Here is a 41519-nt window from a genome sequence, read left to right as displayed (position 1 = left end):
CCTACGGACTGGAGGCTGTTGAATACCGGACGAAACGCCCCGGTCGAGCCTCCTGCGATAATCCCCCCTCCAGTAACTCCGCCTCCCGTGGAGCCCCCGCCTGTGCTGCCGCCACCGGTTCCGCCTCTCCCCGTCGATCCGCCACCGGTCACTCCCCCTGGCCCTGACAAGCCGCGGCCGGAACATTTGTCGACGGCTGCCAACGCGGCGATCAACACCTCGGCCGCCAGCACCGCGCAGGCGATCTGGCATGCGGAGTCAGGCACGCTGGCCAGGCGCATGGGCGAGCTGCGTCAGGGCAAGGATCAAGACGGGCTCTGGATACGCAGCTTTGGCGAGCGTCAGAAGCTCGATAACCATGGAGCGCGAGCATTCGAACAGACCGTCAGCGGGATGCAAATCGGCGCCGACAAATCCCTGCCGGTCGAGGATGGCCGTTGGTACATCGGCGGCATCGCCGGCTACAGCTCCGCCGACCGCCACTTCTCCGGCGATGGCTCGGGCAGTGCCAACAGCTATCACCTGGGCGCTTATACCACCTGGTTGGCGGATTCCGGTTGGTACGTCGATGGCGTGCTCAAGGCCAACCGTATACAGCAGGACTTCAAGGTGGAGGCCACCGATGGCCAAAGGGTGAAAGGCAAAACGTCCCAGAACGCCATCGGCGCCACCCTCGAAGCGGGGCGCCAGCTGCAATTGGGCGAGGGCTGGTTCGTGGAGCCGCAGGCTGGCATGGCGGTCGTCCACGTCAACGGCGATAACTATCGAGCCAGCAACGGGCTCGACGTTTCGGCGGGAGCCGGCAATTCACTGCAATTACGGGCAGGCTCCGCGCTGGGTCGCCGCATCGAACTGGCCAACGCAGATTTTATCCAACCCTATGTCAAGGTAGGCCGTGCGCAGGAGTTCAACGGCAAAAGTACGGTGCGCACCAACGGCATCGCCACCCGCACCGACCTGTCCGGTGGCCGTACCGAGCTGGGCCTGGGCATCGCTGCCGCGCTGGGTGCCAGCCACCGCGTCTATGCCGACTATGAATACGCCAACGGCTCGAAGCTGGATAAACCCTGGTCGGTCAGCGCCGGCTACCGGTATACGTGGTGACAGCTCTCTTTGAGTCGACGCACTCATTGCCCGGCAAATACACACGTCCATTCGGTATTTGAAACCGCCCTGGCGTTCGGGCAAAAGGTCGAGGCCTTGCTCGCCCGTTCGCCGCGGTGAGACTTTAGTCGTACAGGTCGCCCACAGGCACGCGCGGACGAGTACGGCTACGCCCAGGTCGCATCCGGTGCATCGGCAGCGCTCGAAACTTCTACGATGGGCCCTCGCCTTTCACCGTAGAGACCGACCATGCGCCAGATCCTGCTCGCTCCCTTGCTCGCACTTTCACTGGTCGCCGGCAGCTGTCTGGCCGGCCCTTCGTTCGATCATCTCTACGCCTTTGGCGACAGCTATTCCGACAACGGCGCCAGCGACCGCTTGACCCGGGACATGCTCGCCCAGCAGCTCAAGGACGCTCAGCAACTGCCCGGCGAGCTGTACTGGCAAGGCCGCTGGAGCAACGGTCCGACCGCCGTCGAAGTGCTTGCCAAAAGCCTGCGGCTGCCCCTCACCGACCACGCCGTTGGCGGCGCGAAAAGCGGCCAGAACAATTACTACGCCTGGATGACCGCATACCGCGACACAGGAGTGAGCGGGCAAATCGACGACTACCTGGCCAACGCCAAAGGCCAGGCCGACCCTCGCGCGCTGTACTTCATCTTCATCAGCGCCAACGACTTTTTCGAGCACGCCGACTTCGGCCACCAGGAGCCGATCGACGAATTGGCCGCCAGCAGCATCGGTCATATCCAGAACGCCGTCAGCCGCCTGGCCAAGGCCGGGGCCAGGCATTTCCTGGTAATCGGCAGCACCGACCTGAGCCATGCTCCGGCAGTGGTGGCCAGCGGGCAGCGCGAACCGGCGCTGCGCTATCAGCAGATACTTGAACGGCAACTGCCGCCGCTGCTGGTGGCCGAGAGCAAAAAGCTCGATGTACAAATCACCTACTTCGACCACATCGCCTTCAGCGACCAGCTGCGCCGCCAGCCTGGCGAACAGGGCCTGACCCAGCTCGACCAGCCGTGCCAGCCGACCTACCCCGAGGTGAAGCCGGCATGCGCCCATCCAGACGAATATTTCTATTGGGATGAATGGCACCCGACCCGCAAGGTTCATGCCCTGGTGGGGGAAGCCATGGCCAAGGCCCTCGGCCAGGCCCACTAAGCCACAGCCTCATCGATGAGCAGCAGCCCTGCCCTAGACGCAGGACTGCAACGGAAAACGATTCGCCCCGCTCCAGGCCAGGAAGCGCTCCTGCAACATCGGCCGGGCGAGGAAATAGCCCTGGGCCTCATCGCAACCGAACGCGTACAGCATCTGCAGACATTTGAAACTCTCGATACCCTCGGCCACGGTGCGATAACCCAGTTCGCGGGCCAGGCTGATGATCGAGCGGGTGATCTTCTGGTGCTGGGTGTTGCGTTCCAGGTCGGTGATCATCGACTTATCGAGTTTCACCACATTGGCCGGGATCTGATGCAGGTAGGCGAAGTTGCTGTAGCCAGTGCCGAAATCATCGATGGCCACATCCATGCCCAACTCGCGGATGCGCGTCAGCTGCGCCAGGACATTCGGGTTGGAACGTAGCCACTCGCCTTCGGTGATCTCCACTTCAAGCCGCCGCGGGTCGATGCGATGCAGCTCGCAGGCGCGACGGATCAGCTCGGCGATATCCTGGTCCTCGAAATCCTTGGGCGACAGATTGATCGACAGCTTGCTGCTCTCAGGCAGGCTCCAGGTGTGCAACTTGCTCAGCACCGTGTCGATGACCCAGCGGGTCACCTGATGAATCAGGCCATTGCGCTCCATCACCGGAATGAACTCGGCGGGCGAGATCGGCCCCAGCCACGGATGCTCCCAGCGCAGCAAGGCTTCGGCACTCACCTGGGCCCCGTCGGGCAGGGCGAAGCGTGGCTGGAACATCAGGTAGATCTGGCCACTGCGCAAGGCATCGTTGAGGTCCGAGGCCAGGTTGAAGGCGCGGCGCTGGGCATGATCGCGCCCGGCATCGTAGTGCGCCCAGAAGCTGCGCCTGGCCATGGCCAGCTCCAGGGCGAACATGGCCTTGCGCAAGGCATCGTCCACCGACTGGGTATCGATCTCGAACTCCACGGTTCCGGCGCAGACCGTGGGAATCATGGGAAACCCCAGCCCGGGCGGCTGGCGGCGCAGGCGACTGACCAGGGCATCGAGCAACTTGTCGAGTCCTTCGGCCGGCGCCGGCAGCAGGAAACCGAAGCGCTTGACCGACACGTGATAGACCCGCACATGCCGCCCCAGGTACTCCTGCAGGCGCAGCGCGAGAAAACGGATGATGGTCTCGAAAGGTGCCAGCCCCAGGGCCAGGGTCAATTCGTGGGCGACCTTCATGTCCAGGGCATCGATCAACACCAGCACGCGCTTTTCGCCGAGGTGATGCTCGGCCAGATCCCGCAGGTCGCCCTGGAACTGCTCGCGATTGGCCAGGCCGCTGACCGGGTCGCGACGCCGCAGGCGCTGGCGCTGCTCGACCTGCTCCATGACCATCGCCGCCATGTCCCGCAACTGCTGGCGTTCGACGATGCTCAACTGCTGCTCGACCTTGTCGATGATGCACAGGCTGCCGATGGCATAACCGGAGGAGGTCAACAGCGGCGCCCCGGCGTAAAAGCGGATGCCCTGGTCCCGGGTCACCAGCGGGTTGTCGCAAAAGCGCGGATCGAGCGCCGCGTTGCGCACCTCCAGCACCTCGCGGCCTTGCACCGTGAAGACACAGAATGACTGGCTGATGGGGGTCTGCGGCTGATCGAACCCCACCCGCGACTTGAACCACTGGCGATCGCGGTCCACCAGGCTGATCAAGGCGGTCGGCACCTTGAAGTACTCGGCCGCCATGCGGCAGATCCGGTCGAAATTCTCGCAACTGGCGGTGTCCAGCAACTCCAGGGCATGCAGGGCGGCCAGGCGCCGCTCCTCGGCAATCGCCTTATCGGGCATACACAACCTCGGGCCGGGATAACGCGATCATCACAATAAACAACCTATTCGCAGGGAGGCTGGAGGGACGCGACGACCTTGAATGCGATAGTGGCATTAGGACATCGCCCTCCAGAATGACTGACGGGCAGGCGCTTGCCAAACCCATCCGTCGGACGAACGGTATCGGTTACAAAAAAGTGCGGTTCTCAAGACCTTCGGCCTAGAGCGCTTTGACGGTTTTCGGCGCTGATCTCAGGCGCCAAAACGTGCGATAGCCGCATCGATGAAGTGCCGCAGCTTGGCGGTCATCCGCCGATCCGGCCGGTACAGCAGATGCATGGCGCGGCTCGGCGCCTCATAGCCGGGCAGCAACTGCACCAACTCCCCCGCGGCCCGCGCCGGTTCGAGAAAATCCGCCGGCCCCAGGACGATGCCGAAGCCATCCACGGCCGCCGACAGCAGGGCCCTGCTCTCGTTGACCTGCAAGCGGCTGCGCACCTGAACCTCATGCACCTGGCCGGCGCGGCGGAACTGCCATTGGTGGTCCGCCGGCCGCGACCAGTAGACGTACCCCAGGCACTCATGCTGTTCGAGATCGGCCGGCACCCGTGGCGTGCCCCGGGCGGCGAGGTAGGCAGGCGCCGCGCAGGCGATCAGCCGATAGGGCGCCAGCGGCCTGGCGGTGAGGCTGGAGTCGGCCAGTGGCCCGATACGAAAGGCTGCCTCGTAGCCCTCCTCCACCAGGTCGATGTAGCGATCGGTGAGGTGCAGGTCGATTTCCACCTCCGGATGCTCGCGCAAAAACGCCGTCACGAACGGCATGAGGCTGTAGGAGCCGAAGGTCACCGGCGCGCTGATACGCAGTTTGCCCCGGGGCGTGGCGTTCATGATCTGCGCCAGGGAATCGGCGGCCTGGGCCTCGCCGAGGATGTGTTTGCAGCGCTCGAGATAGGCACTGCCCAGCTCGGTCAGGCTTTGCCGGCGCGTGGTGCGGTTAAGCAGGCGCGCGCCCAGCCGCTGCTCCAGCGCCGCGACATGCTTGGCGACCATCTGCGGCGACAGCCCCAGGCGGATCGCCGCACGGGCGTAGGAACCGTTTTCGGCGGCCGCGACAAAGGCCTCCATGCTGGTCAGGCGATCCATCATTCAACACTCCCAGTAACGAGACCCAGTACCAGATGCTTATTTATCGCCATCCGGTGGCGAATCATCATAGCCGCTCGACCCTTTCAACGGAGCATGGACATGCGTATCGGCATTATCGGAGCAGGTTTTATCGGGCGCGCCGTGGCGCAACTGGCCCTGGCGGCGGGACATGAGGTGCTGCTCAGCAACTCCCGCGGCCCGCAGACCATGAGCAGCGTGGCCAGCGGCATTCGCGGCAGCCGCATCGGCAGCGTCGAAGACGCCGTGCAGTTCGGCGAGCTGGTGCTGGTGGCCATTCCGCTGGCCCACTACCGCAGCCTCCCCGCGGCCCTGCTGGCCGGCAAGACGGTGCTGGATGCCAACAACTATTACCCGGATCGCGACGGCCATATCGAGGCCCTGGACCGCTTCGAAACCACCACCAGCCAACTGCTCGCCGAGCACCTCGAAGGCGCCAGGGTGGTGAAGGTGTTCAATGCCATCCTCGCCCAGGACCTGCTGACCGACGCCCGCCCTGGCGGTGCTGCCGATCGTCGGGCCCTGCCGATTGCCGGCGACGATCCGCAGGCCAAGGCGCAGGTCGTGCAATTGCTCGACGAGCTGGGTTTCGACGCTGTCGATGGTGGCGGGCTGGCAGACAGCTGGCGCTTCGAACGGGCCAAACCGGCCTACTGCATCCCGCTGGATAAACCGGGGCTGCGCGCGGCCCTGGCGCAGGCGCAACGCGAGGTCGAACTGCCCGAAGGCTGGTGGCGCTCCTAACGCCAGCAGCATTTGATGTCGATCAGTCAAAGAAAGGGTAGGAGCGAAGCTTGCTCGCGATGGTCGCTAACGATAACGCGCATCTACTGGGTAAACGCGGCGCTCTCAAGTCCATCGCGGGCAAGCCTCGCTCCTACAACGGATTACCTTCGCTTTTATAGCTGGGGCTATTCTCGCTCAACTGGCCCAGCCACCCGCATGCAGGTGCCAGCCATCGCCGCGACGCTCCCAGAACGGGTGCACATAATGGTACCCGGGGCGCAACGGCTCCCAGTGGCCATGGACCGCCACATACTGCCGGCCATCCCAGTGCCAGTAAGCCCGGGACCAGACATAACCCGGGCGATGCATGGGCTCGACTTCGATGACCCGCACCGGCGGTGGCTGCGACGCAACCACCTCGGTGTACTCCACCGGCGCCGCGCGTTCGACCACCCGCCGCTCATGCACCACCCGTTCCTGCACACACCCGGAGGCCACTACGACCACCGCCATCAGAGCCGTGTAACGTAACAACATGCTGCCTCCCCGGCGCTTGACGCCGACGTTTGAACTGCTGACAACGCCCCCTGCAACTACCCGGCTCCTGCCAGGCGTACGGAGTGTTTTAACAGCTCGAAACTGTCTGCTTGCTGAACCTGGTAGCGGCCGGCAGACCGCGACAGCGGGGTGGCGACAAACGGCCAGTCAGCGGCGGTAGATCAAGGTCGTCGAGCGTCGAAATCCGCCCGGGTCATCTCGAAGAACTTGCTCGGCAAGCCTTCGAACTCACCGTCGCGCACAAAACGAAAACCCACTTTGCGCGCCACCGCCAACGACGCCTGGTTCAAGGCATGGGCATCGGCGACGATGCGTTCGACTCCAGCGCCGAGAAAGGCATGCTCGACGATGCGCCCCGCCGCCTCGGACGCAACCCCCTTGCCCCACGCCCGTCGCACCAGGCGCCAGCCCATTTCCAACTCGGGGCCGACGGCCTCGTAGGGAATGAACGACACCCAGCCGAGAAACTCCTCCGGCGCGGACTTGGCAAAGATCGCCCAGTAACCGCAGTGCTCACCAAAATCGCGCTCGATACGCGAACGCACAAAATCGCGGTGCTCCTCGCCACCGTCCCAGGGGCCGGGAAGGTAACGAGTGACGTGCGGATCGAGGTCCATGGCGATGCATGCATCGAAGTGTTCGAGGGTGCGCGGGCGCAGCAGCAGGTTGGGGGTTTCGAAGTGGAGGTTCATTTGTCGTGATATCCATATTCCATGACATTGGCAGCACCCAGGGAGCAGCGTGTGCTCAAGAACAACAACACCTGGCATGCGATATCATTTGAGTTCTTTATAATTAAAGCCATAGCCATACGGAGCGACATTATAGAGCTTCACATAAGGAAACTTACTCCGAAACATATCGACCACGTCCTCGCTGTACTTCTCATCCATATTCGGCCCCAGATAAACACCTTTGATAGCCTCATTGGAAATATTGAACAACCCTTCCCTGCCACTCAGGAAGCGGAGTTCCTTTTCATACTCCCAGATCGAATGTTTTCTTAGAATCGATGTCTTGATGTAATCGTCCATTCCCACCTGATGGGGCTTGATGGCATTACGCATGAACTGCGGAAAATCCAGCTCACACATTTCAGGTTCGTAACTGATCAGCTCGTTATCCATGGCGTCATCGCGATTGAGCTCACGAAGCGATCTGTCGAGCACATGAAAGTCAAAGTCTATACACAAGCCGCGGAAGCTTTTCGTGTAGTGAGCCCACATAAGGATTTCATTCGCTCGTTCTGCGACGGTACTTCCAGACATGACTCGGCAGCATGAGAAAGCGGAGAAGGTTTCCATGATGTTTCGGACAGTATCTTTCTCTATCTCGCCAATGGCTTCCACAAGCCCATCATAGTGACCATCAATCTCCAAAGCTTTTCTGTATTCCGGAAGCTCCGCCGGGGCAATGGCCCCTTTAGAAGTGACGACCTCCAGAAATACATTAATAACTTCCTCACGCTCCAGCTTCGAAAAGCGGACATTGCCCTCAAAGGGATCATTCAGATTCTTCAAGTAACTGAACCAGACTTTTTCGTCTTTCAAAGAATCCAAGACATAGTCTTCTGGCGGTAGAAACTTCAACAACTTCTCGATTTTATCAACACTCATCACACTGTCCTTGTTCAACCCGCATAAGGTCCCTATCTAAAAGCCAGGGCAAGAATACAGAAGCCCCACCACACATATCAATGTGATATCACTCAAGCAAAAGCGAACATGCCTTGCGGTTTTTCAGCGGGATAAAGCGCCAGGCAACACGTAAGCCCATTGGTTATGCAGACGCTCAGGACAGTAGCGCCTGAATGTCTTGCCAGAGGGAACGAGGAATCTGCACACCGTGCTCGAGACTGCGCTTTCGAGCCTCGAAACGCCGCTGCGACGGCAGCCGCGCGCCTTGCGCGGTGATGGCCGCGAATAGCCCTTCGGCGCGCGCCAGGCCGTTCTCGTAGTCCTGCCCCAGAAACACCTTCGGATCGAACGCCAGGATCAGTTCACCATGGCAAGGCGCGGCGCCGACGCCGGCGTCGAAGGCCATAGACTCGGCGCTGGTGAGGTCGCCGATCAGCGCGCCGGCCAGCAGTTCGATCATCGCCGCCAGGGCTGACCCCTTGTGCCCGCCGAAGGTTTGCATGGCGCCTTGCAGGGCCGCCTTGGCGTCCGTGGTGGGCTGGCCCTGGGCGTCGATGGCCCAATGTTCGGGGATGGCTTTGCCTTGGCGCGCGTGCAGTTCGATATCGCCGCGGGCGATGGCGCTGGTGGCGAAGTCGAACACGAACGGCTGGCCCGACGGCCGTGGCCAGGCGAAGGCCAGGGGGTTGGTGCCGAACACCGGCTTGCTGCCACCGGCCGGCGCCACCCAGCTGTGGCTGGGGTTCATGGCGATGCCCACCAGCCCTTCGGCGGCAATCGCCTCGACCTCCGGCCACAGCGCCGAGAAGTGGAAGCAGCGCTTGATCGCCATGGCCACGAGCCCCTGGCTGCGGGCCTTTTCCGCCAGCAGCGGCAAGCCGGTCTGGAACGCCAGCAAGGAATAGCCGTAGTGCGCATCCACCTCCAGCACGCCCGCGGAAATAGACCGCAGGCTCGGTTCGGCCAGCGGGTCGACCTGGCCCTCGCGCACGGAACGCACACAGCCCAGCAGGCGATACACCCCGTGGGAGTGGCACTCGTCGCGCTGCCCCTGGGTGATGACCTCGGCAATAGCCCGGGCATGGGCATCGGACAGGCCGTGGCGGGTCAGGACTTTGAGGGATAGTGCCTGGACTTCGGCAAGGGAAAGGGTAACGAGATCGGACATAGGGACTCCTGGTCCGGTGGCGACAGTCAAGGCCGGGGAAACCCGACCCTATTGGGTTGAAGGTGAGATCGCCGAAGGCCTGCGGCCTTATCGTCCGAACGCGGCCCGAACCTTCGGCAGCGGCTACAGACTCTCAACACGGCCGCTCACCGTTGAGGCGCAGCGGAACCTGCCAGGGGTTGTCGCTGCGCAGGGCCTGCGGCAGCAGTGCTTGCGGCAAGTCCTGATAGGACACCGGACGCAGGAAACGCTGGATCGCCAGGCTGCCCACCGAGGTGGTGCGCGTATCCGAGGTGGCGGGGAACGGCCCGCCATGGACCATGGCATGGCCGACTTCGACACCAGTGCCAAAACCGTTGACCAGCAGGCGGCCGGCCTTTCGCTCCAGCAACGGCAGCAGTTCCCGGGCTTGCGGATGGTCGTCGTCACTCAGGTGCAGGGCGATGGTCAGTTGACCTTCCAGGCTCGCCAGCAGCGCTTTCATCTGGGCCGCATCAGTGCAGCGCACGATCAACGAGGCCGGGCCAAAGACTTCTTCGCGCAGCGCAGCGCGGGCCATAAAAGCCGCAGCCGACGTGGCGAACAGCGCGGCCCGGGCCTGATAACGCTCGCCGTCACCGCCCTGTCCCAGGCAGTCCACCTCGGCATGCCGCAGCAGCCGCTCGACACCCTGGCAGTAGCTGGCGTGAATGCCTGGCGTCAGCATGGTCTGCGCCGGCGCCACCTTGAGCGCCGCGGCCGCCGCGGCTTCGAATGCCCGCAGCGCCGGGCTGTCGACGGCGAGGATCAACCCCGGGTTGGTGCAGAACTGGCCGGCGCCCAGGGTCAGGGAGCCGACAAAGGCCTTGGCAATTTCCTCTCCCCGCTCGGCCAGTGCATTGGCCAACAACAGCACCGGGTTGATCGAACTCATCTCGGCATAGACCGGGATCGGCTCCTCACGGGCCGCGGCGATCTGCATCAACGCCACGCCGCCGCTACGCGAACCGGTAAAGCCCACGGCCTTGATCCGCCCATCCGCCACCAGCCCCTGGCCGATGCTGCGGCCGGCATCGAACAGCAGCGAGAACACCCCTTCCGGCAACCCGTGGCTGTGCACCGCCTGCTGGATCGCCTGCCCTACCAGTTCCGAAGTGCCGGGGTGCGCCGAATGCGCCTTGACCACCACCGGGCAACCGGCGGCCAGCGCCGAGGCGGTGTCGCCGCCGGCCACGGAAAACGCCAGGGGAAAGTTCGAGGCACCGAACACCACCACCGGCCCGATGGCGATCTGGCGCAGGCGCAGATCCACCTTGGGCAAAGGCTGGCGTTCCGGCTGGGCCGGGTCGATGCGCGCTTCCAGGAAACTGCCGTCGCGCACCACCGCCGCGAACAGGCGCAGTTGACCGACCGTGCGCCCGCGCTCGCCTTCCAGGCGGGCGCGAGGCAGGCCGGTCTCGCTCATGCAGCGCTCGATCAGCTCGTCGCCGAGGGCGAGGATGTTACTGGCGATGCTCTCGAGGAACGCCGCCCGTTGTTCCAGGCTGGTTTCCCGATAGCGGTCGAATGCCGCTTCGGCCAGGGCGCAGGCGCGCTCCAGGTCATTCGGGCCGGCGCCGCCAAAACTCGGCGCCAGGGCCTCGCCAGTGGCGGCGGCCAGCGCATGCACTTCGCCGTGGCCGCCACGCACGCGGGCTTGGCCGATCAGCAGTTGTCCTGTTACAGGCATGGGTTACCTCTCCGAATAGATGGTATGAACAGCGGTCATTCGTCTTCCCCTTCCAGCACCAGCTTGCTGCCTGGCACCCCGGTATTGGCGCCCCAGTAGTAGATGCACAGGGCCATGACCGTGACGGCCAGGGTGTCGTAAGGGTGAGTGAGGGTGCCGATACCGCCGAAGCTGCCCAGGTAGGAAATGACCATGGTCAGGGCGTAAAAGGCGATCAGCCACAGGGACGAGCGCACCTGTTCGCTGAGGCTCAGGTGGTCGGTGGGCACCAGGCGCTTGCAGCCCAGGTAGATGACGAACATCAGGATCTGCAGGCCCAGCAGCCAGGACACCGTGCCCCAGCCGGACCAGTAGACAATCAGCGCGGCGATGACAAAGGACACCGGCCCCAGCAGGCCGAAGCCGCTGACCCGGAACGGCCGCGGCAGGTCCGGCGCGCTCTTGCGCAGCGCCGCCACGCTGATCGGGGCAATCGCATAACTGAGCACCAGGGCCGCCGACACCACATTGATCAGCGCCTCCCAGGACGGGAACGGCAAGGTCCAGAACACCGACAGGCCGAAGGTCAGCCACAGCGCCGGGCGCGGGATGCCGGACTGCTCGTCGATGCGGGTGAAGATCTTGAAGAAGGTCCCGGTCTTCGCCCAGCCGTAGACCACCCGTGGCGTGGCGTTCATGTAGATGTTGCCGCAGCCGCTGGGGGAAATCACCGCGTCCGCCACCACCAGATAGGCCAGCCAGCCGACGCCCAGGGTCAGGGCGATGTCGCGGTACGGCAGGGAGAATTCCTTGCTGATGCTGCTCCAGCCGTTGGCCAGCATGTCGGTGGGAATGCTGCCGAGGAACGCCAGTTGCAGCAGGCCGTAGATCAGGGTCGAGAGCAGCACCGAAAGGATCAATGCGATGGGAATGGTGCGCTGTGGATTACGCACTTCGCTGGCCACCGAAATGATCGGCGTCAGGCCCAGGTAGGCGAAGATGATACCGCCGGCGGAGACCGCCATTTCGATGCCGGACAGGCCGAAGGGGGCAAAGCCCTGGACGTGGAAATTGTCCGGTTTGAAGAAGCTGAACAGCACGCCGATGACCAGCAGCGGCACGACGAACTTGAACAGGCTGATGAGGTTGTTGGACTTGGCGAAGGTCTTGACGCTGGAGTAGTTGAGCCAGAAGAACAGGCACAACAGGGCGAACTGCACCAGCCAGCCGAGAATGGTCGGGTTGCTGTTGCCGGCATGGGTCAGCCCCGGAAACCAGGCCGCCGCGTATTGCCGCGCCGCCACCACTTCAATGGCCACCAGGCTGGAAAACGCGATCAGTGTGATAAAGCCCATCAGGTAGCCCAGCAACGGCCCGTGGGAGAACACCGGATAGCGCACCACCCCGCCCGCTCGCGGCAAGGCCGCGCCCAGTTCGCAATAGACGATGCCCAGCAGCAGGACGGCGAAACCGCCAAGCAACCAGGAGAAGATCCCCGCCGGCCCGGCGATGGCCGAGACATGGCTGGCGGCGAACAACCAGCCGGAGCCGAAGATCGCCCCCAGGCCGATGAATGTGAGGTCAACCAGAGAGAGCTGTTTCTTGAATTTGCCTTGGCCTGACATAGGCGCGCCTTCTTATTGAGTTATTGGAGTAGGCAGATCGAATGTCGCGCCGGCCTCCCGCGGACGGGGTACCGACGTGGTGAAACACGGCACTGCGCGAGTACCTGATTGTTCTTCTCGTGGACCAGGGCGCCCCCGCCACCCAGCGCGCGGGGGCGTCCTGTCGGCGGGCCTACAGACCGACGTCGGGCAATTGCGGACGCTCGGCCAGGGCCTTGGCGACTATCGCCTTGACCTCGGCCAGGGTCTCGCCCTGCAGGGCCAGGCGCGGTGGGCGGGTGATCGAGGAGCCGCGGCCGACCAGTTCCTCGCAGAGCTTGATGCACTGCACCAGGTCCGGACGCGCGTCCAGGTGCAGCAGCGGCATGAACCAGCGGTACAGCGTCAGGGCCTCTTCAAAGCGTTTTTCCTTGGCCAGGCGGAACAGGGTCTCGCCCTCTTTCGGGAAGGCGTTGGACATGCCGGAGACCCAGCCTTCGGCGCCGACGGCGATGCTTTCCACCACCACGTCATCCAGGCCGGCGAACAGCACGAAGCGATCACCCACGGCATTGCGCAGGTCGATGAAGCGCCGGGTGTCGCCGGAGGAGTCCTTGAAGCAGACGATGTTTTCGCAGTCCTGCAGGGCGATCAGCACGTCCGGGGTGACGTCGTTTTTGTAGATCGGCGGGTTGTTGTAGACCATCACCGGTAGGTCGGTGCCGGTGGCGATGCTGCGAAAGTGCGCGGCGGTCTCATGGGACTTGGCCGAATACACCAGGGCCGGCATCACCATTACCCCGTCGACCCCGACCTTGGCCGCTTCGCGCACGGTGTTGCGGGCGAACTCGGTGGTGAACTCGGCGATCCCGGCGATCACCGGTACGCGGCCGCCGGCGGCGTCCTTGGCGACCTCGATCACCGAGAGTTTTTCCGCGGTGCTCAGCGAAGTGTTTTCGCCCACGGTGCCGCACACCACCAGGCCCGACACGCCGTCGGCCACCAGGTTGCGCATGACGCTGTGGGTGGCGTCCAGGTCCAGGGAAAAGTCAGCTTTGAACTGGGTGCTGACAGCAGGGAACACACCGCTCCAGTGGATGGCTTTACGGCTCATGGTCTTGTCCTTGTTGGTTGAGTCGGCCGGGCCGACAGGCGTTGAAAACGAAAAACAGATTCCGCCTTTCGCCGCCCTGGAGCTTGAGGTTTTTCCCGCTCAAGCAAGACGAAATCGGCACATTCGCCCAATCGTCCACAGACCTTTTCCGTCCATTGCGCCTGCGCGCTACCCTCCTTCGACCCGCCTGAAATCCCCTGCACCAGCAGCCGCACCGCACGCCTGTAGCCGCTGTCGAGGTACGAGGCTGCGATCGGCTGCGCAGCAGACGCAGAACCTGTATCCCCGATCTGTCTGTCACACCACGTCGTCCGATCTGGCGGACGCTGCGCGTCCGTGCGCAGCCTGCGGCAGCGGCTACAGGGTTGGCGGGAAACCCCACTGTGCCAATTTCGTCATCCGCCGCAGAGAAAACCCACAAGCGATACAGCCCTTTCCCGAGCCAATCTGTAGGCCTTTTCCGTCAGGTGCTGCCATGAAAAAAATAACCGTCATCGATTCACATACGGGGGGCGAGCCGACTCGCCTGGTTGTCGACGGCTTTCCCGACCTGGGCAGCGGTTCGATGGCCGAACGGCTGGCGATCCTGCAAGAGCGTCACGATCGCTGGCGCACGGCCTGCGTGCTGGAACCGCGGGGCAGCGACGTGCTGGTGGGGGCCCTGCTGTGCGAACCCCAGGCGGCGGATGCCTGTGCCGGGGTGATCTTCTTCAACAACAGCGGCTACCTGGGCATGTGCGGCCACGGCACCATCGGCCTGGTGCGCTCGCTGCATCACCTGGGCCGCATCGCCCCCGGCGTACACCGCATCGAAACCCCAGTGGGCACCGTCAGCGCCACCCTGCACGACGACCTCTCGGTCAGCGTGCGCAACGTGCCGGCCTACCGTTACCGCAGCGGCGTCGAACTGCAGTTGCCCGGCCACGGCCCCGTCCGCGGCGATATCGCCTGGGGCGGCAACTGGTTCTTCCTGATCAGCGAGCATGGCCAGCGCATCGCCCTGGATAACGTCGAAGCCCTGACCCACTACACCTGGGCCGTGCGCGAAGCCCTGGAGGCCGCCGGCATCAGCGGCGCCGATGGCGGCGTGATCGACCATATCGAGCTGTTCGCCGACGACCCGCATGCCGACAGCCGCAACTTCGTGCTGTGCCCCGGCAAGGCCTACGACCGCTCCCCCTGCGGCACCGGCACCAGCGCCAAGCTGGCCTGCCTGGCCGCCGACGGCAAGCTGGCGCCCGGGGCGATTTGGCGTCAGGCCAGTGTAATCGGCAGCCAGTTCAGCGCCCGCTACGAGCAGGCGGGCGAGCAGGTCATCCCGACCCTTCGCGGCACCGCCCATATCAGCGCCGAAGCCACTTTGCTGATCGAGGACAGCGATCCCTTCGCCTGGGGCATCGTCTCGTGAGCGAGCCGGCCGAAGCCGACGTGCTGGTGATTGGCGGCGGCATTGTCGGGGCCGCCTGCGCCCACGAAATGACCCGCCGCGGCCTGCGGGTGCGGGTGCTCGACAACGCCAGCGGCGGCGCCACCGGCGCAGGCATGGGCCACCTGGTGGCGATGGACGACAACCCCGCAGAACTGGTGCTGAGTCACTACTCCATCGGCCTGTGGAACCAGCTGCGCACGCACCTGCCGGCCGCCTGCGCCTACCGCAATTGCGGCACCCTGTGGCTGGCGGCGGACCCGGCGGAAATGGACCTGGCCCGGGCCAAGCAGGCGACCCTGGCCCAACACGGCGTGGCAGGCGAATTGCTCGACAGTACGACCCTGGCCGGACTCGAACCCATGTTGCGCAAAGGTCTTGGCGGCGCCCTGAAGATCCCCGGCGACGGCATTCTCTATGCCCCGGCCACGGCCCATTGGCTGTTGCACAACACACCTGGGATCAGCTGCGAGCGAGCCACCGTCAGCGCCATCGCCGCCCAGCGCGTGGAGCTGGATGACGGCCGTGTGCTGCGCGCCGAGTACGTGGTGCTGGCCAACGGTCTGGCGGCCAGCAGCCTGCTGCCGGAGTTGCCGCTGCGGCCGAAGAAGGGCCACTTGCTGATCACCGATCGTTACCCCCGACAGGTGTCCCACCAACTGGTGGAGCTGGGCTACGCCGCCAGCGCCCACGCCAGCAACGGCACCTCGGTGGCGTTCAATGTGCAGCCACGGCCGACCGGGCAATTGCTGATCGGCTCGTCCCGGCAGTTCGACACTCTCGACCCGGCCATCGAGCCCGAGGTGCTGCGGCCGATGCTGCAACGGGCCGTGGCCTATCTGCCGGGGCTGGCGCAACTGAACGGCATCCGCGCCTGGACCGGCTTTCGCGCCGCCACCCCGGACGGCCTGCCGATCCTTGGCGAACACCCGCGATACACCGGCCTGTGGCTGGCGGTCGGTCATGAAGGCCTGGGCGTCACCACCGCCCCCGGCAGTGGCCGGCTGTTGACCAGCCTGATGCTCGGCGAACGGCCGGATATCGATGCCCATGCCTATCGCCCCGAACGCTTCGCCGAGCTGACCGCCACCCTGACAGGAAGCGCCCCATGATCATCTACCTGGACCGTCAGACGCTGACCGTGCGCGATGGCCTGAGCGTCGCCGCGGCCATCGCCGCCAGCGGCGACCCACGTACCCGAACCTCCTGCAGCGGCCAGCCCCGGGCGCCCTTCTGCGGCATGGGCATCTGCCAGGAGTGCCGCATGACCATCGACGGCCGGCGCCAACTTGCCTGCCAGACCCTGTGCCGCGAAGGCATGCACGTGGAGCGCACGCCATGAGCCAACAACGCCTGACCTGCGACATCCTGATCGTCGGCGGTGGCCCGGCCGGCCTCGCGGCAGCCCGAGCGGCGAGCCGTAGCGAGCTCTCCATCGTCCTGCTCGACGACAACCCACGCCCCGGCGGCCAGATCTGGCGCAACGGGCCCGGCGTCACGCTCCCCGGTATCGCCCGCGAAGCCTTGCAGGTGCTGCAACACTCGCGGCTGCGCTACCTGCCGGGCACCCGGGTGGTGGCCGGCGCTGGTGCCAATGCCCTGCTGCTGGAAGATGCCGAGCAGGCTCTGCTGGTCCACTACCAGAGCCTGATTCTGTGCTGCGGCGCCCGCGAACTGCTGCTGCCCTTCCCCGGCTGGACCTTGCCCGGAGTGACAGGCGCCGGGGCCTTGCAGGCGCTACTGAAAAACGGCCTGGCCGTGGCCGGCGAGCGGGTGGTTATCGCCGGCAGCGGGCCGTTGCTGCTGGCCAGCGCCGCCACCGCCCGTCAAGTTGGTGCCCGGGTCGAGGCGGTCCTGGAACAGGCCCCGTTGCCCGCGCTGGCGACATTCACCGCCGGGCTCTGGCGCTGGCCGGCCAAGCTCGGCCAGGCCGTCGGGCTGGCCACCACTTCCTATCGCTGCAACGCCCATGTGCTCGAAGCCCTGGGCGACGATCGCCTGGAAGCGGTGCGCATCCAGCAGGGCGAACAGGTGCGGGAAATCCCCTGCGAACGTCTCGCCTGCGGGTTCGGGCTGGTGCCCAACACCACCCTGGCCAGCCACCTCGGCTGCCAGCTGCAAGCCAACGCGATTGCGGTGGACCGTTACCAGGGCACCAGCCTCGCCCGGGTCTACGCGGCCGGCGAATGCACCGGGGTCGGCGGCAGCGAACTGGCGAGGGTCGAAGGCGAGATCGCCGGACTGGCCGCCAGCGGGCAGACCCGGGAGGCCACCGCGTTGATCCAGCGCCGGACCCATTGGCAGGCGTTCGCCGAGCGAGTGAGTGAAACCTTCGCCCTGCAACCGGCGCTTCTGCGCCTGGCGCGAGCTGATACGCTGCTGTGCCGCTGCGAGGATGTGCCCTACGCCGCCGTGGCTGGCGAAGCGGGCTGGAGCGAGGCCAAACTGCACAGCCGCTGCGGCATGGGTGCCTGCCAGGGGCGGGTTTGCGCCACGGCGGCACAGGCCCTGTTCGGCTGGACCGTGCCGACACCACGAGCGCCCCTGGTGCCGGCGCGGATCGAGACCTTGCTGATGGAGTCGACGCCCGGCGCGAAGTGACGAGCAGACCGTTGCCGCTGGCCGCCCGCCAACGGCGCCGTGGGATTCAAGGATGAGCCAGTAGACCCGAAGTCGCGGGGCGCGCCCCGCCCCCTAACAAGAGCAGCCCTTGATGATCGACACCGCTCAGCTGCACCGCCTGCCCGAAGCCATCGCCAGCCAGGCGCCCGAGGATATTCACGACCTGCTGGGCAGCATGGCCCTGGTGATCCCGCTGCTCGACACCCTGCCCAACGCGGTGTTTTTCATCAAGGACCTGCAGGCCCGCTACCTCACCGCCAACCTGACCCTGGCCCAGCGTTGCGGTTTCAAGAACGTCGCGCCGCTGCTGGGCAAGACCTCGGCCGAGGTGTTTCCCGCCGTGCTCGGCCCGGTCTATACCGAGCAGGACCAGCGCGTGCTGCGCCAGGGCATCACCATCAAGGGCCAGCTGGAACTGCACCTGTACGGCAGCCGCGAACCCGGCTGGTGCCTGACCCACAAGCTGCCGCTGCATGGGCGCGACGGGCGGATCATCGGCATGGCCGGCATCTCCCTCGACCTGCAGGCCGCCCGCGACGCGCACCCGGCCTACGAACGCCTGGCCGCGGTCGACCGGCATATCCGCGAGCACTACAACGAAGCCATCCGCCTCGACGACCTGACCCACATCGCCGACCTGTCCATCGCCCAGCTGGAGCGCTACTGCAAACGCATCTTCCACCTCACCCCGCGGCAGATGATCCACAAAGTGCGCCTGGAACACGCCTCGCGCCTGCTGCTCGGCGAACTGCCGATCACCGACGTCGCCCTGCAATGCGGCTACACCGACCACAGCGCCTTCAGCCGCCAGTTCAAGGCCCTGACCGGCGTCAGCCCACGGCAGTTCCGGCAGAACGCCGCGCACTGACCTGGGCCCATTTTTCCTGGGGTGATAAAAGAGCATGCCGTTAGAGCCAGAAGCCCCTGGCTCATAACCGAATGTTCCATATCGGCCTTATGACTCCGCTATTTTTCATGCCCCCGCACGGCATAAGATGGCGACGGGAAAAACACCCCGTAACCGTTGAACAGCCCAGCCGCGCCTACCCGTCCACATCGACGCCCTGGCCCCGTGATAGAACATTTAACGGATTAAATTTCTGTGCACACCTCTTTCAATTCAACGGCGCGGTCAGTGTGGTCCTTTGTGGCTTTGGGGGTATTACTTATACTTTCCGAAGCCATCTACGACCTGGTATTCGCCAACCTCGCCTATTCCATTAGCGGAACGACGCTCGCTGTTACCACCACCTACGCCGTCGGCTATAGCGCTGAAATACTGGTAACCCTGCTAGGCGCGGGTTTTATCGATCGTTTCAACAAATGGAAACTGTTCATTGCCACGCAACTGGCCAACATTGCGGTGTTTGTCCTGGCTGTTTTTGTCCTCAGGATCTACGACAGCTCCGTGGAGTGGGTGTGGTTTTTTGCCTTCTTAATCGACCTGATCCATCAGTACTCACGGCTGATCATGTTTGCCTTGATCCCGTTCCTTTTCACCGCTGACAACATCCCCAGAATCAACGGCCTGCTCGCCACCTTCAATGGCATCGCCAGGACCCTGGGGCCGGTCATCGGCGCCCTGGTCATTTTCAACGTCGGCTTGTCGATCTCACTGCTGGCCTCCATTGCCTTCATGCTGGCGGCGCTCGCCTTGACGATCAGCCTGAGCGCCTTGAATGAGAAGACCTCGACCCTCGATATCTGCAGCACGTCGTTTGCCCAACGCTTACAGGAAAGTGTCACCGGCGCATCAAGAGCCACCATCGATCTGTTGCGCGCTCCACGCTGGCGGTATTTCCTTGCCTCCTATGCCACCTGCCTGCTGGTGGTCAGCGTGCTGGCGCTGCTGTGGGTCCCCTTGCTGCGGGGCTTTCATGGGTTTTCTGAAGCACAGACCGGCTACCTGTTCTCCGTTGGAGCAGCAGGCGCCATAGCCGGCGGACTCGCCTTGCGCGCCAGTGGCCAGGCCTCCCGGGTGCCGGGCACGATATTGCTGTCCCACCTGATCATGATCTCGGGGGTCTGCATCACGTTATGTCTGCGCGGCAACCTCTGGCTCGCGGGCACCGGCATGTTCGTGTTCCAGTTCGGTACCACGCTGTATTTTCGTACCACGGCCAGTGCCATCCAGCTCACCGTACCCAAGGAAATCATTGGCAGCTGGTATGGCTCGATAGACTTCATCAGCCGCTTTGCCGGACTCGTGGGCATTCTGCTGGCGGGTTGGGCCTACGATAAGCTCGGGACCTACGCCATCTACTCGATACTCTTGCTCTTGCTGGCACTGAGCAGTTTCAACTGGCGCGGCAGTCGCCAGGCTCGTTGGTTGGTCAATACCTGAGGCTGTGCCCCCTCGGTCCGACTCAGTGCCCATGACCTGAAGCATGGGCACTTTGCGCGAAAGCCTCCTTGCCCGATGTTACTCGAGCAGCTCGCTGCATAGCTCGTCAGCATCTTGTCGTCCTCTGCTTCTGCATCATCGTTATCGGCATTCCCTGCTCCGAAGGCGCAGGCAACCGCAAGAGACGGCTGGATAGCACCACTCATTGCAGACCTGAGACGATCATTGATTTGATCATTGAGAAATTGACCCACCATTTTTCGAGTCAGCTCATAAAACTGTTCCCGGACTTTTTGGGTAATCACTCCGTCGTACACCCGCGATGCAAAGACATGGTTTTTTCCAGCGCCAGGGCACGCCGGCCGCACAACCCGGATCAATTTCGTGAACGCCAGGACTTGCGATGAATTATGATGCGCGCCCTTTCGGCTCGCGTTTCAGCGCAGGCTCACAGCGCCACCCCCTCGTTCGCCATCCAAGGCCAGGAACCCTACATGCTTCACCTCAGGAGCTTCACCCGAACGCTGCATCGGCAGCAGATCGATGGCGTGACCTTCCATTTCGATCCATCCCACCGGCACGAACTGGACAGGCTGCTACGGCGTTTTTTGGCCAAGCCCGAGCAATACCCCACGCTGGATATTCCGGAAGACACCCGGGGCGTATTCCTGCTCGAAGGCGAACGCCAATGGGTGCTCAAGCGCAACCGCCTGACTCACTGGAAAAAGCAGCTGCAGAACTTCCTCGGGCTCAAGCGCAGCTTCGGCCTGCACGACCTGACCAACGAATTCATCAACCTGTCGGTGGTGTCGGGCAAATCCGCCCTCTCGCCCCAGGTCTCGGCGTTTGGCTACAAGGGGCGTTTTCCGTTCCTGCGCGAAGAGTACTTGCTGGTGGGTTTCTGGGCCGATCATTGCAGTGTCGACGACCGTCTGCTGGCCCATCCCGAGCAGGCTGAAACCCTGTTGTCGGCGATCTTCCGGCTGTTCGGCCAGATGCTCGACGACGACTTCGTGCACATGGACCCCCACCCGAAAAACATTCTGGTCGCCGCCGATGGCCGACTGCGCCTGATCGACTTCGAGTGCTGCGCCCACTCGGTACTCGACCGCGACTTCAGCCTGGGTTTCCTGCTGGGTTACTTCTACCGCTTCTGGTTCCGGCGCTTCATCTCACAGCAGGATTACGACCGGCTTTGCGAGGCCTACCTGAGCGCGGAGCAACCCCACCTGGATCGCACCGTCTTCCAGCCGGTGTACCAGCGCTTTCGCGACCAAACCGTCTCCCGCAGCACGCGCTACCGCATCCTCACCTGTGCCCGGGCACAAGCGGCGTTCCAGCGTGAAATCAGCGGTCTGCCCGAGCAAGCGCGGAAGCCGAGTTGAATCGATATTGAACAATGCCTGGGGGAAACGGCGGCACTGGACGCGGTGCGCCTTCAGGTCATGCCCAAAGACACATCAGCGGCAGAGCCCCACTCAGCCATCCAACTGATCCAGGGCCCGCCCAGCCTTGAGGGCCTTGGCCATTTGCAGGTGGTTTTGCAGTTTCGGCAGGGTCTCTTCGGCAAAGGCCTTGAGTTCCGGTACCTCGGTGATTTCGGCCTGTTGCTGGATCTGCTCGATGGCCTCTTCAGTGGCCTTGACCTGGCTCTCGGCATAGGCGGCGTCGAAGGCTTCGCCTTCCGGGACCTCGGGGATCAGCGCCTTGGCCTTGCTGATCACTTCTTCCCTAGGCGCCACGGGCAGGTCGAGCTTTTTGGCGATTTTCGCCAGGTGCTGGTTGGCGGTGGTGCGGTCGTTGATGACCACGATGGTGTAGTCCTTGACGGCCTTGGAGGACGTCTTCTGGTGGGCCAGGCGACTGGCCTCGATGTCTGCCATGCCCTTGGCCGAGGCGTCATCGATAAACTCCGCGGGGGACTGGGCGAACGCCGCGCTGGCGCTCAGGCCGAGCAGCAGCGCGAGGCAGGTGCGGGACAGATGGGTGGCCATGAAGCTCATGGTGTCGGCCTCCTTTGATCAGGTGACGGCGCACGGCGCCTGCACAGAGTGAGAGTTTTCAGGCCATCGAAGGTTTGAAAAAGTTGCATCGGCCACGACGAACGGTTGGCAAAAAAACGGCCAGCTCCGCCGCTTCCGTCAAGCGCGGGATGGGCTTCGCTGGGCGCGCTTGGCCGCGTACATCGCCTCGTCGGCGTGCTTGAACAACTGCTTTTCGTCATGGCCGTGTTCGGGGAACAGGCCGATACCGATGCTCGGCAGAATGCTCAGCTGATGGCCGTCCAGGCGCAGCGGCTCGTTGAGTGCCTGGCGAATCTTCCCGGCGACGATGCCGGCATCTTCCGCGTGCTGGATACAGCCGAGCAGCACCACGAACTCATCGCCACCGATCCGCGCCACGGTATCGCTTTCGCGCACGCAGGCCTTGAGCCGGTTGGCCACGGCCTGCAACAGCATGTCACCCACGGCGTGGCCAAGTGTGTCGTTGACCTGCTTGAACCGGTCCAGGTCGACATAGAGCAAGGCCATGCGCCCGGACTCGCGACGGGCTCGGGCCAGGGCGTTGCGCAGGCGCTCGCGTAGCAGTTCGCGGTTGGGCAACTGGGTCAGCTGGTCGTACTGGGCCATGTACTGCAGGCGCGCATGCAGCTGCTTGCGCTCGATGGCGGTGGCGAGCTGGGCGCAGACGTATTGCAGCAACTCCTTGTCCTGCTCGGTGTATCGCTCGTCGCCCGGCGCGCTCTTGACGATCAGCGCGCCGATGGTGCCCTTCTGCGAATTCAGCGGCACACCGAGCCAGCAGGGTGAATGCGGGTCGGCGCTGGCATCCGGCAGCGGCACATAATCGTCAGGGGTCAGCAGCAACGGCTGGCCACTGCGGATCACCTCGGCACACAGGCTGCCGGTCAGCGTGCCCGCCTGCTCCGGGCAACGCTCGCGGTCGTCGACGTGATAGGGAAAGCTCAGCGCCTGGCATTGCTCGTCGTACAGCGCGACGGAGAAATTCAGCGCCGGCAGCCATTCCCCGATGATCCGGTGCACGCGCCGGAACAACGCCAGCAGGTCCTCGGCGGCATGGGCCGCTTCGGAAATTGCATACAGCGCCGCCTGCCGCGACTCGGCCTGCTTGCGTTCGGTGATGTCGCGGGCCACGGCGATGCGCAGCTGGTCGACCTCGGACCAGCGCGCCGACCAGAGGATATGTGCGACCTGCCCGTCCTTGCGCAGGTAACGGTTCTCGAAGTTGGGCATGGGTTCGCCGGCCATGATCCGGTCGGCGGCCTGCAAGGTGCGCGCACGGTCCGCGGGGTGCACCAGCTCGATCATGCGCCGGCCGACCAGCTCGTCCGGCGTGTAGCCGAAAATCCGCTCGCAGGCGGCGCTGACGAAGACGAAACGGCCTTCGACATCCACCGCGCAGACGGCATCCAGCAGAAGGTCGATGAAACTGGCCAGGGGCGCGGAGTTGTTGGTTGCCATCAGGGAACGACACTGCCTGTGAAGATAAAGCGCCGAGTATCAATCCCTGGGTTCCGGCAGCGGCGCAAAGCCGCTGCTTGTCCGTGACTGTCGCAACCTTGCGAACAGCCTTTATGCCTTGTTCGCCAGCAATCCCGGAACGGCATGCAGCAAGGCGTTGATGGCAAACCCGATGAACATCACGCCGCAAAGCCGGGTGATCGCCAGTTCGTGGCGCTGATACAGGGTCCGCACCCGCCGCGCACCGACGATGCCAATCAGAATAGCGTATGCGCCGATGCCGCCGAGGAAACTGAGGAAGATCAGCCAGGGCAGCATCGACCAGTTGAGCAGCTCGGCGCGACTGGACAGCAGCGCGGTGAAAGTCGCCACGGCCACCGGGTACGCCTTGGGGTTGGTCAGGCCGAACAGGATGCCGTGCCAGAACGGCTGGCGCGCCGGCCCCTGGGGCTCCTGCCCGCTGCTGCGCTGGCTGCGGATTGCCCGCAGGCCGAGCCAGAACAGATAAAGGCCGCTGAGCACGCCCAGCACATCGAAGGCACTGCTGCCGATCTCCCGCGCGCCGACGATGGCGATCAGCGCGGTGCTGCACCAGACCACATCGCCCAGCAGATGCCCGCAGAGAAAGCTGGCCCCGGCCCGCCGCCCGCGCGCCGCGCCAATGCCGAAGACCGCCAGCACGCCAGGCCCTGGGGTAATGCCGTAGATAAAGCCCGAGGCGAGGACAGCCAGTAACAGCGAAGAAGTCATGCCACACTCCGAAGCGCCGAAGGTGGCGCGGTTTTGATCGCAGGATTCTGCCGGCTTGTGCGCCCCCGCACCACCCCACCATGGTCGTCACAGCGACAGCCAGTCGTCTTGAAGCGGCGGCGAGCGGTCATTCGTCGGTAAAGATCGTCATCCCGGCATAGGGTTGCTGCCGACAGGCGCGCAAGCGCGAGGCCAGATCGCCGACATGGGCTTCCAGCTGGTGGCCGTCGGGGTCGAGGAAATAGAACGAGGCGCCTTCGCTACGGTTGTCGCGCCACTCCCGCACACCGGCAGCACGCAGGCGCTGGACGAACGCCACGAAATGCCCGGCCTCGATGCTGAAGGCGTAATGGGTGTAGTCCGGCACCTCCGCCGAACGGCGCGACGAGTCCAGCGACAGGCACAACCACAGGCCCGGCAGCGACAGATAGGCGCCGCTGTCCCAGCTGGCGTCCAGGCGCAGGCCCAGCAGGTCGCGGTAAAACCCCAGGCTGCGGTTCAGATCGGTAACGGCGAGGGTCAGGTGGTTGAGGCCGGTCAGCATGCAAAGTCCTTGTTAAGAGGAAGGTCCTGAATCGTCTTGAATCAAAGCAGCGTTCGCACTGGACGAATGGCTCTGGCGGCGAGCCCCGATTGGCGATGTAGTATGTTGTATTACAAACCACTACATCGAGATCACCATGTCCGTCATGTCCTTGCGCCTGCCCGATGATGTTGCCGATACCCTGGCTCACTTGGCCAAGGCGACAGGCCGCAGCAAGTCATTCCTCGCTGTGGATGCACTGAGAGAATATCTGGCCCGCGAAGCCTGGCAAATCAACGAGATCCAGAAAGCCCTGACTGAAGCAGAGGCAGGCGACTTCGCCAGCGCCGAAGAGCTGGATGGCGTACTCAACAAATGGACTGGCAATGCACGTTGAGTGGCTGCGCAGCGCCCTCAAGAACCTCGATGACGAAGCCGCCTACATTGCACAGGACAGTCCTCAGGCCGCCGCGGAATTCGTCAAAGCCATCCTGAGTAGCATTCAACACCTGAGCCGTTTTCCTGCCAGTGGTCGCGAAGGTCGCCTGCCCGGTACCCGGGAGTGGGTGGTCCCCAATCGTCCTTACCTGATCCCCTACCGCGTACGTCAGGGACGCCTGCAGATACTGCGGATTTTCCACACCCGGCGCTTGCCGCCTGCCGGTTGGCAAGACGACCGCCAATAGCTCGTGGCGGCGCGCCCAGGACAGCAAGTCCCGAGCGCGCGGTAAAACATCTGTAGGTATCAGAACGCGCTGCGGAAGATTTCCTCGATCTGGCGCTGGTCGGCGGTGCGGGGGTTGGTCAGGCCGCAGGCGTCTTTCAGGGCGTTGGCGGCCAGGATCGGGATGTCCGTCAGCTTGGCACCCAGGTCGCGCAAGCCGCTGGGGATCTCGACATCCCGGGCCAGGCTGCGAATGGCGCTGATGGCCGCCTGCGCGCCCTCCTCCGGGCTGAAGCCACGGATGTCCGCGCCCATGGCGTGGGCCACGTCGGTCAGGCGTCCGGCGCAGACCATGGCGTTGAAGCTCTGCACATGGGGCAGCAGCACGGCGTTGCACACGCCATGGGGCAAGTCGTAGAAGCCACCCAGCTGGTGCGCCATGGCATGCACGAAACCCAGCGACGCATTGTTGAAGGCCATGCCGGCGAGGAACTGGGCGTAGGCCATGTTTTCCCGGGCCACCAGGTCGCTGCCGTCGTGCACCGCCTGGCGCAGGTTCTGGCTGATCATGGTCATGGCTTTCAACGCACAGGCATCGGTGATCGGGTTGGCCGCGGTGGACACATAGGCTTCGATGGCGTGGGTCAGCGCGTCCATGCCGGTGGCGGCGGTCAGGCCCTTGGGCATGGCGACCATCAGCGCAGGGTCGTTGACCGACAGCAGCGGCGTGACGTTACGGTCGACGATGGCCATTTTCACGTGGCGCTTTTCGTCGGTGATGATGCAGAAACGGGTCATTTCGCTGGCGGTGCCGGCGGTGGTGTTGATGGCGATCAGCGGCAGCTGGGGCTTGGCCGAACGGTCGACGCCTTCGTAGTCGCTGATATGCCCGCCATTGGTGGCGCACAGGGCGATGCCCTTGGCGCAGTCATGGGGCGAGCCGCCACCGAGGGAAATCACGAAGTCGCAGCCACTTTGCTGCAATTGCGCCAGACCCTTCTCGACGTTGTCGATGCTCGGGTTGGGCTTGGCGCCGTCGAAGATCACCGAATCGATGTCCTGCATCGCCAGCTTCTCGGCAATCATTCCGGCCACCCCGGCCTTGGCCAGGCCGGCGTCGGTGACGATCAGCGCCTTGCGAAAACCGTAGTTGCGAATCGCGACCATGGCCTCGTCGAGACAATCGATACCCATGATGTTCACGGCGGGGATGAAAAAAGTGCTGCTCATGGCGCGTCCTCCAGGCTAGGGGCGGATCGACCGTGCCGATCCGGCAAATGCGCACAGGATCGACCCATCGGTCACGCGCGTTGTTGATCTGGCTCAAGGGTCGGTCGTGATAAAGTCGGCGCCCTGTACACCTTCTGCCTTGAGACGACGAACCGCGATGATGGATTTCCAGGAATTTGATACCGACCTTGAAGACTGGAACGCCTTGCGCGCCAGCACGCCGATCGCCGGCCTGCTGATCGGCAACGGCGCCAGCCGCGCGGTGTGGGAAGACTTCGCCTACGACTCGCTGTTCGAGAACGCCCGCACCGTCGAGGAAAAGCCCCTGAGCCCCTCCGAGCTGAGCGTGTTCGACGCCCTGCAGACCCGCAGTTTCGAGCAGGTGCTGGGCGCGCTGAAGACCACCAGCCGGGTCAACAAGGCCCTGGCCGTCAGCTCCGCGGCGCCGCGCAATCGCTACTACGCGATCAAGGAAGCGCTGATCAATACCGTGCACGCGGTGCACATTCCGTGGCGCCTGGTGCAGCCGGCGAGTCTTTCGCAGATCAACCAGGAACTGCGCCGCTACCGCACGGTGTTCACCAGCAATTACGACCTGCTCAACTACTGGGCGATCCAGCACGACGCCCAGGGCATCGACGACCTGTTCCAGGGCGCCGACCCGAGCTTCGACATCGGCCAGACCGCCAGCCAACAGACCCGCGTGCTGTACCTGCACGGCGGCCTGCACCTGGTGCGCAACCAGGACGGCACCGCGCGCAAGCTGGGTTCCACCGAGGGCACCCTGCTGGGCAACTTCGCCATCAACAACACCCTGAAGACCCTCGACGATGTGCCGCTGTTCGTCAGCGAAGGCCCGGTGGCGGACAAGCTCAAGACCATTCGCAGCAGCGACTACCTGTCGTTCTGCTACCAGCAGTTGCTCAACCACAGCGACGCGCTGTGCATCTTCGGCCACGACCTCGGCCCCCAGGACAGCCACCTGGTGCAGGCGATCCGCCAGTCCGGGGTGCAGACCCTGGCGATCTCGATCCACCCGCGCAGCAAGGCCTTTATCCAGAACCAGAAGCGGCGCTACACCCAGCTGTTTGAAGGGATGGAAGTGACGCTGCGCTTCTTCGATTCGAAGAGCCATGCCCTGGGCGCGCCTGCGCTGTCGGTGCCGGTCGAACGCTGAAAGCTACCCGCGATCCGTAGGAGCGAGGCTTGCCCGCGATCCAGGCACTGCGGTCTGCCCGCAAGGACGCCATCGCGAGCAAGCTTCGCTCCTACAGTTTTCATGCTGGTACGCCACCTGTAGCCGCTGCCGAGCGCAGCGAGGCAGCGGCTACGGGCCTACGGGGCAGCGGTTCGGCGCCGATGGTGTAGGAAAATCCACAATCCGCAGGAGCGGGCTCATTCCTCGCCGCTGTGCACCACCACCAGCAACTGTGCCTGCACCTCGCCCACCGAGCGCAGGCGGTGGGGTTTCTGCGCGTTGAAGTGCAGCGCATCGCCACGGTTGAGGATCACCCGCTCGTTCATGAAATCCACTTCCACCTGCCCTTCGTGGACAAACAGGAACTCCTCCCCCAGGTGTTCCTTGAAGCTCTTGTCGGTGAACTCCCTGGGCGGATAGATGATGAACGGCAGCAGGCTGCGCTCGCTGACCTGATGCGCCAGCACCGCGTAACCCGGCGCCTGGTCGTTGGCCGCCAGCGACTGGCGTTCGTCGCTGCGCACCAGGCTGTAGCTGTCGAGGCTGACCTTGTCTTCGGCGAACAGCTCCTCGACGTTCACGTTCAACGCCTTGGCCAGTTTCAACGCCGCGGCGATCGAGGGCGTGTTCAGGCCGCGTTCGACTTTCGACAGGTAACTCTTGGTCATGCCGGATTTCTCGGCCAGGGCCTCCAGCGTCACGCCAAGTTTTTTTCTCAATAATTTCAAACGGATAGACATGTAGAACGGTTAACCCATCAAGGAGCCGACGATTTGTCCTTGCCAATGACACAAAGTGTCATATAGCCTCTTTAGTGTCATTTGCTTTCACCCAACGACCTTGCGAGCAGCGGGAGCTGGCAAATCCGACGTCCATTGAAACGACCAAAGGACACCGATATGGCCAAGACATTAGCACTACCCAAAGAGCAACTGGTCAAGCAAGCCTTGACCCAGATGCAAAACACCCTGGCGGATAATACGTGGACCGACCGGCAAAAGCTGGCGCTGACGTGCCGCATCCTGTTCGAGAACGGGCATGACTCCGGCCTGGCCGGGCAGATCACCGCCCGCGGCCCGCAGCCGGGCACTTACTACACCCAGCAACTGGGCCTGGGCTTCGATGAAATCACCGCGGGCAACCTGCTGCTGGTCAACGAAGACCTGGAGGTGCTCGAAGGCCACGGCATGCCCAACCCGGCCAACCGTTTCCACAGCTGGGTGTACCGCGCCCGCCCCGACGTGAACTGCATCATCCACACGCACCCGACCCACGTCGCCGCGTTGTCGATGATCGAAGTGCCGCTGGAAATCTCCCACATGGACCTGTGCCCGCTGTATGACGACTGCGCCTTTCTCAAGGCCTGGCCGGGCGTGCCGGTGGGTAACGAAGAAGGCGAGATCATCTCCGCGGCCCTGGGCGACAAGCGCGCCATCCTGCTCTCGCACCACGGCCAGCTGTCCACCGGCGCCAGCATCGAGGAAGCCTGTGTGATCGCCCAGTTGATCGAGCGCGCCGCCAAGCTGCAGTTGCAGGCCATGGCCGCCGGCACCATCAAGCCGATCCAGCCGGAGCTCGGTCGCGAGGCCCATGACTGGATCTCCAAACCCAAGCGCCACGCCGCCGCCTTCAACTACTACGCTCGGCAGAACCTCAAGCAACACGCCGATTGCCTGAACTGAAACCACCCTATTCGCTAAAGGAGCGTCGCCATGTCGAACACCCACATTCACGGCATCATCGGCTACACCATCACCCCGTTCACCGCCAACGGTGAGCAACTGGACCTGGACACCCTCGGCCGTTCCATCGATCGCCTGATCGACAGCGGCGTGCATGCCATCGCGCCCCTGGGCAGCACCGGCGAAGGCGCCTACCTGAGCGACGCCGAGTGGGATCAGGTCGCCGAATTCAGCATCCGCCACATCGCCAAGCGCGTGCCGACCATCGTCAGCGTTTCCGACCTGACCACCGCCAAGGCCGTGCGCCGCGCGCGCTTTGCCGAGGCCAAGGGCGCCGATGCGGTGATGGTCTTGCCGGCTTCCTACTGGAAACTCAGCGAAGCCGAAATCCTCGGCCACTACCAGGCCATCGGCGCCAGCATCGGCGTGCCGATCATGCTCTACAACAACCCGGCCACCAGCGGCACCGACATGTCGGTGGAGCTGATCCTGCGGATCTTCAATGCCGTGGAAAACGTGACCATGGTCAAGGAGAGCACCGGCGACATCCAGCGCATGCACAAGCTGCAACTGCTGGGCGAAGGCCAGGTGCCGTTCTACAACGGTTGCAACCCGCTGGCCCTGGAAGCCTTCGCCGCCGGCGCCAAGGGTTGGTGCACCGCCGCCGCGAACCTGATCCCGCAGCTCAACCTGGACCTGTACCAGGCGGTGCTGGACAACGACCTGGACCGCGCGCGCGAGCTGTTTTACCGCCAGTTGCCGGTGCTCGACTTCATCCTCAAGGGCGGCCTGCCGACCACCATCAAGGCCGGGTTGAACATGACCGGGCTGCAGGTCGGCGACCCGCGCCGGCCGGTGTTCCCGCTGGGTGAGGCTGGGCGTAATCAATTGCAGGCCATGTTGAACGCCGTGCGCTGATCGGGCCTTCACTGTAGCGGCGAGCTTGCGGGCCTCATCGCCGGCAAGCCTGGCTCCTACAGAAGCCAAAGACGCCACCGACCTGTAGGAGCGAGCTTGCTCGCGATGACGCCAGCAGGAGCGCCGCACAACTTGCCCGAGATAGCGGTGCATCAGGCAAAACACCTTGCCTTAAAACGCCGCCCAACAAAAAGCCCGGCAGGTTGTCCTGCCGGGCTCTTTTGCTTCAGAGCAGAAAACTAAACGGTCTTGTCCTTGATGGTGGTGGTTGGACCGTTGGTCTTGACGCTTTCGATACCGCCGTCGCGCGCCGCCTCGGACGAATAGCGCTGGCTATTGCCGATGATCTGGTGGTTCGCCGCCTTGAGGTTGAAATAAGGCTTGCCGTCCTTGGAGACTTCCTTGGCGTAGCGGGCCTCGTTGGGGCTGTTGCTCTGCACCGAAGCGATGCCGTTTTCGGCGGCGCTGCGGGAGGAATACAGCTCACTCGTCAAAATGGTTTCAGCGTTGCCAGCCTTGAGAACGAAGCGGAACTGCCCGTCACTGCTTTTGCTCAATTCATACCATCCAGCCATGGTCCTGCTCCTGAGTGTCCAAAGATGCGAATGCACTTCGGATTAAAGCTTGTCTTTGCCGGTTTACCAGCGTTTGGGGTGTGTTGCTGAGGCACGCAGCATCAGACAGGAAAAATCGCATCCGGTTCATGAAGCGAAACTCATGCAGACAAATAGTAATAATTCTCGATATCATTCGCGACCTTTCTGCCCGGCAGTACTTGCGAAGGATTTTCATGTCTCGCTTCAAGCCCGACCCCACCTCGGCGGACCCCGTCCGCGGGTTCTATGCGGACATCCTGCATTACCTGCGTAAACGCACGGACAACGCCAGCGATGCGGCGGACATGACCCAGGACGTCTTCACCCAATGGCTCGATTACCGCGACCGGGCCAAGGTCGAACAACCCCGCGCCTTTCTGTTCCAGATGGCGCGCAACCTGCTGCGCGATCACTGGCGCCGGCAGAAGGTCAGGCACAAGGTGCACCACGAACCGCATGCAACAGAACCCGAGCCGCTGGCCGACGAACACCACGAGCCACTGCCCGCGGCCCAGCGCCTGCAACGCCTGGAGCGCTTGAAGAGCGTGCTCGCCGAACTCTCGCCGCGCCGCCGCGAAGCCCTTATGCTGCACCGCTTCGAAGGCCTGAGCCAGGCGCAGATCGCCGAACGCATGGGCATCTCCCTGAGCATGGTGGAAAAACACATCGCCTTTGCCCTGCTGCACTGCAAGCAGCGCCTGGAACAGGAACACGGCAAGGAGCAAGCCCAATGACCCGCCCCCACGACACCGAGCAGCAGATCGACAGCATCGATGCCCAGGCGGCCGGCTGGTTCACCCGCAATCGCGACGATCGCAGCCAGGCCACGCGCGACGCCTTCGCGGCCTGGTCCAGCGAACCGGCCCACACCCGGGCTTATGCCGAGTTCGAGCGCTTGTGGGCCGACCTGGCCGAACTCGAACCACTGAACCGACCGACGCCGCTGCCGCTGAGCAAAAAGCCGCGCTGGCGTCCGGCCCTGGCGGTGGCCGCCGCGCTGGTCTGCGCATTGCTGGCCATCGAACTGGGTGCACCGCCGGCGATCTATTCGCAGCAGATCGCCGCGCAACGCCAGGGCATGCGCAGCTTCAACCTGCCCGACGGCAGTACCCTGTACGTCAACGCCAACACCCGTTTGCGCATCGACTTTACGGCGCAGCAACGCAACCTCTATCTGGACCAGGGCCAGCTGTACCTGGAAGTCGCCGCCGACAAGGAACGGCCGCTGTGGGTGCATGCCGGCGCGGCGCGGGTGCGGGTGGTCGGCACCGGCTTCGATGTGCGCCGCGGCGAGAAGCAATTGGTGGTCAGCGTCGCCCATGGCCAGGTGGCGTTCGTTCCCGACGAACAAAAGCCCGATTCGCTGCTGCTTGGCGCCCGCCAGCGCGGCATCTATGACTACGCCAGCGGCACCCTGCGGGAACAGCCCGTGAACGTCGCCGAGGTCGCCGACTGGCGCGGCGGCCACCTGGCCTTTCGCAATCGCGACCTGGCCAGCCTGGTGGACGAGTTGAACCTCTATCGCCGCCAGCCGGTGTTATTGGCCGACGGCGCCCTGGGCAACTTCAAGGTCTCGGGCAACCTCGATGTGCGGGATCCGGACGCCCTGATCAAGGCCCTGCCGGCGCTGATCCCGGTGAAAACCGTGGCCCTGGCCGACGGCCGCGTGCGCATCGAAGCCCGGCGCTGAAACTCATATGCGAATATTTTTCATTCGCATATGAGGTTTTAGTTTACTGACGCGTCTTCCTCCGGTCTGCGTTGTTTACGCACACCTTTTCTGGCCTTTGTCGCCGCTTCGGGGGATTTCATGTTTCGCGTGCCTTATCACTTGCAGCTCATCTGTTCGCGTCCGACCTTGCTCGCCGCCTGCCTGGCGTTCAGCCTGCAGGGCCAGGCGCAGACTCAGGCCGAATCGTTCGCCTTCGCCCTGCCCGCCCAGCCGCTGGCGGCCTCGCTGAGCCAGGTGGCGCAGCAGGCGAAGATCCAGTTGCTGTTCGACGAAGAGTTGCTGCGCAACGTGAAGGCCCCGGCGCTGAAGGGCGACTTCAGCCCCGAGGCGGCGATCCAGCAACTGCTGGGCGGCAGCCAGTTCAGCCTGGTCAAGGTCGACCAGACCTACGTGGTGCGCCCCGCGGAAAACAGCAGCACCCGCAGTTCGGCGTTGCAGCTGGGCGCCATGAGCGTCATCGGCAGCGGCCTGGAAGTGGACTCCGCCACGGTCGGCCGCTCGACCCTGAACCAGGCCGAGATCGATCGCCACCAGGCCACCAACATTCCCAGCCTGATCGCCACCCTGCCCGGCGTCAGCCTCGGCGGCTCGCTCAAGCCCGGCGGCCAGACCATCAACATCTGGGGCCTGGGCGATGCCGAAGACGTGCCGATGAGCGTCGACGGCGCGACCAAGAGCGGCTTCGAACGCTACCAGCAGGGCTCGATCTTCATCGAGCCGGAACTGATCAAGCGCATCGAGGTGGAAAAGGGCCCGCACTCGCCCGAGACCGGCAACGGCGGCTTCGGCGGCACCGTGCATATGGAGACCAAGGACGCCCCGGACCTGCTGCAAGAAGGCCGCGACACCGGCGCCATGCTCAAGTACGGCTACAGCAGCAACAGCCATGAGCAGGCCTACACCGGCGCGGTGTACGGGCGCACCGAGGACCGGCGTTTCGATGCCCTGGCCTACTGGACCAAACGCGACGGCGACGACATGAAGCTGGCCAGCGCCCAGCCAGACCCGCGCAACGCCTACCCGATCAACCCCAAGCGCCTGCCCAACACCGCCCAGGACCTGGACGGCGAGCTGTTCAAGCTGAACATGCAGCTGACCGACGAACATCGCCTGGGCTTCAGCTACATGCGCTCCAACAGTGATATCTGGGCGCCCTTCTCGGCCAAGAGCTACCCGACGCCGCCGACCCAGCGCGATATCGACAAGTACGGTTACGACGGCGCCACCCGGCGCTTCCTGGCCCAGCGCAACACCATCGACACCACTTGGCAGGCCAAGTACCAGTACACGCCGCTGGACAACCCGTGGATCGACTTCGAGGCCAAGTACTCCGACTCCAAGACCGACCAGACCGACGAGCGCGGCCCGAACGCCTACGCCCAGCCGGCCTCCGGTGGCCGCAAGATCACCGTGGGTTACGAGGACAGGATCCTCTCGCTGAAAAACACCAGCCGCTTCAACACCGGCCCGCTGGAACATGCCCTGACCCAGGGCATCCAGATCCGCAAGCACGACCGCGAAGTGGACATGTGGATGCCGGGCAAGACCTACGAGGTGCCCAAGTACAACAACGGGCATTACCAGCCGGGCTTCATGCCCCATGGCAAGGTCGACAACAACGCCTTCTATATCCAGGACGCCATCACCCTGGGCAACTTCACCCTGACCCCGTCCCTGCGCTACGACCATGTGCGCAACCGTGGGCAGAAAAACGACGCGCCGATCTACAACAGCCCCGACCCGGTGGTCGGCCACGATTACGGCGACAAGACCTACACCGGTTGGTCGCCACGGCTGTCGGCGTTCTGGACGGTCACCCCGCAATTCGCCCTGTTCGCCGACTACAGCAAGACCTGGCGCGCGCCGGTGATCGACGAGCAATACGAAGTCCAGGCGGCGGGCACCACCCGCTCCTCCACCAGCCGCGACCTCGACCCGGAGCGCATCACCGCATTGCGCGCCGGTAACATCACTAGCTTCTCCGACGTCCTGACCCAGGCCGACAGCCTGCAGATCCGCACCACAGTGTTTCGCAATGAGATCAAGGACGAAATCATGAAGAACCTGGGGATCGGCTGCCCCGAGCAACTGAGCAGCGGCAAGAACATCGGCCAGGTGTGCAACCAGCCGACCATCGGCGTCTACCGCAATATCGGCGACCTGACCATCAAGGGCTTCGAAGTCGAGAGTTTCTACGATTCGACCTACCTGTTCGGCTCGCTGTCCTACTCCTGGATCACCGGCAAGCATGAAGGCGCCTACACCAACCCCTGGGGGCCGAATGTCTGGGCCCGGGACATCCCGCCACGCAAGTGGGTCGCCACCCTGGGGGTGAAGATCCCGCAGTGGGATGCGCAAGTGGGCTGGCAGGGCCAGTGGGTACGCCAGACCGACCGCGTGCCGAGCGACATCTACCCGAGCGGCCCGGCCAGCGCCGCGGGCGATTCCTACTGGGACCAGTACGAGAACGACCGCTACAACGTGCAGGGCCTGTTCGCCAACTGGAAACCGCAGCAGCCGTACCTCAAGGGCACCGAGGTCAACTTCACCCTGGACAACATGTTCAACCGCGATTACCGCCCGCCCCTGAGCGGCGAAAACGCCTCCAGCCTGGGGCGCAACGCCAAGATCAGCGTGACGCGGTTCTTCTGAAGCGGCGTTGCCTGATCGATCGCCATCGCGAGCAAGCTCGCTCCTACAAAGGAACGCCTATCCCTGTAGGAGCGAGCTTGCTCGCGATGGCAGTACGTCAGACACACCGCATTGCCCGCATCGCCGGCAAGCCTGGCTCCTACACAAGCCAAGATCGCCACGGACCTGTAGGAGCGAGGCTTGCCCGCGATGACATTCTCACAGCCGCTGGAGGTCCTGCGACCAGCGTGGCCCGAACCATCGCAGCCTCGCTGGGGCTCGGCAGCGGCTACAGGTATTGGTCAGGGAGAGGTGCTGGGCAGAGAAGAAGTTTCGCTTTGTTTTGTAAGGTATTTCCTAGAAAATCCCCAACGCCTTTGAGCGTCTTGTACCCCTCAGATTGATCGGGCAGTCTGCCTGGGTCGCTGCAAAATCAGCGGCCCGGATGTGGAAGTTCGGTTCTGGAGAGCGTGCAATTCGTCTCATACGAAAACATCAGTGACTTTCAGTCCTGGTGAGTTCGTTTTATGGCGGCTGTACGTGGGGCATCCTCGGGTGCGCCGGTGGCTCCAGACCGGTCTTCCACACCTGCGTACGGCTGCCACCTCTCATGTGGAAGTGAGACCCGGCGGTTCCTTGAACAACTGGAGAAATCACCTCATGAAAAAGCTCGTCCCCGATCCCCCCCTGCAATCCCCTCGTAAACTGCGCGACCCGGAACTGGATCGCGCCAACGCCAGCCTGATCGCCACCTTGCAAGCCACTCGCCACCGCCCCTTTGGCCTGCGCGATGGCCAGCACAACCCGCTGTTCGCCGTGCAGCCCGGCGTCAATGCCGAAGACGCGCTGATGCACGTTTCCCTGCTGCTCAAATGCGCCGAGGAGGTTTCCGATGAAATCACCGAACGCGCCAGCGGCGTCGAGCGCGGGCTGATCTGGTCCATGGTGCATTCGGTGGAAATGGCCCGGGCAGTGGTGGATGCCCTGCTCGATGGCACGCGCCCGACCTCATGACCTGAAACGCCCCCTGTAGCCGCTGCCGAGCCCCGGCGAGGCTGCGATCGGGGCGCAGCCCCGTAAAACCTGGCGACACGGTATGCCTGATGTATGGCGTTGCCTGGCTTGGCGCCTGCTACGTCGGAGTGCCGCCCAAGTCGATCGCAGCCTCGCCAAGGCTCGGCAGCGGCTACAGGGTTGTGGGGTTATTTGGTGGCGCTGCGGCGCTGGCTCAGTAAAACCTGGCGACGCGGTATGTCTGATGTGCGGCGTCGCCTGGCTTGGCGCCTGCTACGCAGGCGATCGCAGCCTCGCCAAGGCTCCGCAGCGGCTACAGGGGTACGGGGTTATTTGGTGGCGCTGCGCACTACGCTGAGTTCCGGCGTGGCGCTGCGGCGCTGGCTCAGGTAGCGGGTGCAGCTGACCCGCAGGAAGGAGGCGAAATTCACCACTTCGCCGCGGTAGTCCATCACTTCTTCGTAGAGTTTGGCGATCAACTGGTTGGTGGTCATGCCATCGACTTCGGCGATTTCGCTGAGGATGTCCCAGAACTGGTTCTCCAGGCGCAGGGTGGTGACCACCCCGCAGATGCGCAGCGAGCGCGAGCGGGACTCGTAGAGGATCGGGTCGGCTTTGACGTAGAGCTCGCACATGCTGGGCGCTCCTCGGTTGGAAGTAGGACGATGGCGCTGCTTCCTGACAGAAAAGCAGCGCCAGCGGGTCATCCGTTTACAGGGTGATTTTGGTGCCCAGCAGGCCGAGGAAACCGGCCAGCCAGCTGGGGTGCGCCGGCCAGGCCGGGGCTGTCGCCAGATTGCCTTGAACGTGGCTGTCCGTCACCGGGATGTCGATATAGGTCCCACCGGCCAGGCGCACTTCCGGGGCGCAGGCCGGATAGGCGCTGCACTCGCGGCCTTCGAGAATACCCGCCGCGGCCAGCAGCTGGGCGCCGTGGCAGACGGCGGCGATCGGCTTGCCAGCCTTGTCGAAGGCCTGCACCAGTTGCAGGACCTTTTCGTTCAGCCGCAGGTACTCCGGGGCGCGACCGCCAGGTATCAGCAGCGCGTCATAATCGGCCGCCTCGACCTTGGCGAAATCGAAGTTCAGGGCGAACTGATGGCCCGGTTTTTCGCTGTAGGTCTGGTCGCCTTCGAAGTCGTGGATCGCGGTGCGCACGGTCTGCCCGGCCTTTTTGTCCGGGCACACCGCATGCACGGTGTGGCCGACCATCAGCAGCGCCTGGAACGGCACCATCACTTCGTAGTCCTCGACGTAATCGCCGACCAGCATGAGGATTTTTTTCGCGGCCATGGAGATGACTCCTCTTCAAGGGAAAACAGGAATGTTCAAGGTAGTCCTTATCTGTGGAGCCGGGTAATAACCCGGTACTACGCCCTCAACGCTTCTGTAGGAGCGAGGCTTGCCCGCGATAGAGGCAACGCGGATTGCCTGATACACCGCGTCATCGTTCATCGCGAGCAAGCTTCGCTCCTACAAAAAAGCGTGATCCATGGCCTGCAGGAACGAGGCTTTCCCACAATAAAAGCGACGCGGATTGCCTGATACACCGCGTCATCGTTCATCGCGAGCAAGCTTCGCTCCTACAAAAAAGCGTGATCCATGGCCTGCAGGAACGAGGCTTTCCCACAATAAAAGCGACGCGGATTGCCTGATACACCGCGTTATCGTTCATCGCGAGCAAGCTTCGCTCCTGCAGAAGAGCATGCTCTCCGCTGCCCCGTAGGAACGAGTCTTGCCCGCGATAAAAGCGACGCGGATTGCCTGATACACCGCGTTATCGTTCATCGCGGGCAATCGAGCGTCGACCGGCCGCTCCTACAGAAGCCGAACTGTATGGATAACTCTGCGTACAGCTGTAACAGGGTGCCGCGGTGGGTTTATGGCTAGATAAGCGCACCTGCCCTTCCCCAATAAAAAACGGTTGTCATCATGTCTTCCCGCGAAAACACCGGCATGGCCCTGGGCCTGCTCGGCGTGGTTATTTTCAGCCTGACCCTGCCCTTCACCCGCATCGTGGTGCAGGAACTTCACCCACTGCTCAACGGCCTGGGACGGGCGCTGTTCGCGGCGATCCCGGCGGCGCTGCTGTTGCTCTGGCGGCGGGAAAAGTGGCCGACCTGGCACCAGATCAAAGGCCTGAGCCTGGTGATCGCCGGGGTGATCCTGGGGTTTCCGGTGCTGTCGGCCTGGGCCATGCAGACCCTGCCGGCGTCCCACGGCGCGCTGGTCAATGGCCTGCAACCCTTGTGCGTGGCGCTGTACGCGGCGTGGCTGTCCCATGAACGGCCGTCGAAAGCCTTCTGGGGCTGCGCCGCACTGGGCAGCGCATTGGTCCTGGGTTACGCGCTGATCAGCGGCGCCGGCAGTATCCAGGCCGGCGACTTGCTGATGCTCGGGGCGATTGCGGTCGGCGGCCTGGGTTATGCCGAAGGCGGCCGGCTGGCCAGGGAGATGGGCGGCTGGCAGGTGATCTGCTGGGCCCTGGTGCTGTCGACGCCGCTGTTGATCGGCCCGGTCTGGTACCTCGCGGCGCAGCATCAGGGTGCGGTCTCGACGAAGACCTGGTGGGCCTTCGGCTATGTCGCGCTGTTCTCGCAGTTCATCGGTTTTTTTGCCTGGTACGCCGGGCTGGCCATGGGCGGTATCGCCCGGGTCAGCCAGATCCAGCTGCTGCAGATCTTCTTCACCATCGCCTTCTCGGCGCTGTTCTTCGGCGAACAGGTGGAACCGGTCACCTGGCTGTTCGCCGTGGGCGTGATCCTTACCGTGATGCTCGGGCGCAAGACTGCCGTGCAGCAAGCAACCCCAGCACGCGCCCTGTAGCCGCTGCCGCAGGTTCGGGCCGCGTTCGGACGATCGACGGCGTAGCCGGCGCAAAGGCGGTATCCCGGCCCTGTCAGATGTAGCGCGTCGCCTGGTTTGCGGCCCCTTCGGTGCCGATCGCAGCCTGCGGCAGCGGCTACAGGCGCGTGGTCAGCCCAGGTAGCCGTCGGCCCGCAGCAGGGTTTCCAGGCAGTGCTCGCTGATGTGGTAGAAGGCCTTCAACTCGCCGATCTTCGCCAGCAGCTGGGTCGGGTCCTGGGGCTCGGCACGTTTGACCGCGAGGATCATCTTGTTCTTGTTGGTGTGTTCCAGGGAGATGAACTCGAAGACCTTGGTCTCGTAGCCGCAGGCTTCGAGGAACAGCGCACGCAGGCTGTCGGTGACCATCTCCGCCTGCTGGCCCAGGTGCAGGCCGTATTGCAGCATCGGCTTGAGCAGCGCCGGGCTCTGCATCTGCGGGCGGATCTGTTTGTGGCAGCACGGCGAGCACATGATGATCGACGCGCCGGAACGAATGCCGGTATGGATCGCGTAGTCGGTAGCGATATCGCAGGCATGCAGGGCAATCATCACGTCCAGCTCGCTCGGCGCCACACTGCGCACGTCGCCGCATTTGAACTCCAGGCCCTGATGCTCCAGGCGCGCCGCCGCGGCGTTGCACAGTGTCACCATGTCCTCACGCAGCTCGACGCCGGTCACCTGCCCTTGCGCCTGCAAGGTGTTGCACAGGTAGTCGTGGATGGCGAAGGTCAGGTAGCCCTTGCCGGAACCGAAGTCCGCCACCCGCACCGGCTGCTGCAGATCGATCGGCGACGAACTCAGCGCATGGCTGAACACCTCGATGAACTTGTTGATCTGCTTCCACTTGCGCGACATCGCCGGGATCAGCTCGTGCTGCTTGTTGGTCACCCCCAGGTCGGTGAGGAAGGGCCGGCTCAGCTCCAGGTAGCGATTCTTCTCGCGGTTGTGCTCGGCGGACGGCACTTCGCGCTGCTGCTGGGCCTTGCCCTTGAACAGCGAGCTTTTGCCCTTCTTGCTGTATTCGAGCTGCACTTCATCGGTGAGCGACAGCAGGTGCGCGTTCTTGAACGACGCCGGCAGCAGCCCGGCGATCAGCGCCACGCCTTCGTCTAGGGGGAAGTTCTTGGTGATGTCGCGGGTCTTGTAGCGGTAGACGAAGGACAGACACGGCTGCTCCTTGACCGTCAGTTGCTTGATGATCAGCCGCTGCAAATCCGCCTCGGCCCCCACATGCTTGGCCAGCACCAGTTTGATAAAGGCGTTCTGCGCCAGGCTGGTTTCCAGCAGTTCGAGAAACTGGGCGTGATGATCCGGCGCGAGGCTGGCGGGGGTTGCGGTTGCAGACATGGAAAAAGGTGCCTCGGGCGGTGCGGGTGTGAATCGGGGAATGGCGGGTATTTTAGGGGGGATGGCCCGCCGGGGCACGGAGTTATTTACCCGGCGGTGCAGAATTCCACGGGAGTGGGCTTCCTGTAGCCGCTGCCGAAGGCTGCGCAAGGTCCGCAGGACCTCCAGCGATCTTGCGGACGCCACGGCCTTCGGCCGATCGCAGCCTGCGGCAGCGGCTACAGGAGCGGGGGAAATCAGGCCAGGACCACCAGGCGGTTGGGCAGTTCGTTGCGCACGTGGGTCACCGGCACATGCACCTTGAGCAGTTCGCCGCAGGCCTCGATGCAGGTGATGAAGCCTTGCAGGGTCTGCCCCTGCTTCACCTGCTGGGTGAAGGTCTGGACGATGGTGTCCCAGGTCTTGTCGTCGAGGCGCTTGGAGATGCCCTCGTCCACCAGGATCTCCACATAGCGCTCGGCTTCGCAGACGAAGATCAGCATCCCGGTGCTGCCGACAGTGTGGTGCAGGTTCTGTTCGAGAAACTGGCGGCGGGCCAGGTTCGAGGCGCGCCAGTGGCGTACCGAGCGCGGAATCAGGCGGGTGGTGATGCGCGGAATGCGGAACACCAGGCAGAGCACGATAAAGGTCACCCACTGCACCAGCAGCAACAGGTGCATGCTCATCCAGCCGGTGGCGTAATGCACCACGCCCGGCACGATCAGCGCCAGCAGGCTGGCCCAGAGCAAGGGGATATAGGCATAGTCGTCGGCGCGGGCGGCCAGCACGGTGACCAGTTCGGCATCGGTCTGCT

The 41519-nt window shown here is 63.8% G+C and carries 40 protein-coding genes and 1 pseudogene; 20 read left to right on the top strand and 21 right to left on the bottom strand.

Annotation, left to right across the window (positions count from 1 at the left end; translation table 11 throughout):
• The first annotated feature begins 102 nt into the window (after nucleotides 1–102).
• Both DK261_RS32480 and DK261_RS32475 read left to right on the top strand, forming a co-directional pair.
• Entirely contained in the window at nucleotides 103–1104 is a 1002-nt protein-coding gene (locus DK261_RS32480) for an autotransporter outer membrane beta-barrel domain-containing protein (protein ID WP_256597621.1), read from the top strand.
• Nucleotides 1105–1353: 249 nt separating this feature from the next.
• The gene (locus DK261_RS32475) at nucleotides 1354–2268 is read left to right on the top strand and encodes an SGNH/GDSL hydrolase family protein (RefSeq protein WP_101281938.1); all 915 of its coding nucleotides are present in this window, start codon (nucleotides 1354–1356) and stop codon (nucleotides 2266–2268) included.
• Nucleotides 2269–2301: 33 nt separating this feature from the next.
• Here the strand turns inward: DK261_RS32475 and DK261_RS32470 are convergent, their stop codons facing one another.
• Nucleotides 2302–4080 (bottom strand): bifunctional diguanylate cyclase/phosphodiesterase, encoded by a 1779-nt coding sequence (locus tag DK261_RS32470; RefSeq protein WP_028681774.1) that lies wholly within the window; start codon nucleotides 4078–4080, stop codon nucleotides 2302–2304.
• A 234-nt stretch (nucleotides 4081–4314) separates the two neighbouring features.
• Nucleotides 4315–5205, bottom strand: a complete 891-nt coding sequence (locus tag DK261_RS32465; protein WP_028681775.1) for a LysR family transcriptional regulator — start codon at nucleotides 5203–5205, stop codon at nucleotides 4315–4317.
• A 102-nt stretch (nucleotides 5206–5307) separates the two neighbouring features.
• Here DK261_RS32465 and DK261_RS32460 point away from each other — a divergent pair, with 102 nt between their 5' ends.
• The gene (locus DK261_RS32460; RefSeq protein ID WP_016702118.1) at nucleotides 5308–5970 is read left to right on the top strand and encodes an NADPH-dependent F420 reductase; all 663 of its coding nucleotides are present in this window, start codon (nucleotides 5308–5310) and stop codon (nucleotides 5968–5970) included.
• 177 nt (nucleotides 5971–6147) lie between these two features.
• On the opposite strand, the gene DK261_RS32455 is transcribed toward DK261_RS32460, so the two are convergent.
• From DK261_RS32455 to DK261_RS32425, 7 genes are all read right to left on the bottom strand, one after another.
• Nucleotides 6148–6489, bottom strand: a complete 342-nt coding sequence (locus tag DK261_RS32455) for a YXWGXW repeat-containing protein (protein ID WP_009047466.1) — start codon at nucleotides 6487–6489, stop codon at nucleotides 6148–6150.
• 182 nt (nucleotides 6490–6671) lie between these two features.
• Complete coding sequence (locus tag DK261_RS32450) at nucleotides 6672–7202, bottom strand: GNAT family N-acetyltransferase (protein WP_038630820.1); 531 nt, start codon at nucleotides 7200–7202, stop codon at nucleotides 6672–6674.
• A gap of 84 nt (nucleotides 7203–7286) precedes the next feature.
• Entirely contained in the window at nucleotides 7287–8126 is an 840-nt protein-coding gene (locus tag DK261_RS32445) for a DUF2971 domain-containing protein (RefSeq protein WP_016702115.1), read from the bottom strand.
• 175 nt (nucleotides 8127–8301) lie between these two features.
• Nucleotides 8302–9315 (bottom strand): Ldh family oxidoreductase, encoded by a 1014-nt coding sequence (locus DK261_RS32440; RefSeq protein WP_038630818.1) that lies wholly within the window; start codon nucleotides 9313–9315, stop codon nucleotides 8302–8304.
• A gap of 133 nt (nucleotides 9316–9448) precedes the next feature.
• Entirely contained in the window at nucleotides 9449–11023 is a 1575-nt protein-coding gene (locus DK261_RS32435; RefSeq protein ID WP_110177481.1) for an aldehyde dehydrogenase (NADP(+)), read from the bottom strand.
• 35 nt (nucleotides 11024–11058) lie between these two features.
• Nucleotides 11059–12627, bottom strand: a complete 1569-nt coding sequence (locus DK261_RS32430) for an APC family permease (protein ID WP_110177479.1) — start codon at nucleotides 12625–12627, stop codon at nucleotides 11059–11061.
• 172 nt (nucleotides 12628–12799) lie between these two features.
• Entirely contained in the window at nucleotides 12800–13720 is a 921-nt protein-coding gene (locus DK261_RS32425; protein WP_016702111.1) for a dihydrodipicolinate synthase family protein, read from the bottom strand.
• 475 nt (nucleotides 13721–14195) lie between these two features.
• On the opposite strand from DK261_RS32425, the gene DK261_RS32420 reads away from it, so the two are divergent.
• From DK261_RS32420 to DK261_RS32395, 6 genes are all read left to right on the top strand, one after another.
• Nucleotides 14196–15128 carry a 4-hydroxyproline epimerase gene (locus tag DK261_RS32420; protein WP_110177477.1) on the top strand — a complete coding sequence of 311 codons (933 nt, stop codon included), beginning with the start codon at nucleotides 14196–14198 and terminating at the stop codon, nucleotides 15126–15128.
• Nucleotides 15125–16258 carry an FAD-binding oxidoreductase gene (locus tag DK261_RS32415; RefSeq protein WP_110177475.1) on the top strand — a complete coding sequence of 378 codons (1134 nt, stop codon included), beginning with the start codon at nucleotides 15125–15127 and terminating at the stop codon, nucleotides 16256–16258. The genes DK261_RS32420 and DK261_RS32415 overlap by 4 nt, the downstream gene beginning before the upstream one ends.
• The gene (locus DK261_RS32410; RefSeq protein WP_009047458.1) at nucleotides 16255–16488 is read left to right on the top strand and encodes a (2Fe-2S)-binding protein; all 234 of its coding nucleotides are present in this window, start codon (nucleotides 16255–16257) and stop codon (nucleotides 16486–16488) included. Before DK261_RS32415 ends, DK261_RS32410 begins: the two co-directional genes overlap by 4 nt.
• Nucleotides 16485–17747, top strand: a complete 1263-nt coding sequence (locus tag DK261_RS32405; protein ID WP_110177473.1) for an FAD/NAD(P)-binding oxidoreductase — start codon at nucleotides 16485–16487, stop codon at nucleotides 17745–17747. Before DK261_RS32410 ends, DK261_RS32405 begins: the two co-directional genes overlap by 4 nt.
• Nucleotides 17748–17859: 112 nt before the next feature.
• Nucleotides 17860–18636, top strand: coding sequence for an AraC family transcriptional regulator (locus DK261_RS32400; RefSeq protein ID WP_038630807.1), 777 nt, complete (start codon nucleotides 17860–17862; stop codon nucleotides 18634–18636).
• Between the two features lie 234 nt (nucleotides 18637–18870).
• Nucleotides 18871–20112, top strand: coding sequence for an MFS transporter (locus tag DK261_RS32395; RefSeq protein WP_241189353.1), 1242 nt, complete (start codon nucleotides 18871–18873; stop codon nucleotides 20110–20112).
• Between the two features lie 101 nt (nucleotides 20113–20213).
• Here DK261_RS32395 and DK261_RS33750 read toward each other — a convergent pair.
• Nucleotides 20214–20444: pseudogene (locus tag DK261_RS33750) on the bottom strand (restriction endonuclease); the annotation flags it as partial.
• A 162-nt stretch (nucleotides 20445–20606) separates the two neighbouring features.
• Between DK261_RS33750 and DK261_RS32385 the strand changes: the two are divergent.
• Complete coding sequence (locus DK261_RS32385; protein ID WP_038630805.1) at nucleotides 20607–21497, top strand: AarF/UbiB family protein; 891 nt, start codon at nucleotides 20607–20609, stop codon at nucleotides 21495–21497.
• Between the two features lie 93 nt (nucleotides 21498–21590).
• Here the strand turns inward: DK261_RS32385 and DK261_RS32380 are convergent, their stop codons facing one another.
• The 4 genes from DK261_RS32380 to fos all read right to left on the bottom strand — a co-directional run bounded on the left by DK261_RS32380 (nucleotide 21591) and on the right by fos (nucleotide 24888).
• Nucleotides 21591–22115 (bottom strand): DUF4142 domain-containing protein, encoded by a 525-nt coding sequence (locus tag DK261_RS32380; protein ID WP_009047451.1) that lies wholly within the window; start codon nucleotides 22113–22115, stop codon nucleotides 21591–21593.
• A 138-nt stretch (nucleotides 22116–22253) separates the two neighbouring features.
• Nucleotides 22254–23594 (bottom strand): sensor domain-containing diguanylate cyclase, encoded by a 1341-nt coding sequence (locus tag DK261_RS32375; protein ID WP_016702102.1) that lies wholly within the window; start codon nucleotides 23592–23594, stop codon nucleotides 22254–22256.
• Between the two features lie 111 nt (nucleotides 23595–23705).
• On the bottom strand, nucleotides 23706–24344 hold the full coding sequence (locus DK261_RS32370; protein ID WP_110177471.1) for a LysE family translocator: 639 nt from the start codon (nucleotides 24342–24344) through the stop codon (nucleotides 23706–23708).
• A 127-nt stretch (nucleotides 24345–24471) separates the two neighbouring features.
• On the bottom strand, nucleotides 24472–24888 hold the full coding sequence (gene fos / locus DK261_RS32365; protein ID WP_009047448.1) for a fosfomycin resistance glutathione transferase: 417 nt from the start codon (nucleotides 24886–24888) through the stop codon (nucleotides 24472–24474).
• A gap of 136 nt (nucleotides 24889–25024) precedes the next feature.
• Between fos and DK261_RS32360 the strand changes: the two genes are divergently transcribed.
• Nucleotides 25025–25264, top strand: a complete 240-nt coding sequence (locus DK261_RS32360) for a CopG family ribbon-helix-helix protein (protein ID WP_038581543.1) — start codon at nucleotides 25025–25027, stop codon at nucleotides 25262–25264.
• On the top strand, nucleotides 25254–25553 hold the full coding sequence (locus DK261_RS32355; RefSeq protein WP_038581545.1) for a type II toxin-antitoxin system RelE/ParE family toxin: 300 nt from the start codon (nucleotides 25254–25256) through the stop codon (nucleotides 25551–25553). The genes DK261_RS32360 and DK261_RS32355 overlap by 11 nt, the downstream gene beginning before the upstream one ends.
• A 59-nt stretch (nucleotides 25554–25612) precedes the next feature.
• Here DK261_RS32355 and yiaY read toward each other — a convergent pair whose 3' ends face one another.
• A complete protein-coding gene (gene yiaY / locus DK261_RS32350; protein ID WP_110177469.1) occupies nucleotides 25613–26761 on the bottom strand; it encodes an L-threonine dehydrogenase in 1149 nt (382 codons plus the stop codon).
• 157 nt (nucleotides 26762–26918) lie between these two features.
• On the opposite strand from yiaY, the gene DK261_RS32345 reads away from it, so the two are divergent.
• A complete protein-coding gene (locus tag DK261_RS32345) occupies nucleotides 26919–27938 on the top strand; it encodes a DUF4917 family protein (protein ID WP_009047445.1) in 1020 nt (339 codons plus the stop codon).
• Nucleotides 27939–28156: 218 nt separating this feature from the next.
• Here DK261_RS32345 and DK261_RS32340 read toward each other — a convergent pair whose 3' ends face one another.
• The gene (locus tag DK261_RS32340; protein ID WP_007922237.1) at nucleotides 28157–28699 is read right to left on the bottom strand and encodes a helix-turn-helix domain-containing protein; all 543 of its coding nucleotides are present in this window, start codon (nucleotides 28697–28699) and stop codon (nucleotides 28157–28159) included.
• A 159-nt stretch (nucleotides 28700–28858) separates the two neighbouring features.
• Here DK261_RS32340 and DK261_RS32335 point away from each other — a divergent pair, with 159 nt between their 5' ends.
• Nucleotides 28859–29641 carry an aldolase gene (locus DK261_RS32335; RefSeq protein WP_016702096.1) on the top strand — a complete coding sequence of 261 codons (783 nt, stop codon included), beginning with the start codon at nucleotides 28859–28861 and terminating at the stop codon, nucleotides 29639–29641.
• Between the two features lie 30 nt (nucleotides 29642–29671).
• Nucleotides 29672–30559, top strand: coding sequence for a dihydrodipicolinate synthase family protein (locus DK261_RS32330; RefSeq protein WP_016702095.1), 888 nt, complete (start codon nucleotides 29672–29674; stop codon nucleotides 30557–30559).
• 239 nt (nucleotides 30560–30798) lie between these two features.
• Here the strand turns inward: DK261_RS32330 and DK261_RS32325 are convergent, their stop codons facing one another.
• A complete protein-coding gene (locus tag DK261_RS32325; protein ID WP_038581550.1) occupies nucleotides 30799–31134 on the bottom strand; it encodes a YegP family protein in 336 nt (111 codons plus the stop codon).
• Between the two features lie 215 nt (nucleotides 31135–31349).
• Between DK261_RS32325 and DK261_RS32320 the strand changes: the two genes are divergently transcribed.
• The 4 genes from DK261_RS32320 (at nucleotide 31350) to DK261_RS32305 (ending at nucleotide 36532) form a co-directional block, all read left to right on the top strand.
• Nucleotides 31350–31889: an RNA polymerase sigma factor gene (locus tag DK261_RS32320; RefSeq protein ID WP_023968109.1), complete on the top strand. Its 540-nt coding sequence runs from the start codon at nucleotides 31350–31352 to the stop codon at nucleotides 31887–31889.
• On the top strand, nucleotides 31886–32845 hold the full coding sequence (locus DK261_RS32315) for a FecR domain-containing protein (protein WP_041988777.1): 960 nt from the start codon (nucleotides 31886–31888) through the stop codon (nucleotides 32843–32845). The genes DK261_RS32320 and DK261_RS32315 overlap by 4 nt, the downstream gene beginning before the upstream one ends.
• Nucleotides 32846–32965: 120 nt before the next feature.
• On the top strand, nucleotides 32966–35539 hold the full coding sequence (locus tag DK261_RS32310; RefSeq protein WP_110177467.1) for a TonB-dependent receptor: 2574 nt from the start codon (nucleotides 32966–32968) through the stop codon (nucleotides 35537–35539).
• Between the two features lie 639 nt (nucleotides 35540–36178).
• Nucleotides 36179–36532, top strand: coding sequence for a DUF6124 family protein (locus DK261_RS32305; RefSeq protein WP_038581557.1), 354 nt, complete (start codon nucleotides 36179–36181; stop codon nucleotides 36530–36532).
• Between the two features lie 329 nt (nucleotides 36533–36861).
• On the opposite strand, the gene DK261_RS32300 is transcribed toward DK261_RS32305, so the two are convergent.
• Both DK261_RS32300 and DK261_RS32295 read right to left on the bottom strand, forming a co-directional pair.
• Nucleotides 36862–37167 (bottom strand): ribbon-helix-helix domain-containing protein, encoded by a 306-nt coding sequence (locus DK261_RS32300; RefSeq protein WP_009042529.1) that lies wholly within the window; start codon nucleotides 37165–37167, stop codon nucleotides 36862–36864.
• 76 nt (nucleotides 37168–37243) lie between these two features.
• Nucleotides 37244–37825 carry a DJ-1/PfpI family protein gene (locus tag DK261_RS32295; RefSeq protein WP_009047437.1) on the bottom strand — a complete coding sequence of 194 codons (582 nt, stop codon included), beginning with the start codon at nucleotides 37823–37825 and terminating at the stop codon, nucleotides 37244–37246.
• A gap of 639 nt (nucleotides 37826–38464) precedes the next feature.
• On the opposite strand from DK261_RS32295, the gene DK261_RS32290 reads away from it, so the two are divergent.
• Nucleotides 38465–39358 (top strand): DMT family transporter, encoded by an 894-nt coding sequence (locus DK261_RS32290; RefSeq protein WP_009047436.1) that lies wholly within the window; start codon nucleotides 38465–38467, stop codon nucleotides 39356–39358.
• 150 nt (nucleotides 39359–39508) lie between these two features.
• Here the strand turns inward: DK261_RS32290 and DK261_RS32285 are convergent, their stop codons facing one another.
• Nucleotides 39509–40726 carry an SAM-dependent methyltransferase gene (locus tag DK261_RS32285; protein WP_009047435.1) on the bottom strand — a complete coding sequence of 406 codons (1218 nt, stop codon included), beginning with the start codon at nucleotides 40724–40726 and terminating at the stop codon, nucleotides 39509–39511.
• A 236-nt stretch (nucleotides 40727–40962) separates the two neighbouring features.
• The coding region (locus DK261_RS32280) for a TPM domain-containing protein (RefSeq protein WP_110177541.1) at nucleotides 40963–41519 on the bottom strand (557 nt) is incomplete at its 5' end.

The organism is Pseudomonas sp. RW409, assembly GCF_003184125.1.
GTDB lineage: Bacteria > Pseudomonadota > Gammaproteobacteria > Pseudomonadales > Pseudomonadaceae > Aquipseudomonas > Aquipseudomonas chlororaphis_I.
Note: the sequence above shows the minus strand (reverse complement) of the source record. Positions and strands in the feature narration are given on the sequence as shown.

Excerpts from the sequence above, each read along its gene's own strand:
- DK261_RS32410 (WP_009047458.1), top strand. The coding sequence starts at position 16,255 with ATGATCATCTACCTGGACCGTCAGACGCTGACCGTGCGCGATGGCCTG.
- DK261_RS32305 (WP_038581557.1), top strand. The coding sequence starts at position 36,179 with ATGAAAAAGCTCGTCCCCGATCCCCCCCTGCAATCCCCTCGTAAACTG.
- DK261_RS32385 (WP_038630805.1), top strand. The coding sequence starts at position 20,607 with ATGCTTCACCTCAGGAGCTTCACCCGAACGCTGCATCGGCAGCAGATC.
- DK261_RS32430 (WP_110177479.1), bottom strand. The coding sequence starts at position 12,627 with ATGTCAGGCCAAGGCAAATTCAAGAAACAGCTCTCTCTGGTTGACCTC.
- DK261_RS32380 (WP_009047451.1), bottom strand. The coding sequence starts at position 22,115 with ATGAGCTTCATGGCCACCCATCTGTCCCGCACCTGCCTCGCGCTGCTG.
- DK261_RS32310 (WP_110177467.1), top strand. The coding sequence starts at position 32,966 with ATGTTTCGCGTGCCTTATCACTTGCAGCTCATCTGTTCGCGTCCGACC.
- DK261_RS32315 (WP_041988777.1), top strand. The coding sequence starts at position 31,886 with ATGACCCGCCCCCACGACACCGAGCAGCAGATCGACAGCATCGATGCC.
- DK261_RS32285 (WP_009047435.1), bottom strand. The coding sequence starts at position 40,726 with ATGTCTGCAACCGCAACCCCCGCCAGCCTCGCGCCGGATCATCACGCC.
- DK261_RS32475 (WP_101281938.1), top strand. The coding sequence starts at position 1,354 with ATGCGCCAGATCCTGCTCGCTCCCTTGCTCGCACTTTCACTGGTCGCC.
- DK261_RS32425 (WP_016702111.1), bottom strand. The coding sequence starts at position 13,720 with ATGAGCCGTAAAGCCATCCACTGGAGCGGTGTGTTCCCTGCTGTCAGC.
- DK261_RS32325 (WP_038581550.1), bottom strand. The coding sequence starts at position 31,134 with ATGGCTGGATGGTATGAATTGAGCAAAAGCAGTGACGGGCAGTTCCGC.
- DK261_RS32405 (WP_110177473.1), top strand. The coding sequence starts at position 16,485 with ATGAGCCAACAACGCCTGACCTGCGACATCCTGATCGTCGGCGGTGGC.
- DK261_RS32320 (WP_023968109.1), top strand. The coding sequence starts at position 31,350 with ATGTCTCGCTTCAAGCCCGACCCCACCTCGGCGGACCCCGTCCGCGGG.
- DK261_RS32345 (WP_009047445.1), top strand. The coding sequence starts at position 26,919 with ATGATGGATTTCCAGGAATTTGATACCGACCTTGAAGACTGGAACGCC.
- DK261_RS32355 (WP_038581545.1), top strand. The coding sequence starts at position 25,254 with ATGCACGTTGAGTGGCTGCGCAGCGCCCTCAAGAACCTCGATGACGAA.
- DK261_RS32450 (WP_038630820.1), bottom strand. The coding sequence starts at position 7,202 with ATGAACCTCCACTTCGAAACCCCCAACCTGCTGCTGCGCCCGCGCACC.
- DK261_RS32375 (WP_016702102.1), bottom strand. The coding sequence starts at position 23,594 with ATGGCAACCAACAACTCCGCGCCCCTGGCCAGTTTCATCGACCTTCTG.
- DK261_RS32330 (WP_016702095.1), top strand. The coding sequence starts at position 29,672 with ATGTCGAACACCCACATTCACGGCATCATCGGCTACACCATCACCCCG.
- DK261_RS32400 (WP_038630807.1), top strand. The coding sequence starts at position 17,860 with ATGATCGACACCGCTCAGCTGCACCGCCTGCCCGAAGCCATCGCCAGC.
- DK261_RS32340 (WP_007922237.1), bottom strand. The coding sequence starts at position 28,699 with ATGTCTATCCGTTTGAAATTATTGAGAAAAAAACTTGGCGTGACGCTG.
- DK261_RS32470 (WP_028681774.1), bottom strand. The coding sequence starts at position 4,080 with ATGCCCGATAAGGCGATTGCCGAGGAGCGGCGCCTGGCCGCCCTGCAT.
- DK261_RS32335 (WP_016702096.1), top strand. The coding sequence starts at position 28,859 with ATGGCCAAGACATTAGCACTACCCAAAGAGCAACTGGTCAAGCAAGCC.
- DK261_RS32295 (WP_009047437.1), bottom strand. The coding sequence starts at position 37,825 with ATGGCCGCGAAAAAAATCCTCATGCTGGTCGGCGATTACGTCGAGGAC.
- DK261_RS32370 (WP_110177471.1), bottom strand. The coding sequence starts at position 24,344 with ATGACTTCTTCGCTGTTACTGGCTGTCCTCGCCTCGGGCTTTATCTAC.
- DK261_RS32465 (WP_028681775.1), bottom strand. The coding sequence starts at position 5,205 with ATGGATCGCCTGACCAGCATGGAGGCCTTTGTCGCGGCCGCCGAAAAC.
- DK261_RS32435 (WP_110177481.1), bottom strand. The coding sequence starts at position 11,023 with ATGCCTGTAACAGGACAACTGCTGATCGGCCAAGCCCGCGTGCGTGGC.
- DK261_RS32455 (WP_009047466.1), bottom strand. The coding sequence starts at position 6,489 with ATGTTGTTACGTTACACGGCTCTGATGGCGGTGGTCGTAGTGGCCTCC.
- fos (WP_009047448.1), bottom strand. The coding sequence starts at position 24,888 with ATGCTGACCGGCCTCAACCACCTGACCCTCGCCGTTACCGATCTGAAC.
- DK261_RS32440 (WP_038630818.1), bottom strand. The coding sequence starts at position 9,315 with ATGTCCGATCTCGTTACCCTTTCCCTTGCCGAAGTCCAGGCACTATCC.
- DK261_RS32300 (WP_009042529.1), bottom strand. The coding sequence starts at position 37,167 with ATGTGCGAGCTCTACGTCAAAGCCGACCCGATCCTCTACGAGTCCCGC.
- DK261_RS32290 (WP_009047436.1), top strand. The coding sequence starts at position 38,465 with ATGTCTTCCCGCGAAAACACCGGCATGGCCCTGGGCCTGCTCGGCGTG.
- DK261_RS32360 (WP_038581543.1), top strand. The coding sequence starts at position 25,025 with ATGTCCGTCATGTCCTTGCGCCTGCCCGATGATGTTGCCGATACCCTG.
- DK261_RS32420 (WP_110177477.1), top strand. The coding sequence starts at position 14,196 with ATGAAAAAAATAACCGTCATCGATTCACATACGGGGGGCGAGCCGACT.
- DK261_RS32445 (WP_016702115.1), bottom strand. The coding sequence starts at position 8,126 with ATGAGTGTTGATAAAATCGAGAAGTTGTTGAAGTTTCTACCGCCAGAA.
- DK261_RS32460 (WP_016702118.1), top strand. The coding sequence starts at position 5,308 with ATGCGTATCGGCATTATCGGAGCAGGTTTTATCGGGCGCGCCGTGGCG.
- yiaY (WP_110177469.1), bottom strand. The coding sequence starts at position 26,761 with ATGAGCAGCACTTTTTTCATCCCCGCCGTGAACATCATGGGTATCGAT.